The organism is Nonomuraea diastatica (genome assembly GCF_004349015.1).
Classification (GTDB): Bacteria; Actinomycetota; Actinomycetes; order Streptosporangiales; family Streptosporangiaceae; genus Nonomuraea; species Nonomuraea diastatica.
In genome coordinates this window covers 1-57,671 of sequence record NZ_SMKP01000017.1, presented here as the reverse complement: position 1 = coordinate 57,671, position 57,671 = coordinate 1, and the positions used below count along the sequence as shown (strand labels likewise).

Below are 57,671 nucleotides of genomic sequence, written 5' to 3'. Positions count from 1 at the left end.
GCCGACGAGGTCACCCGGGTCGCCCGCGAGGTGGGCACCGAGGGCAAACTGGGCGGCCGCGCCGAGGTGAAGGGCGTGTCGGGCGTCTGGAAAGACCTCACCGACAACGTCAACTCGATGGCCAACAACCTCACCTACCAGGTGCGCAACATCGCCCAGGTGACCACGGCCGTCGCCAACGGCGACCTCACCCGAAAGATCGACGTCGACGCCCAGGGCGAAATCCTGGAGCTCAAGTCGACCATGAACACGATGGTCGAGCAGCTGTCGTTGTTCGCCTCCGAGGTCACGCGAGTCGCCCGCGAGGTGGGCACGGAAGGCCAGCTCGGCGGCCAGGCGCAGGTGCGCGGCGTGTCCGGGGTCTGGAAAGACCTCACCGACAACGTCAACTCGATGGCCAACAACCTGACCTCGCAGGTGCGCCAGATCGCGGCGGTCTCGTCCGCGGTGGCGCAGGGCAACCTGTCCAGGAAGATCACCGTCGACGCGCAGGGCGAGATCCTCCAGCTGAAGGACACCCTGAACACGATGGTCGACCAGCTGTCGTCCTTCGCCGACGAGGTCACCCGGGTCGCCCGCGAGGTGGGCACGCAGGGGCAGCTGGGCGGCCAGGCCCGGGTGCAGGGCGTGTCGGGCGTCTGGAAAGACCTCACCGACAACGTCAACTTCATGGCCAACAACCTGACCTATCAGGTGCGCAACATCGCCGAGGTGACCACCGCCGTCGCCAACGGCGACCTCACCCGAAAGATCGACGTCGACGCCCAGGGCGAGATCCTCGCACTGAAGACCACCATCAACCGCATGGTCGACCAGCTGTCGTCGTTCGCCTCCGAGGTCACGCGAGTCGCCCGCGAGGTCGGCTCGGAAGGCCAGCTCGGCGGCCAGGCCCGGGTCGAGGGCGTCGAGGGCACGTGGAAGCGGCTCACCGAGAGCGTCAACGAGCTGGCCGGCAACCTCACCACGCAGGTGCGCGCCATCGCCACCGTGACCAGCGCCGTGGCGCGCGGCGACCTGACCCGCTCGATCGCCGTCGAGGCGCAGGGCGAGCTGGCGGAGCTGAAGGACTACATCAACTCGATGGTGGCCAACCTCCGCGAGACCACCCAGGCCAACCAGGAACAGGACTGGCTCAAGTCCAACCTGGCCCGCATCTCCAGGCTGATGCAGGGCCACCGCGACCTCCTCGAGGTCGCCAAGCTCACGATGAGCGAGCTGACCCCGCTGGTGTCGGCCCGCTACGGCGCCTTCTACAGCATCGACCCCGAGGGCGACCACGAGCTGATGCTGATCGGCGGCTACGGCGTGCGCCCCGACCGGGGTCCGCGCCAGCGTTTCGCGATCGGCGAGGGCATCGTCGGCCAGGCGGCGGCCGAGGGCCGGCACATCATCCTCGACGACGTGCCACCGGAGTTCATCACCATCGACAGCGGGCTCAGCAGGTCCACGCCCGCCCAGATCGTGGTGCTGCCGATCCTGTTCGAAAGCCGGGTGCTCGGCGCGCTCGAGCTGGCCTCGTTCACGCCGTTCGGCGAGGTGCATCTCGACTTCCTGACGCAGCTCGTCGAGACCATCGGCGTCACGATGAACACGATCATCGCCAACTCCCGCACCGAAGACCTGCTGACCGAGTCGCAGCGGCTCACCAGAGAGCTGCAGGAGCGCTCCGACGAGCTGCAGCGCCAGCAGGAGGAGTTGCGCAGGTCCAACGCCGAACTGGAGGACAAGGCGGCGCTGCTGGCCAAGCAGAACCGCGCGATCGAGATCCAGAACTTCCAGATCGAGCAGGCCCGCCGCACCCTGGAGGAGCGCGCCGAGCAGCTCGCGGTGTCCTCGCGCTACAAGTCCGAGTTCCTCGCCAACATGTCGCACGAGCTGCGCACGCCGCTCAACAGCCTGCTGGTGCTGGCCAAGCTGCTGACCGAGAACGCCGAGGGCAACCTGACCTCGCAGCAGGTCGAGTTCGCCCGCACGATCCACAGCGCGGGCTCGGCGCTGCTCCAGCTCATCAACGACATGCTCGACCTGTCGAAGGTCGAGGCGGGCCGGATGGACATCCACCCGATCCAGGTGTCGCTGCCCAAGATGGTCGACCTGCTGGAGGCGGCGTTCGCGCCGCTGGCACAGGACAAGGGCCTGTCGTTCAGCGTCGAGGTCGAGCCCGATGTGCCGCAGGAGTTGCGCGCCGACGAGCAGCGCCTGCAGCAGGTGCTGCGCAACCTGCTCTCCAACGCGGTGAAGTTCACGCCGCGGGGCGAGGTGAAGCTGCGCATCTCCACCCCGCCCACCGGGGTGCAGTTCGACGACGACACCCTGCACGACGCCGACGACCTGCTCGCCTTCCAGGTGATCGACACCGGCATCGGCATCGCCCCCGACAAGCGGGACGTCATCTTCGAGGCGTTCCGGCAGGCCGACGGCACCACGAGCCGCAAATACGGCGGCACGGGCCTGGGCCTGGCCATCTGCCGCGACATCGCCCGGCTGCTCGGCGGCGAGATCCACGTCGACAGCGAGCTCGGCAAGGGCAGCACGTTCACCCTCTACCTGCCGGCCTCCTACACCGGCCCACTGGCCGTGACCGACGGCGGCGCCGCGCGCCGGCAGCTCATGACCAAGCCGGCAGAAGAGCCCACCTCGCCGGCGCCCGAGCCGCCGATGCCGCTCGACCTGCCCATGCCCGAACTGGTCGAGACACCGGCCGAGACGCCCGCGCAGTGGCAGGGCGACGATCCGCTCGCCGACGCGAAGATCCTCATCGTCGACGACGACATCCGCAACGTCTTCGCGCTGACGAGCGTGCTGGAGCGACATGGTTCCACGGTCGTCTACGCTGAAAACGGTCGCGAGGGGATCGAGCAGCTCGAACGGAACGAGGACGTCGCGCTCGTGCTGATGGACATCATGATGCCGGAGATGGACGGCTGGGCAACGACGTCGGCGATCCGGCGCATGCCCCAGTTCGCCGATCTTCCGATCATCGCGCTCACGGCCAAGGTCATGCGGGGCGACCGGGAGAAGAGCATCGCCTCGGGCGCGTCCGACTACGTGCCCAAGCCGGTCGACGTGGACCGCCTGCTCGAACGCCTGCGCGGCTGGCTCAGCCGAGGACGCGGCTCCGCGTCCGACTCACCAGCCGAAGGGTCGTGATCGATGACAGATCGTGCGAAGATCCTCCTGGTAGATGACCGCGAGGAAAATCTGATCGCCCTCGAGGCCATCCTCAGTTCCCTCGACCTGGTGCCCGTGCGCGCCAGGTCCGGCGAGGAAGCGCTCAAGGCCCTGCTCAACACCGAGTTCGCGCTCATCCTGCTCGACGTGCGGATGCCCGGCATGGACGGCTTCGAGACGGCCGCGCACATCAAACGGCGCGAACGCACCAGGAACATCCCCATCATCTTCCTGACCGTCGTCGACAGCGCCCCCGACTACGCCTTCCGTGGCTACGCGGCGGGCGCGGTCGACTACCTCACCAAACCGTTCGACCCGTGGGTGTTGCGGGCGAAGGTGTCGGTGTTCACCGAGCTGTACAACATGAACAAGCGCCTGGCGGAGCAGGCGTCCATGCTCAGGGACCGCCTGACCGGCGAGCTGCCGCCCGGCAGCGGCGACCACACGGCGGTGCTGCCCGAGCTGTCGCGGCGGCTCACGGCCGTGGAGGACGAGCTGGCCAGGGCGCGCGAGCTGGCCCGCAAGTCGCAGGATCCCGCGCTGGCCGCACCGCTGGCCGACCTGGCGGAGCGGGTGAACAGCCTGCGCGCGGGCTTCGACGCCCTGTCCTGACGCGCGGATGGCCCGCGCTTGCCCGGGCGCGCGGGCTTCCACGCGCGCTGCTGATCCGATGGCGAGGGGGTCAGTGGCGAGCGCGTTCGAGTGCGTCCCAGAAGCCGCGGCGCAGGGCGTGGCGCACCTCGTCGTGCAGCAGGAAGTCGATCGGCAGCGACGACCCCTGCAACAACCGCGCCTCCAGGTCGGAGGGCATGCGCGGCTTGCGGGCCAGCACCGCCTCCAGCCAGAGCGCGGGCGCGTCCCGCGCGACCGACTCGCCGAAGTCGTGCCCTTCCCGGTGCGCGGCCTTGACCGCGTCGGACAGCGTGGTGGCGCCGGTCGTCGAGGCCGACGGCGTGATCGGCGCGGGCTGCGGCCCGGTGTAGGGGCCGTGTTGCGACTGCTGGTAGCCGCCGCTGGTCGGCGAGGAGAACTGGCCGGTGCCGCCACTCGACGGCGAGGAGAACTGGCCGGTGCTGGGCTGCTGTGGCTGCGCGGGCGCCGAGGGCGGCGGCGCCGCCGGCTGCTGTTGCGGCTGCGATTGCGGCTCGGGCTGGTAATTGGTGTACGTGGGCAGCGCCGGAGGCGGGGACGACTGGCCCTGCCCCGACGGCGAAGGCCCGTTGGACGGCGGCTGGCTCGGCGTGGTGGAACCGCCGGCGGCGTGACTGCCGGCATGGCTCCCGGTGGCGTGACTCCCCGTGGCGTGGCTGCCCGATGCGTGGGTGCCCGCCGCGTGCCCACCGGTGGCATGGCCTCCCGAGGCATGGCCTCCCGAGGCATGGCTTCCCGAGGCGTGGCTGCCGGATGACGGCGACTGCGGCAACGAGGGCACCGACGACGTGGAGCTCTGGCCGGGCGGCAGCGAGTGGGTGGCCTGCCCGTTGCTGACCGGCTGGTGGTGGCCGTTGGCCGCCTCGGCGGCGCCGCTGACCATGCTGACGTACGGCCGCAGGTGGACGGCGCCCAGCTCGACCAGATCGTCGCACTCCTGCCTGAGCGAGCGCGACACGGCCCAGCTGCCTTCAACCGCGATGTGGATGACGCTCACCCTGATGCCGAGATCCTGGGCGTCGCACACGACCTGCGCGAGGTCCTCGTCGCCGCTCAGGACCACCGCGTCGCAGATGGCGTTGTTGCGGGCGAGGGTCATGAGATCGCGATGCACCTGGGCGTCCACGCCCTCGCGCCGGCCCGGCCTGATGCGGGACAGCCTGAGCTTGAGCCCCGGTATGTCGGCCAGCGCGTCGTGCTCGGGTGTACGGCGGCCTTCGACGGTCGCTTCGTACCAGTAACACCGCAGCAACGGCAGGCCGGTGCGCTCGCGTGACAAGCCGGTCATCAGCTGGAGCAGCCCCGGATAATCCCAGGAAACCGCTTCACGATGACGTGTGCCGTGCACGGCCATCGCTCCATCAGCCAGCAGATAGCCGGCGTCCACGAACAGCGCACAGCGATCCACTGACACCGCCCCTTTCCTGGTGGTCCGACCTTGCTGGCTCTGCACCGTCAGAGACCGGACTCGGCGGCCCTCTCTCAGGGTAATGAAAGCAGGTGATCGTGCGAGGGTTAATCCCGACGATTCGCCCCTCAGCCGCCATCGCGCCGGACCACTCAGGCCGACGGTACCATTTTGTCCCGATTATGGTCACGACCGTGCTCGCACGGTTATGGCTGCGGCTCCGAACAGAACGGCGTCCTTGCCCGTAGCGATCGTCAGCCCGGGATCGTCTCCAAGCTCGGCGCTGACCGTGTCGACGTCGACGCCGAACGTCAACTCCGCCACACCACCCGACGACCCGTCGAAGACGTTCGCGAGATCGCGGTCGCCACCCGCCGGCCGCAGCGCGCCGGACCCGAGCGAGACCTTGTCGCCCTTCAGATCGGCGTCGCCCTCCCAGGTCACCAGCGCGGTCCTGGCGGGGGTGGCGGCGGGGCGCAGCCCGCCCAGCGGGAGGCGCACCCGGCGGACGGGTCCGCCGACCACGGTGGCCGCGTCGAGCACCATGGCCTGGCTGTACGGCTGCGCCGGATCGGTCACGACCAGCACGAGGCTCCAGCCCGCGTGGCGCGAGGCCCCTTCCTCCATGGGAGCGTCGGCCGCCCACCACACGCCGGTCCTGCGTGCGCCCGCCACCAGCCCCGTGACGTCGGCGAACGCGTGGTAGGCCGGGCCCTGGGGCAGCTCGCGCACGGCCACGTGGCTGGGCCGGATCGTCGCATAGTCACGCCGCCCCGGCGGCCTGAACTTGATGGGCCCGGTGTTCGCGCCACCGGCCGACCAGTAGAGCCCGGCCCACACGACCCTGCCGCCCTTCGGCAGCGACAGCCTCGCCCCACTGGAGGTGCCGGTGCCGAGGGTGTCGTCCCGGTCCACCGCGGTCATCGGCCAGAGGTCGTTGTCGCGCCTGCCGCCCTCGCGGCGCCGGGCCTGCGCGCAGCCGGGGCTCTCGTCGGGGCAGCTCAGCAGCGCGTTGCCCACCGCCCTGACCGTCACCTTCCCGTCGGCGGCGAACCTGGCGGGCGCGCCCGTCGCGCGCACCCCCTTGCCGGCCCGCGCCCTGACCCGCAGCGGGCCCGCGTCGACACGCGCGGCGGGGCCCGTGCCCCGCGGAGCCCGCCGGGCCACCGCCACCCGCAGGAAGACGGCTGTCGCCCGCCCTGCCGCCAGCGGCTCCCTGGTGCAGCGGGCGCCGCCCACCGAGGGACGGCACTCCCAGCCGTCCGCGGGCCCCACGACGGCCGGAAGTCCGCGGCGCGCGGGCGGCATGAGCGTCACCCCCGGCGGCAGGGTCACGTACGCCGTCAGCTCCTCGCTCGGCCGGGCCCCGTAGTTGCGCAGCCGCAGGCCGACGATGCCGGGTTGGGCGCGTACTAGTGCGCCGAGCACGTCGACGGTGGCGCGCAACCGCGCCTGGCCCTCCGGCTCCTTCTCCACAGGTGGTGGCGGCACCCGTTCGGGCTCCCCGCCCCGCGGCCCCGCCTGATCGGGATCGTCCTGCGGCGGCACCTGCTCGGGGTCGCCGGCCTGCGGCGGCACGCTCACCGCGCGTACGGGCTCCGACGGCCGGGCGGCGACCGTCGCGGTCGCCGGTGTGCCGTCGGGTGCCTTGCCGGCGGTCTGCCACAACGACGCCGCCGCGGCCACCGTGAGGGCCACGCCGGCGACCAGCATGACGGGCTGCCGCCGGCGCGCCCGCCAGAGCCGCCGGATCGCCGGGTGCGGCCCGCCCTCGGCCACGTCCGGCCTGGCCAGCGCAGCCGCGTACCCGCCGAACATGGGCCCCGCGATCAACGGCCCCACCAGCACCCGCAGCCCGCGGTTGACGTCGGTGAGCTCCAAGATCACCCCGTGGCACTCCTCGCAGCCGTCCACGTGCCGCTCGACGGCTCTCGCGTCGCGCCTGGCCAGCCCGCCCCTGACGTAGGCGCCCATCTTGCCGAGCACGGGGCGGCAGTCGTGCGGCGGCGCGGCGCCGAGGTGCATCTGCAGGTACGCGCGCCGCAGCCCGTCCCGGGCCCGGTACGCCAGCGCGGCCACGCCGTTGGACGACAACCCGAGCAGCGGAGCCACCGCGGCCGGCTTGCACCTCTCCACCTGCGTGTGCCAGAGCACCGCCCGCCAGCGCTCGGGCAGCGACAGGTAAGCCCTGGCGATCAGGGACCGTTCCAGCCCGGCGAGCGCGGGATCGACGAACGGCACCGCCGGGTCGTACTCCTCGACCTCGCCAGCCTGGCGGCCCGCCAGCTTGGAGCGATCGTGGACCGTGCGCCGCACCACGGTCAGCAGGTAGGTGCGGAAACCGGACTCCGGCCCGCCGCCCCTGCCCACGAGATCGAGGATCTTGGTGAACGCTTCGGTGACGACATCCTCGGCCTCGGCGCGCCGGACGAGCTGCCGGGCCATGGCGCGGGCCGCGGCCACGTGCCGCTCGTAGAGCCGCCCGTAGGCGGTGGCATCGCCCTGTCGGGCGGCCTCTAGCAGGCTTGCATCGCTTTGCGGCAATTCGACACCCATGATCGGCCTCACGATTACGAAGGGTTGCCCTGCGCATACATTCCGCATTACCTGTCATGGCTAAACCGCGTGCGGGGAGGCGATCACGAGCGGGCCATAAGCTTGGGCGCATGACGGATCGCGACAACCTGCTGGCCGAGATCAAGAGCAAGGCCATCGTCCACGGCAAGGTCACGCTCTCCTCGGGCAAGGAGGCCGACTTCTACCTCGACCTGCGGCGCATCACGCTCGACGGGGTCGCCGCGCCGCTCGTCGGCAGGGTGATGCTCGACCTGACCGCCGACCTGGAATACGACGCGGTGGGCGGGCTCACGCTGGGAGCCGACCCGGTCGCGAGCGCGATGATGCACGCGGCGGCGGCGCACGGGCGCAGGCTCGACGCGTTCGTGGTGCGCAAGGCGCAGAAGGCGCACGGCATGCAGCGCAGGATCGAAGGGCCCGAGGTGAAGGGGCGCCGCGTGCTGGCCGTCGAGGACACCTCGACGACGGGCGCCTCGCCGCTGACGGCCGTGGAGGCGCTGCGGGGGGCCGGGGCCGAGGTGGTGGCGGTGGCGACGATCGTCGACAGGGGCGCCAGGGAGCGTGTCACCGGTGAGGGCCTCGACTATCGCACCGCTTACACGCTCGCCGACCTGGGGCTCTAGCCGGGCTCCCGGACGGTGAACGCCTCTCTCTTTCCGGCGTCGCCCTGCTCGCGCGGCTTGCCGTTCTCCGTGACCCGCACCGTGCCCGCGTCGCTGAGCACCACGTCGAGTTCGGGCTCGAAGTAGTTGAGCTCCTCGCCCCTGGCCATCTCGTGGTGGTGGAGCACGTCACCGCCCGGCACGCGTACGGTGACCACGGGGCAGGTCTCCGCCAGGCACTCGATGCGCACGGTCGGCACCCGCGCGGTGGCGTCGGAGGCCGGAGCGGTGGCGAGGCCGGTGGCCGGAGCGGAGGCGCGCTCGCGTTCAGGGGGCTGCCCGCCCGGCGGCACGAGCAGCGCGCGACCGCCGATGACCAGCAGTGTCACCACGGCTCCCGCCGCCAGGACGGTGAGGGCTAATCGGGCCATGCCCATCGGATCTGACCTGTGGCGTCCCACAGGGGGAGCGTACAGCGTGATGATCCGCCGTCGCGGCTAGTGCCGGCCGTTGGTGACACGGTGCCTGCCGGTGGGGACGGCGGCGGCGTTGTCACCCCTGCGCTTTTTGATCACTTCGACGATGATCGGGATGATCGAGATGAGCACGATGAGGAAGACGCCGGGCAGGATGTACTTGTCGATCTGCTTGGGATCGACCTCTCTGCCGAGGGCGTTGCCGAGCAGGATGAGCCCTTCGGTCCAGACGATGCCGCCGATGACGTTCCAGACGAGGAAACGTTTGGCCGGCATCTCCAGCACGCCCGCCACCGGATTCATGAACGTGCGGACGATCGGCACGAATCTCGCCAGCACCACCGCCTTCGCGGGGCCGAACTTCTCGAAGAACTCCTCGGCCCTGAGCACGTGCTCGCGCTTGAACAACCGTGAATCCGGCTTGTCGAAGAGCCTGCGGCCGAACCGGGCCCCCAGGAAATGCCCGAGCTGGGCGCCCGCGATCGCGCACAGCGGCGTGCCTATCAGCAGCACGGGCAGGGAAAGCGGGGTGATGCCCATTCCCTGGGCCACCGCCGCCGAGCTGAAAATTCCCGCGGCCACCAGCAGTGAGTCGCCGGGCAGGAAGAACCCGAGCAGCAAACCGGTTTCGGCGAAGATGATGGCCAGAACGCCGACCGTGGCGAAAGCGCCGAGAATCGTCAGCCACCACGTCGGGTCCAGGAGGTTCCAGAGCCAGTCCACCCGGAGAGCCTACCTGTACCGGAGAGGCGCGAGATGACCAATGAGGTCGCGTTGTCTCTACCACGCGGGGTAGGGAGCCGGGATACTGGGCTCGCGCGAAGCCGTTTACTTCTCAGGGAGATGAATCATGCCTATAGCGACTCCAGAGGTCTACGCTGAGATGCTCGACCGGGCGAAGGCCGGCGGATTCGCCTACCCGGCCATCAACGTGACCTCATCGCAGACGCTGAACGCCGCCTTGCGGGGCTTCGCCGAGGCCGAGAGCGACGGCATCGTGCAGGTCTCCACCGGCGGCGCCGACTTCCTGTCGGGCACCACGGTGAAGGACATGGTCACCGGCGCGACGGCGCTGGCCGAATACGCCAGGGTGGTGGCCGCCAAATATCCGGTCACGGTGGCGCTGCACACCGACCACTGCCCGAAGGACAAGCTCGACGGCTTCATGCGGCCGCTGATCGACATCTCGCTGGATCGGGTGGCCAAGGGCCTCGACCCGCTGTTCCAGTCGCACATGTGGGACGGCTCGGCCGTGCCGCTCGAGGAGAACCTCGACATCGCCAAGGAACTCCTGGAGAAGTGCGCCAAGGCGCGGATCATCATGGAGATGGAGATCGGCGTCGTCGGCGGCGAGGAGGACGGCGTCGTCGGCGAGATCAACGAGAAGCTCTACACGACCGCGGGCGACGCGCTGGCCACCGCCGAGGCCGTGGGCGTCGGCGACAAGGGCCGTTACATGCTGGCCGCCACGTTCGGCAACGTGCACGGCGTCTACAAGCCCGGCCACGTCAAGCTGCGGCCGAGCGTGCTGAAGGAGATCCAGGACGCGGTCGGCGCGAAGTTCGGCAAGGACAAGCCGTTCGACCTGGTCTTCCACGGCGGCTCCGGCTCGCTGCTCGAGGAGATCCACGAGGCCATCTCGTACGGCGTGGTGAAGATGAACGTCGACACCGACACGCAGTACGCCTTCACCAGGCCGATCGCGGACCACATGTTCCGCAACTACGACGGGGTGCTCAAGGTCGATGGCGACGTGGGCAACAAGAAGACCTACGACCCGCGTTCCTACGGCAAGGCCGCCGAGGCCGGGATGGCAGCGCGCGTCGCGGAGGCGTGCCAGAGCCTGAAGTCGAGTGGGACGAAGATCTCCTAGCCACTTCGGTGGCCCGGCGGGTATGACTTGTCCTATGGATAACCTTCTCGCCGGGCCGCCCCCCACTCACCTGCCGGACCTGCCCGAGGCCAGGGAGGCGCTCGAATCCGGGGCCAAGGCCTCCGACGTGGCCGCCCGCTTCCCCGCCTTCCCCGCGGCCTGGGCTTCGCTCGCGGAAGAGGCCTTCGCTCAAGGGCACGCCGTCACCTCGTACGCCTTCGCCCGCACGGGCTACCACCGCGGGCTCGACCAGTTGCGCCGCAGCGGCTGGAAGGGCCACGGGCCCATTCCTTGGGAGCACGAGCCCAACCGCGGCTTCCTGCGCTGCCTCCACGCGCTGGCCAGGGCCGCTCAGGCGATCGGCGAGAAGGACGAAGCCGAGCGGTGCCTGCAGTTCCTCAAGGACAGCACGGAAACGGGTTACGACGCGCTGACCCAGAGCTAGCCCTTGGGACGAATAACCACGTTCGGGTAGTCTCTCCACGCAAGAGCCCCTGTCGCGCTTGCGCCAGGGGTTTCGTTTTGTGCTCGGGAGACTGAACCATGCCGGCTGCCGTACTCGTTGGTGCCCAGTGGGGCGATGAGGGCAAGGGCAAGGCCACCGACCTGCTCGGTGGCGACGTCGACTACGTCGTCCGCTATCAGGGTGGCAACAACGCGGGTCACACCGTGGTCATCGGAGACCAGAAATACGCGCTGCACCTGCTACCCACGGGGATTTTGTCGCCTGACGTGGTGCCGGTCATCGGCAACGGCGTGGTCATCGATCCCGGCGTGCTGCTGGGCGAGATCGACGGGCTGGCCGAGCGGGGCATCTCCGCCGAGCGGCTGCTGATCTCCTCCAACGCGCACCTGATCATGCCCCACCACAAGGCGCTCGACAAGGTCACCGAGCGCTACCTCGGCAAGGCCAGGATCGGCACCACGGGGCGCGGCATCGGGCCCGCGTACGGCGACAAGGTCGCCCGCATGGGGGTGCGCGTCCAGGACCTGCTCGATCCCGGCATCCTGGCGAAGAAGATCGAGGTCGCCCTGACGGAGAAGAACCAGGTGCTGACCAAGGTCTACAACCGGCGCGGGATCGACCCGGCGGCGGTCGTGGACGAATATCTCTCCTACGCGGAGCGCCTCAAGCCGCACATCGCCGACACCTCGCTGGTGCTCTCCAAGGCGCTGGACGACGACAAGTTCGTGCTGCTGGAGGGCGGGCAGGGCACGCTGCTCGACCTCGACCACGGCACCTACCCGTTCGTCACGTCGTCGTCGCCCACCTCGGGGGGCGCGTGCGCGGGGGCCGGCATCCCGCCCAACCGCCTCACGAAGATCATCGGGATTCTCAAGGCGTACACCACCCGCGTCGGCTCCGGGCCGTTCCCGACGGAGCTCACGGACGACATGGGCGAGTGGCTGCGCCAGACCGGCGGCGAGTTCGGCGTCACGACCGGCCGCGACCGCCGCTGCGGCTGGTTCGACGCGGTGATCGCCCGGTACGCCACCCGCGTCAACGGGATCACCGACTACTTCCTCACCAAGCTGGACGTCCTGTCCGGGCTGGAGCACGTTCCGGTGTGCGTGGCGTACGACGTGGACGGGGTGCGGCACGACGAGATCCCCATGACGCAGACCGACTTCCACCACGCCAAGCCGATCTACGAGGAGTTCCCCGGCTGGCAGGAGGACATCACGGGGGCCAAGGTCTTCGAGGACCTGCCGCCGAACGCGCAGGCGTACGTCAGGGCTCTGGAGGAGATGAGCGGCGCCCCGATCTCCGCGATCGGCGTCGGCCCGGGCCGCGACCAGACCGTCGTGGTCAGGCCGCTCGTCTAGCGCTTTTGCGGGGGGGTGGGTCGCACGCCCCCCGCAGGGTGGGAACGCCGCCGGTTCACGGGCCGGTCAGGACCACGGCCGTCATCGGGATGTGGAGGGTCCAGCCGAGCGTTTCGTACAGGGCCCTGCCCTCCGCCGTGGCCACCAGGACGCCCTGCCGCGCGCCCGCCGAGGCGGCGGCGGAGGCGAGCGTCCGCATGATGACGGTGCCGAGGCCGCGGCGGCGGTGGCGGGCGGCCGTCTCCACCTGGTCCACGACGGCCGTCCTGCCCGCCGGCGCGAACTGGCCCCTGGCCGCGACCTCGCCTGCGTTCGTCAGTACGCGGGCCACCGTGACGCCCGCCCTGGTCGTGACGGCCGCCGTGTAACCTGCGGGGGCCGCGGGCGGGGCCGTACGGGGCAGGCGGGTCGCGATCATCATGAACTCCGGCTCCTGGATGCGCCAGGCGGCCGGGAGGTGTGGAACGACGGCCGCGGCGGGCGCGCAGAGTTTGAGCCAGGTTCCGGGGGTCGTGATCCTGCTGGTCAGCTGGTGGAGGATCTCGGGGGTGGGGGCGGACACGATGTGGCGGGCCACGTGTCCGGGGAGGCCGACGTCGACTCTCCAACCCCACGGTTCGGGTACTGGCCGAGGGGCTCTGCGGGAGATCACCCATCCGTCCACCCATGCCCCGACTGTTGCGGAATGGACCTTTTTGAGAACCTCCGTCATGTAAGCCAGCCTATTGTCTGAGGTCTAGTCATCGACCGGGGCGTAGCAGGATAAAAAGGACACGGCGTGGCACTGTCTAGTCGCACCCCCCGCCAGGTAGGGTCCGGGTTGTGCGCGTTGAGATTCATGGTCACCGGGGTGCTCGCGGCCTCTGGCCGGAGAACACCCTGCCGGGGATGAGCCGCACGATGGAGCTGGGCGTGCACGCGCTCGAGCTCGATGTCGCGCTCACCGCCGATCGGCGCCTCGTGCTCACGCACGACCTCACGGTCTCCGCCGTGACCAGCGCCGACAGGCGGCCCATCCGCGCCGGCGACCCGCTCTTCCCCTATGTCGGCAGGCCGATCAACACGCTCACCCTCGCGCAGCTGCGCACGCTCGACGTGGGCGTGCGGCTGCCACGCCATCCCGACGACCCCTTCGCGCTGACCCAGGTGCCGATGCCCGAGACCCGGATGCCGACGCTCGGTGCGGTGCTCGGCCTGGTGAACGCCTACGACGCCGAGAGCGTACGCCTGCACGTCGAGCTGAAGTCCGACCCGACCAGGCCCGAGCTGACGCCCGACCCCGAGGCCTTCACCGAGCTGGTCATGGAGGAGCTCGACCGGCACGGACGGCTGGACAACGTCGCCATCCTCAGCTTCGACTGGCGGATCATCCGCCATGCCGCCGGGCTCGCCCCGGGCGGGAGCAGGTTCGCGCTGATCGAGCCCGACACCCTGCACTGGCACGACGACCTGGGCGACGACCTGCCCGCCGCCGCGCGCGACGCCGGGGCGACCACGCTCTCCCCCAAACACCCCATGGTGGACGAAACCCTGATGGCACAGGCGGTGGCGGCCGGTCTCGACGTGGCGGTGTGGACGGTCAACGACACCGCGCTGGCGGGCCGGATGCTGGATCTGGGGGTGGCCGGGATCGTGACCGACTATCCCGACCGGATGCGGGAGTTGTGGCGCGAGCGCGGCCTGGAGCTGCCCGAGCCCGTGGGCCCGCTCAAGCCGGTCGGCGTCTAGAGCCAGCCGTTGCGGCGGAAGCCGCGATGGAGCAGCACGCAAGCCGTGATCATGACGGCCAGCACCGCGGGGTAGCCCCAGACCTGCTCGGTCTCCGGCATGAAGTCGAAGTTCATGCCGTAGATGCCGGCGATCATCGTGGGCACCGCGAGGATGGCCACCCATGAGGAGATCTTGCGCATGTCCTCGTTGGCCAGCGCGTTGGAGCGGGCGAGCGCGGCCTGCAGGATGGAGCTGCACAACTCGTTGGACGACTCCACCTGCTCGCACACCCGCGACAGGTGGTCGCCGACGTCGCGGAAGTATTCGCGCATCTCCGACGGGACGACGCGGCGCTGGGGCAGCGCCGACAGCGGGGCCTGCAGCGGGGTGACGGCCCGCTTCATCTCCAGCATCTCGCGCTTGAGCTGGTAGATCCGGTTGATGTCACGGGAGCTGACGTCGGCGAACACGGTCGCCTCGACCTCCTCCAGCTCAAGCTGCATGAGGTCGGACACCTGAAGGTACTGGTCGACCACGTGGTCGGCGATGGCGTGCAGGACGCCGGCCGGGCCGCGGCTCATCAGCGCGGGCTTGTCCTCAAGGCGCTCGCGGACCGCGGTGAGCGGGCAGTGCTCGCCGTGCCGCACGGTGACCACGAAGTCGGCGCCGAGGAACACCATGATCTCGCCGGTGGCGATGATCTCGTTGTTGCCCGACGTCCGGACGGGATCGAGGTAGGCGATGGTCTTGAGCACCATGAACAGCGAGTCGCCATACCGCTCGATCTTGGGGCGCTGGTGGGCCTTGACCGCGTCTTCGACGGAGAGCGGGTGCAGTGCGAACACCTCGGCCAGCCACTCCACCTCGGGCGCCTCGGGCTCGTGCAGCCCGACCCAGACGAACGCGTTGGCGCCTTCGGCGCTCTTGTTGTGCTCGCGTACGAGGTCGAGCGCCTCGGCGATGGCCGGGGCGGCGACCTTCTCGCCGCCGACGTAGGCGCCGAACTCGACGACCGAGTCAACGGGCGGGACACGGACGTCGCGTACCGCGCCGCCCGCCAGGGCGGCGTGCTGGCGCGCGACGTGCTGCCGCACAGGGTGACGGTTGATGCGACGGAAAAGTGTGGACGAGCGCATGGCAGGCCCTTTCCGCCCGACCTGGCACGCTCCACGCGCGACGAGAAGTCACCTCAATCAAGAACGCAGGCGTGGAGGCACGATCAGGCTGCCGGATTGGAGTGGTCGGGGGTACGCGGGGAGCACGTGAAGGAACACGTACTGCTGGGATCACCAGGTTTCATCCCGGACCACCTCCAATCACACAGGACGCCGCAAAGCCGCCTTAACTTATCACAGGCGGGTGAACCAATCTGACGATACTCGCCTGAGAGCACGCGTCTCCGGGAGAACTCACCAAGGATTCTCGTCCATTCCGGCATGTGGCCGGCGCGTCGGACCTGTGGGTGCGCATGGCGGCGGGCCTGCGACAATGAGCGTGTGCGCGTTCTAGTCATTGGTTCCGGAGGGCGTGAGCACGCCCTGTGCCGTTCCCTCAAGCTCGATCCCCAGGTCAGCGAGCTCCACTGCGCTCCGGGCAACCCGGGCATCGAGCAGGTCGCGACCGTCCACGCGGTCGACCCGCTCGACCCCGGCCAGGTGGCCGACCTGGCGACGCGGCTGCGCGTCGATCTCGTCGTCGTCGGGCCGGAGGCGCCGCTCGTGGCGGGAGTGTCCGACGCGGTGCGCGAGGCCGGCATCGCGTGCTTCGGGCCGTCCAGCCAGGCGGCCATGATCGAGGGCTCCAAGGCGTTCGCCAAGGAGGTCATGCAGGCCGCCGACGTGCCCACCGCACGGTCGAGGACCTGCGAGAGCGAGGAGCAGGCCGCGGCCGCGCTCGACGCGTTCGGCCCGCCCTACGTGGTCAAGGACGACGGGCTGGCGGCGGGCAAGGGCGTCGTCGTCACCGACGACAGGCGGCGGGCGCTCGACCACGCCCGGTCGTGCGAGCGGGTGGTGATCGAGGAGTTCCTCGACGGGCCCGAGGTGTCGCTGTTCGCGTTGTGCGACGGCAGCACCGCCGTCCCGCTGCAGCTCGCCCAGGACTTCAAGCGGGCCCACGACGGCGACCAGGGCCCCAACACCGGCGGCATGGGCGCCTACACGCCGCTGCCGTGGGCGCCCGACGGGCTCACCGACCAGGCCATGCGGGAGGTCGTGCACCCGACGATCGCGGAGCTGGCGCGGCGCGGGCTGCCCTACCAGGGGGTGCTCTACGTCGGGCTGGCCCTGACGGCGAAGGGCCCGAAGGTGGTCGAGTTCAACGCGCGCTTCGGCGACCCGGAGACGCAGGTGCTGCTCGACCGGCTGGAGACGCCGCTGGGCGGGCTGCTGATGGCGAGCGCGACCGGTGAGCTGGGGCTCGACCCGGTGTTCAAGGGCGGCTCCGCCGTCACGGTGGTGATCGCCGCGGAGAACTATCCCGACACCCCGGTCAAGGGCGACGTGATCACGGGGCTGGAGCCGTCCGACAACGCCTACGTGATCCACGCCGGCACCAGGCGCGAGGGCGACACGATCGTCTCCAGCGGCGGGCGGGTGCTCAGCGTGGTGGGCCACGGCCCCGACCAGGAGAGCGCGCGGCGCAACGCCTACGACCTCGCCGGGCGGATCACGCTGCGCGGCTCCCACTACAGGACGGACATCGCCCCATGAAGCATGTGCACTCCGGCAAGGTGCGCGACCTCTACGAGACGGAGGACGGCCTGCTGCTGATGGTCGCCTCCGACCGGGTCTCGGCCTTCGACCACGTGCTGGAGCCCGGCATCCCCGACAAGGGCGCGATCCTCACGCAGCTGTCGTTGTGGTGGTTCGACCAGCTCAAGGACATCGTGCCCAACCACTTCGTGGCCAAGGGCGATGAGACCCGCAGCGTGGTGTGCAGGCCGCTGACGATGGTCCAGGTCGAGTGCGTGGCCCGGGGCTACCTGACGGGCGGCGGGCTGGCCGAATATCGCGAAGGCGGCACCGTCTCCGGGGTTCGCCTGCCCGAAGGGCTGGAGGACGGGTCGCGGCTGCCCGAGCCGATCTTCACGCCGTCCACCAAGGCGCCGATGGGACGGCACGACGAGCCGATCTCCTACGACCAGGTCGTGGCGGAGACCGGCGCCGAGACGGCGGAGGAGCTGCGCCGCGTCACGCTGGCCGTCTACACGCGCGGCGCCGAGATCGCCCGCGAGCGGGGCATCATCGTGGCCGACACCAAGATCGAGCTCGGCTGGGACTCCGACGGGGTGCTCACCCTGGGCGATGAGGTTCTGACGCCCGACTCGTCGCGTTTCTGGCCGGCCGACGCCTGGCGACCGGGCCGTTCACAACCTTCATTCGATAAGCAATTTGTACGCGATTGGCTACTATCGCCCGAATCCGGATGGGACAAAGCATCCGGAAGCCCCCCACCTCGCCTACCTAACCCCATCGTGGAACGCACGCGCGAACGATACCTAGAAGCGTATGAGCGCATCACGGGAGCTCCCTTTAGCGGATGATTCGGCTGGGTCATGTGGTGTTACCGACTACTGTTGGCCCGATCGAGCCTCACCGCCAGAATTCAAGGAGCCGCACGAAATGGTCCGTTACCGCGTGCGCGGTGGCAACGCACTGCGTGGAACCGCGTTCATCCAGGGCGCGAAGAACGCCGTGCTCCCCATGATCGGTGCGGCTCTGCTCGCCGCGAAGGGCCGCACCGTCCTGCGCAACGTGCCGATCATCGAAGACGTCCGGCGCGCGATCGAGCTCGCCGAGGCGGTCGGCGCGTACGTCGAACTCCACGAGTCCGAGCGCACGCTCGTCATCGACGCCTCGCGGCTGTCCAGCCCGGTGCTGCCCGCGGAGATCGCCCGGCGCTTCCGCGGCTCGGTGTTGTTCACCCCCGCGCTGCTGCACCGGCTCGGCGAGGCCGTCGTCGAGGGCGTCGGCGGCTGCAACCTCGGCAGCCGCAACCTCGACTTCCACTACCTCGGCTACAAGCGGCTGGGCGCGATCGTCGACGAGGGCGAGACCGTCATCCACGTGAAGGCGTCCGGCCTGACCGGGGCGACCCTCTACCTCGACACCCCCTCGCACACCGGCACCGAGAACCTCATCATGGCCGCCTCCCTGGCCAACGGCACCACCGTGATCGAAAACGCCGCGCTCGAGCCCGAGGTGCTCGACGTCATCGACATGCTCACCAAGATGGGCGCGCGCATCCGCGGCGGCGGCACCGGCTTCATCACCGTCGAGGGCGTCGACGAGCTCCACGCCGTCGAGCACACGGTCATGCCCGACCGGCTCGACGCGGGCGTGTTCGCGATGGCCGCGGCGATCACCGGGGGCGAGCTGAGCCTCGTGGGCACCGGCCTCGACCTGGGCGTGGTGCGCTACAAACTGGAACAGATGGGCGTCGAGTTCGCCCGGCAGGGCGCGGTGCTGCACGTGCGCTGCGAGGGCCCGCTACGGCCGATCAACATCATCACCGACACCTACCCCGGGTTCGCGACCGACCTGCAGTCGCCGATGATGACCGTCGCGGCGCTCGCCGACGGCACCAGCTACATTCACGAGCGCATCTTCGACGGCCGTTTCGCGCTGGCCGGCGAGCTGAACAAGATGGGCGCCGCCGTCGAGGTCGACGGCAGCAGGGCCATCGTGCGCGGCCGCACGCCCCTGACCGGCACCGAGGTGACGGCCCACGATCTGCGCTCCGGGATCGCCCTCGTGCTCGCCGGACTCGCCGCGGAAGGCGAGACCGTGATCGGCTCCGGCTACCTGATCGACCGCGGCCACGCGCATCTCGCCGCTCGAATGCGCGCGCTCGGCGCGGACATTACACGAGAGATTTCCACACGCTAAAAAACGTGAGAAAAACCTCGTTGAGCTGCTAGGACATCTTGTCGGGCGGTCAACCTGAACGGCTTTCCGGAAAAGTCGGGCGTGACATTACGGCCCCCGCGAGCGATCGTTCCAAAAGAGAGCACTGCAACGGACGGCAGGATGGGACGAACATTGGTCGAGAGGGCCGAAGAAACTCCCCGAGTGTCACGCCCGGGCGCCATGACACCGGACCTCACCATCGGCGTGGTCGGACCCCACGACCTTGTCGAGCGAGTCATGCTGATGGGTCACGCCGCGGCACCGCTGCCATGTCGCCTGGTGGCGGCCGCCTATCGCGACGAGCAAGAGGCGCCCGACAAGGTGACAAGGCTCGGACCCGGTGTCGACGCATGCTTGTTCGCCAGCCCGGTCCCCTACGACCTGGCCAGGCGATCCGGTGTGCTGACGATGCCCGCGACCTACGTGCAACTCGGCGGAGCAGCACTGGTGGCGGCGTTGGCCAAGGCCGCGCTCGACACCCGGATGGACCCCAAACGGGTCAGCATCGACGTGGTCAGCCGGGCCGACGTCGAGGAGGCGTACACCGACCTCGGCATCCCCGCCACGGACGTGCACAGCCGCGACGAGCCGGGAGCCACCGGCACGATCGCGGCCTACCACGAACGCCTGGCCAGGCAGAGCGCGACCACGGGAGCGCTGACGTGCCTGCCCTCTGTGGCCGAACGCCTGCACACGGCGGGCGTACCGGTCATCAGGATCAGGCCGACCTCCGCCGCGGTCCGCACGGCGCTGCACACCGCGGCGCTGCTCGGGGCGCATCACCGGCTGGAGGAGTCGCAACTGACCGTGGTGCTGGTGGAGGTGCCGACGCTGCGCGAGCCCGTGCGCCGCGCCGCGCCCCGCTACTGGCGCGACGAGCTGCGGCTGTCGCTGCACCGGCTGCTGGTCCAGGAGGCGAACCGCATCAACGCCACCGTCTGGCCCATCGACGATCACAGCTACCTGGTCACGGCGACCAGAGGCTCGATCGCGGCGGCCACCGACGGGTTCAGGGTGTTGCCGTTCGCGGCCAGGATCAGGGACGAGCTGGGGCTGGCGGTCGAGGTCGGCGTGGGCATGGGACGAACGACCCACGACGCGGAGTCGCACGCGCGGGCGGCGCTGGCCCGCACGCAGGCGGGCAAACAGGCGCAGGGGTTCGCGGTCGACCGCGAGGGGCGGGCGCTCATCCCGGCCCCGCGGATGCCGCCGACCGGAGCCACCGCACTCAAACCCAAAGGGGTCGAGGTGCTGGCCCGGCTGGCGGCCAAGCTGGAAGGCGGCGACACGGTCGTGGACGCCGAAGGGGCCGGCAAGATGCTGGGGGTGACACCCCGTACGGCTCGGCGGTTGCTGCGCACGTTGGTTGACGAGGGACTCGCGTGGCCGCTACCGCCCAACCGCACTCCCCAGCCCGGCCGGCCCCGGCAGCTGTACCGGCTGATCGTGGAGAAGCTCGGACCGCGTTGACCCACCGGGCCGACCCACCGGGCCGACCCACCGGGCTGACCCACCGGGCTGACCCACCGGGCTGATTCACCGGGGTTGATCCACCGGATACAGGGCCCGCCGCCGCACCTTCCCCCCTTCGACGGCGGCGGGCCCCTTCCGTTTGTTGCCCGGCAGCGGGGCCGCCCGTGGCCGCACGCCTGCCCGGTCAGGCCATGACTTGGCGAACCAGCGGTTGACACTTGGGGAAATACGGTTGGTCCTCGTGAGAGGGGGTATGAATTGCGACGCCCCCGATCGACGGGATTCGGACGGGGGCACCAATCTTTCGATGGTCCCTCGTCCGGCATGCGCAGGTGAGAGCCCCCTGCCACCGCAGAGATCGGGCCAGCTCAGATGACCGATTCACGCGCGGTTTCTGTCGGCCTCCTCCGCTACCGTCATGACTCATGAACCATCACGCTCCTGACCAACGATCCCCGCTCATCGTCTGGGGCGCCCTCGCCATCGTCTACGTGGTGTGGGGATCGACCTACCTCGGCATCGGCATCGTGGTCGAGTCGATCCCGCCGCTGCTCGGCGCCTCCATGCGGTTCCTCGCCGCGGCCGTGCTCCTCGGCGGGTTCCTGCTCCTCACGTCCGGCAGGCGGGCGTTCAGGATGACCAGGCGGCAGCTCATCAGCGCCTCGCTGGTGGGTGTCCTGCTGCTCACCCTGGGCAACGGCATGCTGTCCGTGGCGGAGCAGTACATCTCCACCGGGCTGGCGGCGCTGCTCGTGGCGTCGGTTCCGCTGTGGCTCGTCGCCTTCAGGTTCGTGGTGCGTGACCGGCCCAGGGTGGCCACGATGGCAGGCGTGCTGGTGGGCCTCGCCGGGGTGGCGGCGCTCTCGCTCACCGGCAACGAAGGCGCGGCCGCCACGGGAATCGCGGTGGTGCTGATCGCCTCGTTGTTGTGGGCCGTGGGCACGTTCCTGTCGGGCCGCGTCACGATGCCGGCCAACTCGTTCGCGACGAGCACGATCGAGATGCTCGCGGGCGGCCTCGGCCTGGCGGTGCTCGGCACCGCGACGGGTGAGCGGCTCGACCCGTCGACGATCACCGGCAGGTCCTGGATCGCGCTCGTCTACCTCATCCTCGTGGGGTCGCTGATCGGGTTCACGGCGTTCTCGTGGTTGCTCGGCAACGCCCCCATCTCGCTCGTGTCCACGTACGCCTACGTCAACCCCGCCGTGGCGGTGGTCCTGGGCGCGCTGGTGCTGAGCGAGCCGATCACCCCGCGGATCCTCGTGGGCGGCGTGATCATCCTGGTCGGCGTCGCGCTGGTCATCTCGACCGAACGCACCTCAAAGGTCCCGCAGGGCGCCGGCGAACGCGTCGACCGTGGTGGCGACGTCCGCCGCGGTGTGCGCCGTGGACATGAACCACAGGCCGCGCGGAACCATGTTGACTCCCCTGTCGAGTAGCGCGGCGTGCAGCCTGGCCATCTTGGCCCGGTCGGTGGCGGCGAAGTCCCGGTAGTCCCGCACGGCGGCCGCGTCGGTGAAGTACGTCTGGAACACCGGGCCGGGGCCGTCCACGAGCATCGGCACGCCCGCGTCGGCCGCGGCCGACCGCAGGCCCTCCATCAGCGCCGTGCCGCGCTCGAACAACGTGCCGTAGATCTCCTCGCGCCGCTCGTCGAGGATGCGCAGCGTCGCCTCGGCGGCGGCGATGCCGACCGGCTGGGAGTTGAACGTCCCCGCGTGGGCCACCTTGCCCGTCGAGATGTGGTCCATGACGGCCGCCCGGCCGGTCAGCGCCGACACCTGCATGCCCGCGGCCATGGCCTTGCCGAACACCGACAGGTCGGGAGTGACCCCGAGGTGTTCCTGGGCGCCTCCCGGCGCGAGCCGGAAGCCGGTGATGATCTCGTCGAAGATCAGCAGGGTGCCGTGCTCGTCGCACAACCGCCGCACGCCTTCCAGGTAGCCGGGGTCCGGGCTGATCGCCCCGGTGTTGCACAGGATCGGCTCGGCGATGACGGCGGCGATCTGCCCCAAGTGCCGTTCCATCAGGCCGGCCAGGGTCTCCAGGTCGTTCCAGGGGCAGATGATCAGGTCGTCCGCGTGCCCCGGCTGTTGTCCCGCCGTACCCGGAACCGCCACGGGGGCGCCGGGCGGCCCGGCCGCGTCCACCGCGGGGTGCACGCTGTAGAGAACGGGGTCGAGCCAGCCGTGGTAGTGGCCCTCGAACTTGAGGATCTTGGACCGGCCGGTGTAGCCGCGGGCCAGCCTGAGGGCGCCGTGGACGGCCTCCGACCCGACGGTGTTGAACCTGACCCGTTCGGCTGAGGGCACCATGGCGCAGATCCGCTCGGCCACGCGCACCTCTGCGGCGTGCTGGGCCGAGTAGACCATGCCGCGGGCCGCCTGGGCCGCGATGGCCTCGACGACCGCCGGCGGGCAGTGGCCGAGCAGCGCGGGCCCCTGGCCGAGCACGTAGTCGACGTAGGAGTTGCCGTCCACGTCCCACAGGCGCGCGCCCTGGGCACGGTCCACGTAGAGGGGGACACCGGCCACCCGGCGAGCGTCGCTGGAGACGCCACCGGCCAGGTAGTGCCGGCCGGCGGCATGGAGGTCACGGCTGACGTGCAAGGTCCTGCTCATGGGACCATCAAAGGCCGCGGCGCCGCCCGCCGACAAGGAGGAGAGCAACAAGGGGGGCGGCATCGCAAGGACGGGCCCTTGTGACGCCGGCGACGCACCTGGTGAGCTTCCCGGGGAAACCTGCTGAATGGGCTGCCGCCACGGCCTGACCAGGGAAGACATCGGTGCGGCAGTCCGATGAGCAGGTTTCCTGTGAGTGGAAGCGACCTCCAGGAAGGAATAGCCGTGTTTCTCGGGCGTATCCGGCGGTCTCCCGCCGAGCAAGTCGAACTGGTGGCCTGGCGCGAGGGTGGCGAACTCCTCAGCCTGGCCGGGCTGCGCGCAGGTGACGATCCGGTGGCCCTGCTCAGTCGTCACGGGCTCAATCGTCACGGGCTCGATCGGCTCACCGACGAGGTGAACCGGCTCTGGGCCGGCGCTCCGGCGTTGCTCGACGAGTCGTCGGTGGTGTTCGAGCCGCCGGTGGCGACCTGCACCAAGATCTGCTGCCTGGCGCTGAACTACGCCGCCCACGCCGAGGAGAGCGGGCTGGAGGTGCCGCCCGAGCCGGTGCTGTTCTTCAAGCCGCCGTCCGCGCTGACGGGCCACAACCGCCCGGTGACCGCTCCCGCCCGCACGAAGCACCTGGAGCACGAGGTCGAGCTGGCGGTCGTGATCGGCTCGACGGTCCGCGACCTGCCCGCCGAGCGCTGGCGGGAGGCCGTTGCCGGATACACCGTGATCAACGACATGACGGCCCGCGACCTCCAACTGGCCAACATCGCCCGCAACGCTCCGTGGGACCAGTCCAAGGGGTTCGACACGTTCGCCCCCGCCGGGCCGTACCTCGCCACCGTGGACGAGGTGCCCGACCCGCAGACCCTGGAGCTGACGCTGGAGGTCGACGGGGAGGTGCGGCAGCGGGCGAACACCAAGCAGATGGTGTTCGGGATCCCCGAGCTGATCGCCGACCTGTCGGACGGGATGACGCTGCTTCCCGGCGACCTCATCGCCACCGGTACCATCGCCGGGATCGCCCCGCTCAAGGACGGAGACGTCATGCGGGCCACGGTGCGGGGCGTGGGCACCCTGATCAACCGTGTCGACTTTCGGTCCGCCTAAACCATAGATATCGGCGCACCTTACTCGTACCCTTGAAGGCATGGACTTCACGGTCGGCGCCCTCATCGACCTCGACGACTACGTCGCCTCGACGCGGGCCCACGGCCGGGAGTGGGCCCGCCGGCAACTCGACCGGGCCGATCGCGCGGTCCGCGCGGTGGCGGCACGACGACCGGCGTCCTGCGAGCCGCTGCCTCCCGACGAGTGGCTGGTCAGGCTGAGCGGCGACGACCCCGACACGCTGATGGGCGAGGCGACCGCGCTGGCCGAGCAGATCCGCGCCCGCATCGTCAGCGCCACCGACCTCACCGCGACCGTCAGCCTCGGCACCCCCCAGCAGGGCCCAGGCAGCACGACGGCGACCGAACGGGACGCCCGGCGCACCAACTCCTACAAGCTGCTGCTGGGCGGCGACAGGGTCATCACGGCGCCGCGGGAGGAGCACTCCGACGCGGCGCCGCCGGTGCGCATCGAGGCGGAGCTGGCCCGCCGGATCCAGGCCGGCGACAGGGGCGGCGCGGCCGGGCTGCTGGCGGGCTGGGTGGACAGGTGCGTCCAGGAGCGCGGCCTGTCCCCGACAACGCTGCACAACTGGCTGATGGGCGAGCTGCTCTTCGTGGTGGACGTGGTCAACCGGGGCCGGCTCGCGGGCGGCTCCACCGACTGGGTCGATGCCTTCGCGCGCCTGCCGATCGAAGAGCTCACGACGGTCACCCAGATCCACGAGCGCTCCTACCTGCGCATCTGGATCGAGGAGACGTTGTGGAGGCTGGTGCCGCCCGCCGCGCGGGACATCCTCTCGACGGCCGAGAGCTACATGGCGGCGCACTACACCGATCCGCGCCTGCGGCTGACCACGGTGGCGGAGGCCGTCTCCGCCAGCCCGTTCTACATCGCGCACCTGTTCGCCGACGTGCGGAAGACGACGTTCCTGCGGCACCTGACCGGGCTGCGGCTGCGCCACGCCCGCATCCTGCTCACCGCCACCACCGCGCCGATCGACACGGTCGCCGCGCGCTCGGGCTATCTGAGCGCGAAGGTGTTCCGCGGCGTGTTCAAACGGCACGTCGGCTGCTCTCCCAGCGAATATCGCCGCAATCACCGGCCCCTGCCCCTGTGAGGCCCTCACCCGGGCGCGCTAGTCGGCGCGCGACACCAGCCGGTACGGTTGCCGCGGCCGCCCCGCCTGCGACGACCTGACCGGCGGGAGAGCCCAGGCCAGCCCTTCCTCGACGAGGCTCTGCAACACGCGGCGGGCGCTGCGCGGCGCGACGCCCAGCACCTCGGCCACGCTCTCCGCGTCGACCACCATCGCCTCGGGGTCGTCGCCCAGCCGTTCGAGGAGCCGGTCGAGCGTCTTGGCCGCCTTGGAGTCGGCCATGGGCTCGTCCACCTGCTCCCGCCTGCGCCGCTGCCGCAGGGGCAGCGAGGTCGCGGTGCCGTCACCGCCGACCAGGAAGGCGGAGGTGGCGTCGGCCGCGCGCGCCCGCTCCACGGCGATGAGGGCGTGGGCGTCGGCGTCGCGGGCGGTGTTGCCGAGGCCGATGCCCACCTCGACGACCATCCCCAGGTCGGCGCGCACCCGGTCGGCGAACGGCGCCACCCGGAACCCGTCGGTGGCCTGCGAGAGGGCCCCCACGGTGGCCGTGATCACGTAGCTGTTCTCCTCGCGCGGGGCCACGGTCGCGCCCATCAGCCGGGCCTCGGCGAGCAGCGACCTGTGCAACGACAACTTCAGCTCCTGCTGCCAGTAGTTGCCGGGCCCGGACTGGGCCGGGCGGGCCGAGGCCGCGAGCTCGACCAGCACGATGGCGATCTGCGACTCCTCCAGGCGGCTGCCCGTGCCCAGCAGCGTCGCGGTGTTGATGGCCAGCCGCAGCGTGTGCGGGGTGGGCTTCATCCGCAGCACCGGCACCTTGGCCGCCTCCAGCTTGCGGGCCACGGTCCTGACCGTGGTCAGCGCCGCCGTGGTGGCGCCCTCGCGGTAGAGCCGCTCGTGGAAGCCGACGAAGTCGCGCACCGAGTCGGGCTGGCGGTATTCGGAGACGTGCACGCCGTCCATGGGCACGCCGATCTCCTGATAGGCCTCGGCCACGTCGGCGCGGGCGATCGAGTCGATGCTCACCCTGGCGGGGTCGATCCGCATGGACAGCGTGCCGCGCAGCAGGCTGGAGTAGAGGCCGGCCCCGCTCACCGGCACGAACGTGGCGGGCACCGGCAGTTCGCCCGCCTCGATGGCCAGGTCGTGCTGGAGAGGCCCGGTGAACAGGACCGCGTCGATGGTGCCCGCTATCTTGGCGAGCTTCTCGCGCGTCTCGTGCTCTCCCGTGTGCGGGGCTCCCACCAGCCGGAACGTCGCCGCCGAGGGCAGGCTCGCGCCGATGTGCACGATCTGCTCGACCAGATCGTGCGGTCCCACCACACCAATCGCGATCTTGGATCGTAGCCCGTCCACCTCTATGCCCCTGTTCTTTCGAGCAGAGCGGTGATCGTGCCCCCGAGCACCGCTGCCCTGTCGTCGTCGCTGAGATTTGAGAACAGTATCCGCCCCAGCGACATACGCAGATCGATGAAGGGAAAGTCCGACCCGTACACGACCCGGTGCGCGCCGAGCCTGCGGACCATCTCGGCGATGTCCGCGCCCGTGTTGAAGGACCCGCACACCTCCAGGACGACCCGCTCGTGCCGCTCGGCCACCTCGATCGACTGGTCGATGCCCAGCGGCGTGACCCCCGAGTGCCCCGCCAGGATCGTGGCCAGCGGGTGCCTCCCGGCCACCTCGTCGACCAGGGGCAGGTCGTTGTACGGCGAGCCGGAGTAGGTGTGGGTGAGCACCGGCCGCCCGGTGAGCTCCGCGTACTCCCAGACCGGCGCGTAACGCGAGCCGGTCAGCGGATATTCGTGCAGGTCGGGATGGAGCTTGACCCCGCCGAAGCGCGGGTCGCCGCCCCACCGGTCGAGCTCGGCGACCGGGTCCTGCCACGGGTTGACGGTCAGGTAGCCGGTGAACCTGTCGGGCGCCCGGTCCACGATCTCCGCGGTTGCCGCATTGCCCCTGGCGGCGTCGAGCTGGATCGCCAGATGGCTGGAGAGCACCGCGTGCGCGACGCCGCACCGGTCCATCACCCCGATCATCCCGGCCGGGTCGTGGTCGGGGATGAAGAACACGCTGTACGGCCCGGCATGGGCGTGCGCGTCGACGATCCTCGTCGCCTGCTGCGGGCGACGCGCCCACAGAGCCGTCGTCAGCTCGTTCATGCCGCTCTGATCTCCCTCCGCAGCAGCCGGTGCACGTTCCCCGCGCCGATTGCCGCGACCTCGGCCTGCCCGAGCTCCGACCAGAGCAGCCGGGTGACCGCCTCGGCGGGGTCGCGGTAGGGCGCTCCGGTGCCGAAGACGAACCTGTCCGCGCCGAACCGGGAGACCAGCCATTCGAGCCCGCGGTGGGAGGACAGGTCGGCCAGCCCGATGCTCACGTTGCCGGTCCTGTCCAGAACGCCGGCGATCTGCCGCAATCTCCGGTAGCCCACGCCGCCCACGACGATCCGCAGGCACGGGTGCGCCCGCGCGAGCGCCTCCACCTCCTGCCAGGTGGTCTGGCCGGCGTCCACGAGCAGCGGCAGCCGTACGGACTCCACGGCGCCGAGAACGGCGGCCGCGTCGGCGCCCGCGAGGTCCCAGCCGTGTTCGCGCGGGAAGGCGCGCACGGCGACCACGCCCGCCTCGACGGCGGCGCCGGCGAACCCGGCGCCCGTCTCACCGCACGTGTCGGGCAACATCACCCAGCACGGGCTGAGCCTGGGCTGCCCGGCGAGCAGGCCGATCAGCTCGCGGTTGCCTCGCGCCGGGTCGTGCAGCCACGACGTCATGCTGCCGACCACGGCCTCGGCGATGCCCACACGGTCCATCGCGGAGAGCAGTTCGGCCACGGTCCCCCCGCCCACGTCACGACGCGGATGGCGGCCGAGCATGGCGTCCGCGTCGATCAGGACCGGCCGGTCCTCGCTCATCGGCCGCCCCAGTGCTCGGCGAGCCCGTCTCGCGCCCAGCCGTGCGCGGTGAACGTGTCGGTCACGCCGCCCACGCGGATCACGGGCGGGCTCGACGGGCTCACCTGGACGTCGGGCGGTCGGTCCCTGAACGGGAAGACGGCGACCGCGAACCGGCCGTCGCGGCGGCGCAACCCCAGCGAGTGGATCTCGCCGTGAGGGGCGGTGGCGGTCTCCGGGTCGGGGATCCTGGCCTGCCCGCTGCCGAAGGTGACCTCGTCCGGCGGCTCCACGGGCACCACGAGAAGCCCGGGGCCCTGGCTGCTCGCGTAGCCGCCGCCGTGCTCGGTCCACGGCGACGTTCCGTGCAGCAGCCAGATCGCCTCCGCGTCGATCGCGTCGGTGACCAGCCAGTACGACGGCTCGCTCCGGACGAAGACGATCCGGCGGTCGTGCCTGGCCCGGTAGCCGTGGTGGTGACCGGTGAAGACGTCCACGTGCTCGCCCGCGTGGAACAGGTCGCGGGCCGCCCCGCGGTCCTCGGTGTACTCCTCGCCGGGCACGAGCAGGGTGTTGTGACCCCTGGTCGCCTGGAACCAGTCGTAGTAGCCGGGGTCGTCGTACGACGGCGGGCCGCCCGCCTCCCAGGCCAGCGGCACCCCCCAGCCGGACACCACGAAGTCGAGCGCCGCGTGGTGGCTGTGCGGCTCCAGCTCGTGCCCGATGTACGGGCCGTGGTTGATCACGGTGTGCAGGGTGCCGGAGCGGAAGATCGTGTATGCGCTGTCCTCCAGGGCGTGCGAGCCCTCGACGGGCACGATCGCCTCACCCAGCAACCTCTCCCCGGTCCGCACCATCTCGGCGGGCCAGACCACGCCGCTGTCCTGCAGGTGCGGGACCCAGCCGCCCGAGGTCGTCAGCGAGACCAGCCAGTCGTGCATGGCGCGGAAACGCGGGTGTGCCACCAGGTCGGGGTCGACGGACGCGGCCCGCTGCACGCCCCCCAGGCACATGCCGTGATAGCCGGGAGAACGCTCGTGGTGGCCGCCGTCCTCGCGCACGTCCCGTTCCAGGTGCTCCAGGATGCGCGCCCTGGCCACCTCGGCCCACTGCCCCGACTCGGGGAGGTCGGCGAACACGCGGGCGACGTGCAGCAGCTCGCAGGCGGTGGCGAACTGCCAGTTGCCGTGCCGGAACGCGTCGTGCTCCTCGGCGGCCCACCGGGCGCCGCCCAGCACGGTCTTCATCATCTGCAGCCAGCACGCGTCGCTGAGCGCGGGCTCGGTGGCGAGGACCGCCAGCGCCCGGGTGACGTGCATCGACCGGGAGGCCACCCCGAGGGAGTACCAGACCACGTCGAGCCCGGGCCAGTCGCCTTCGACCTGGTCGCGGCTCGCGTACCACTGCCGGAAGAAGCGGTCCCACTCGCGGGCGTAGCGGGGGTCACCGGTCTGCGCGTAGGCCGAGACCAGTGGCATCATCCATCTCAGGTAGTGGAACCCGTACAGTCTGGACCGGCCGTGGCCCTTGTCGAGGAAGTCCACCTCTGTCCCGATCAGCCGGTCCGCCTCCGCCACGTCCTCGGGGAGGGGATCCGGCCACACCGGGTCGGGCCGCCGCCACGGCCGGGCCTGTGCGACCGTCGTCACGCCCAGCTCGGCGAGCAGGTCCTCGTCGGTGATGTGCCGCATCCGCACCGGGTCCACGTGCGGCGGCTTCTCCACGTACGTGACGTCCGGCCCCATCAGAGCTTCACCGGCTGCCCCGTCCGGGCCGACTCGTGCGCGGCCGCCAGGACCGCGGTCACGTGCCGGGAGCTCTCCACGGTGATCAGCGGCTCGGTCCCGGCGAGCGCGCAGTCCACGAAGTGGTGGATGGCGTCGCGGTAGGCCCCCGCCGGCACCCCGTGCACGACCCGCTGCAACATGTTCCTGGGGTAGGCGTAGCCGTCCTCGGTGGCCACCTGGATGTTCTCCTTCTGCCGGTCGAGCTGGATGACGCCCGTCTCGCCGGCCACGGTGACGTAGCTGTCGACCATGGTGGGGAAGGTGTTGGGGTAGATCCAGGCCGACTCGAAGGTGGCGACCGCGCCCCGGCCGAACCTGGCCTGGATCTGCATGGCGTCGGGGGTGTCGATGCCCCGGCCGCGCAGCTTGCCGTATCTGGCCGTGGCGAACACCTCGACGACCGCGTCGTCGTACAGCCAGGTCATCAGGTCGATGTCGTGGCTGGACAGGAACCAGGCGCAGGTGGTCTGGTCGGCCCAGCCGATCATGTCGGTGGGCACGTAGATCGTGTCGTCCTTGCGCGCGTAGCCCACGACCGGCTCGCCGATCACCCGCATCTGGTCCTTGGCCTGCGCGTACGCCGGCACCCAGCGGTGGTTGAACAGGCACATGGCCACCACGCCGGCCGACCGGATCGCGGCGACGGCGCGGTCGGCGTCGGCCACGGTGGTGGTGAACGGCTTCTCGACCAGGATGTGCACGCCGGCGCGGGCGGCGGCCACCATGACGTCGGCGTGCAGGTGGTCGGGGGTGGTGATGGAGATCGCGTCCACGGTGCCGGAGTCGAGCAGTTCCTGGTAGCCGGGGTGGACGGTCGCTCCTGGAGCGTGCTCGAGCGGCCGGCGGGCGACCGCGGTGATCTCGGTTTTGGGGTGGGCGGCGAAGACCTCGGCGTGGCCGCGGCCCATCAGGCCGGCGCCGACGATCCCGATGCGAAGTTCAGGCAAGTGCGTCATTCCATCGTTTCTCTGCGGCGTCGAGTGCTTCCCCGGCGCTCTGGGATCCCTGGAGGAAGGCTCTGACCTCTTCCATGAGGTATTCGGCGAGCTCGGCGTCCTTGGTGGTGCCGAGCGGGATGTACTGCAGCTGGGGCAGCCCCTTGACGATCACCTGGCGGGCGACGGCCATCGGGTCGTCGCCCGCGGCCTGGGTGAAGAAGGCGTCCTTGGTCGAGGAGACCGTGGACGGGTAGATCGGCACGATCTTGCAGAAGGCCAGCTGGTTGACGCCGTTGGTGAAGAACTTGATGAACTCGGCGGCGGCCTTCTTGTGCGTGGAGGCCTTCGGGATGGAGAAGGCCTGCTGCGCGAGCAGCAGGTAGCCGCCGGTGTTCATCTTCACCGGCTCGGTGATGACGAGGTCCTTGTAGACGTCGGGGGCGTTCTTCTGGACGTTGAGCAGTTCGGCGGCGTTGGCCATCGGCTTGAAGGCCACCTGGCCGTTCTCCAGCGACTGCGGCAGGTTGCGGATGTCCTTGGAGACGGCCCCGGGCGCGATGCCGTGCCTGTCGTAGCTCTTCTTGAACATCTCCAGGACGGCGAGCGCCTCCGGCGTGTTGAACGCCGCCTTCTTCTTGTCGTCCGTCAGCAGGGTGACGCCGTGATAGCGCAGCGCGGTGTGGTCGGGGATGGCGTTGGTGCCGTTGACCTCGGTCTCCTCGTAGACCTTGTCGGCCAGCGCGAGCGCCTCGGCGAAGGAGGTGGGCGGCGCCTTCTCGTCGAAGCCGGCCTTGCTGACGACCGACTTGCGGTACATCGCCACGGGGGCGCCGCCGTTGTACCAGGGCACGGCGTAGAGCTTGCCGTTCATCCGCATCGGCTCGACCAGGTTGGGCTGGAAGTCGGCCAGCTCTTTCTGGCCGAAATAGGCGTCGAGCGGCTCCAGCGACGGGACGAACCTGCCCAGCTCGACCGAGTTGACGTTGACCGCGTCGGGCACGTCGCCGCTGGCGACGGCGGCGAGCAGCTTGGTCGCGCTCTCCTGGCCGGGGACGTCCACCCACTTGATGCTGACCTTGGGGTGTTCCTTCTCGTACTGGGCGATCAGGCCGGTGATGTAGTCGCTGTAGTTCTTCTTCAGGTTGATCGTCCAGAACTCGACCTCGCCCTCGAAGGGCGGGTCGTCCGCGGGCGCCGCGGCGGTCTGGGGCGACGTGCCGGCAACGCAGCCGGCGGTGAAGAGGGACAGCGCCAGCGCGCCGATCGTTAAGGCACATCGAGTCATCTCCGCGAGCCTCCTGCAAGATATGGCCGTCCTTTATCGCCACTTTCGGCACCATGTCAGCCTCGCGACAGAACGTCAAGAGGCAGGTATTGACCGTGTCGATCAACCGAATGTACGCTTCCCCAAATTCTGGCCAGCCTTTATCAAATCTTAGGACGGCAAAAAGGAGGTGATGCGATGGCCGCCGGCCGGATCCCGGGGCAGCGGTGGTACACGCCCTACCTGTTCGTGATCCCGGCACTCGTCCTGTTCGGCGTGTTCTTCGCCTGGCCGGCGATCACCGCGATCCAGTTGTCGTTCCTCGAGTACGACGTGGTGTCGCAGCCGGTCTTCGTAGGGGTGGAGAACTTCACCAGGATCGCCGGAGACGGCCGATTCTGGACCGCACTGCTCAACTCGCTGCTCTTCCTGGTGGGCATGTTCCCGCTGCTGGTGGTCGTGCCCCTGCTGCTGGCCGTGCTGGTCAATCAGAAACTCCCCGGCATCAGAACGTTCCGGATGCTCTACTACCTGCCGGTCGTCACCTCGATGGTCGCCGTCGGCGTCGCCTGGGAGTATGTCTTCCACCAGCAGGGCGTGCTCAACTGGATCCTCACCGGAGCCGGGCTCCTCGACCAGCCCATCCAGTATCTCCTCGACCCCGTCTGGGCGCTGCCCGCGCTCGTCCTGGTCGAGGGCTGGAAGAGCATGGGCTTCTACATGATGATCTATCTGGCAGGACTGCAGACCATCCCCACCAACCTGTACGAAGCCGCGAAGGTCGACGGCGCCACCGCCTGGCACCGGCTGCGCCACATCACGGTGCCGCTGATGGTGCCGTACATCGCGGTCGCGGTGACGGTGGAGATGCTCGACGCCATGCAGGCCTTCACCTCCATCTACGTGATGACCAAGGGCGGCCCGCAGGACGCAACCCTCACCCTCGGCTACTACATCTGGTCGGCGGCGTTCGAGCACTACGAGATGGGCTACGCCAGCGCGATGGGGCTGGTGCTCTGGGTGCTGATGATCGCCATGGCCGTCCTCAACTACCGGCTCACCCGCGGACGGACGGTCATTCCATGAGCCTGCGGCGCGCGGGGATGTACATCCTGCTGACGGCGATCGCCCTGGTCTTCGTCGGCCCGTTCCTGATCCTGCTCAGCGCGGGGCTGAAGCCCGCCGGCCAGGCGGTCTTCTCCTTCCCGCCCGACATCGTCCCCCGGCCGCCCGTGCTCGACTGGGCGGTCGAGGCCTGGACCGCCATCCCCTTCCCCACCTACCTGCTCAACTCGGTGATCTATGTCGGCGTGACGGTGCCGCTCTACATCGTCGTCTCCGCGTTGTGCGCCTACCCGCTCGCCCTGATGACCTTCAGGGGCAAGAACCTCATCTTCTTCGCCATCCTGTCCACGATGTTCCTGCCGAGCGAGGTCATGCTCATCCCCAGGTTCCTCGTGGTCTCCGAACTCGGGATGGCCGACACGTTCGCCGGGGTGATCCTTCCCGGGGTGCTCTCCGCCTTCGGGATCTTCCTGCTCCGGCAGACGTTCGCGGGCGTGCCCCGCGAGGTCGTGGACGCCGCCCGCACCGACGGCTGCCACGAGCTGCGCATCTTCTGGCACGTCATGCTCCCCGCCGCCCGCCCCACCCTCGCGATCCTCGGCATCTTCGGCTTCATCTCGGTCTGGAACAGCTTCATCTGGCCGCTCGTGGTGCTGAAGGACTCGGCGAAATACCCGGTCGCGCTGGGGATCGCCTATCTCGCCGGAATCACCGGCACGGATGTTCGCAGCCTGGCGGCCGGAACGATCATCTCGATCATCCCGGTCGTCATCGTTTTCATGATCATGCAACGGCACGTACTCGAAGGCATGCGCGGCGCGGTCAAGGGCTGACGCCGCCGGAGGTGACGGATCGATGGTGACACGCAGGCAGTTCGGACTCGGCGCGCTCGCGATGGGCGTGCTGGGCACGGCGCAAACAGGCACGGCTCGCGCCTCGGCGGGCCACGACTACACGGCGCGGGAGACGTTCGACCTCTTCGAGCGCACCTTCCACGAGAGCGGCGCCGTGGGGCAGCCCACCGACAACAACGAGCACGGCGGCCTGGCCTGGGGCCAGTCCTACGTGCTGGCCGGCTTCATCCGCATGTACGAGGCCTACCGCGACACCCACTATCTTGACCGGCTCGTCACCAACATCGACCTCGTGCTGGGCAACCGCGACTCCGAGCGCGACGTGTCCGACTATCGCGGAGAGTCGCTGCCCGCGTGGCGGGCGATGCACCCCTACACGGTCGGCATCGCCGAGCTGAAGGACTCGACCGGCCGGCCCGTGCTGGAGGTGCGCAGCTCGCTGTCCTACGCCGACCTGACCACGGCCACCGTGCTGGCGGGCAGCACCGAGGATCGTTTCACCTTAGAGGTGAGGAGCGGCAGGAACGACGCGGTCGCCACCTTCACCGACCTGTCCATGGACCCCGGCTCCCCCGACTACGCCGTACGCAAGATCCTCGACGCCTACCCGACGCCCACCCAGGTCACCGCCCGCGACCTGCACGAAGAAGGCACCGCCCCGCCCATCCAGGGCGCGACCCCGCTTGTCTCCCAGCCCGTGATCTTCGCGGTGCACACCGGCATGATCACCTACCCGATCGCGTCGTTCGCCCGGATCGTGATGCGTACGCCGAAGCTCCACGCCGACCCGCGTTACAGGGCCAAGGCCGCGGAGTATCTCGACGCCGCCAAGGCCGCGGCCGCCGTGCACGACCGCGAATGGCGGCAGAGCGACGACGGCGGGCACCTTTCCTGGGTCAAGGGCACCCCGCTCGCCTACGACGGCACCGAGATGCCCACCAACCAGTTCCTCGCGCTCGGGCTCACCTACGCCGAGATCGCCGCCGCCACCGGCGACCCCGCCTACGCCGAGCGGGCCAGGCGGATGGCCCGCACGTTCGCCCGTGAGCTCAAGACCGACGCGAACGACGCCTACACCTGGTCCTACTGGCCGTCGTTCGGCGCGACCTACCGGGGCTTCGCCGCCACCGAGGGCATCTCGGAGTTCACTCCGTCCGGCCGTGGCGCCAAGCAGATCGAGGACCTCAGCCACGGCGCGATCGACGCCGAATTCGCCGCCCTCGCCTTCCGCCACGGGCTCGGCTTCAAGGGCGCCGACATGGCCAGGTTCGCCAGGACCTACAGCAAGAACATGGCCACCACCGACCCCGACGGCGTGCCGACCACGTTCCTGCGCGTCGACGGGACCGGCGGCCTGGCTTCCTCGGGCCAGTATCTCCAGGCGCCGCGGTGGATGGCCGTGGCGCAGTGGGACCGGGTGGTGTTCGACCACGCCAAGTCCATCTACGAAGCCCGCGCGACGGAGCCCAGCCAGGGCTCCCACATCGCCGGCGTGGCCTACCTCAACTGGCAGGCCCGCCGGCAGGAGTGACGACGGCCTTACCTGGGAAAGGAGGCGGCGGCGGCCAGGAACGCGTCATTGGCCTCGGGAGAGCCGATCGAGACGCGTACGCCCTCCTCCGCGAAGGGCCGGACCGCCACGCCCTCCGCCGCGCACGCGGCGGCGAAGTCGAGGGTGCGCCCGCCGAGCCGGAGCCAGACGAAGTTGGCCTCGGTGGGCGGCACCGTCCAGCCCTGCGCGAGCAGCGACTCCCTCACCCGGGTGCGCTCCTTCACCACCTGCTCGACCCGGTCGAACAGCTCGTCCTCGGCCCGCAGCGAGGCGATGGCCGCGACCTGCGCGAGGTGGTTGACCGCGAACGGGATGATCGTCTTGCGCACGGCCGACGCCACCGGCTCCTGCGCGATCATGTAGCCGACCCGCAGGCCCGCCAGCCCGTACGCCTTGGAGAAGGTGCGCAGGACGCAGACGTTGGGCCGGTCGCGGTAGAGGGTGAGGCCGTCGGGGACGTCGTCGTCGCGGACGTATTCGTGGTAGGCCTCGTCCAGCACGACCAGCACGTGTTCGGGCACCCGGTCGAGGAACGCCTCCAGCGCTCCGCGGCGGATGGCCGTGCCCGTGGGGTTGTTGGGGTTGCACACGAACACCATGCGCGTGCGGTCGCCGATCGCCTCGGCCATGGCGTCGAGGTCGTGGTCCTCGCCGGCCAGCGGCACCCTGACCGAGGTGACCCCGGCCAGGTCGGCGAGGAGCGGATAGGCCTCGAAGGAGCGCCACGCGTAGACGACCTCGACCCCCGGCTCACCCACCGTCTCGAACAACTGCTGCGCCACCGTGACCGACCCGGCTCCGAGCGCGACGTGCTCGGGCGGCACGGAGTGGCGCTCGGCGATGGCCTCGGTCAGCCTGATCGAGCCGGGATCGGGATAGCGGTTGATCTGCCGCGCTCCCTCGGCGATGGCCTCGACCACGGACGGCAGCGGGTCGTACGGCGTCTCGTTGGACGACAGTTTGTACGACCGGCCATCGGGAGCCGCTACGGCCTTGCCCGGTTTGTACGGGGCCATGCTGTCGAGAATGTGGCGGAAACGAGGCATGGCCCAACTGTAGAAGGCGCGGCGCGGTGAAGCATCACCCGTCCTAGCGAGGGACGCCTGCGTCAGTCTTTGAGGGTGCGCAACATCGGAGGGTGGAGCAGCTCGGCCGGGCCCCTGCGGTAGAGCTTGGCCGGGCGGCCTCCGTCGCGGGTCGTGGTCGCGCCCGTCTCCACCAGGAACCCCTCGGCCTTGGTGACCTTGCGGTGGAAGTTGCGGGGGTCGAGCAGCCGGCCCCAGACGATCTCGTAGACGCGCCGCAGGTCGGCCACCGTGAAGTCGGGCGGGCAGAAGGCCGCCCCCAGCGGGGTGTATTCCAGCTTGGAGCGGGCCCGCTCGACGCCGTCCTTCATGATGCGGCGGTGGTCGAAGGCCATGACGGCGAGCGAGTCGACCGGCTGCCAGCTCATGTGGGCCTTCTCCGAGGCCGGCAGGTCGGGGGCGAGGCCGAGGTAGGCGACGCTCAGCACCCGCTGGCGGGGGTCGCGGTCGGGATAGCCGTAGGTCTGGAGCTGCTCCAGGTGAACGGGCGCCCCGGGGAGGCCCGCCCGCTCGGCCAGGATGCGGTGGGCGGCGGCCGGGAGGTCCTCGTCGAGCTGGATGAAGCCGCCGGGCAACGACCAGCGCCGCAGGAACGGCGGGTTGTCGCGGCGCCAGACGAGCGCGCTCAGCGCCTGGTTGCGGACGGTGAGCACGACCAGGTCGACGCTGACCGGGATGCTCGGGACCATGGCAGGCACGTTACACGCAGCCGCCGACGGGGAGCGAACGGTGCGGCGCCCCGGGTCAGGTGTCGATCCGCACGTGTAACGGCTCCGTCGTCGACTGTCCTGACGGCACCTTCAACCCGATCTTGACCCACTCGCCGGCCGGCACCTGTGACCAGTTGAACGGCACCCACGCGGTGACCATGCCGTCGGGCAGTTCCTCCAGCGGGTCCTCGTCGAGCCAGCCGACCGCGGACACCACCAGCTCCTGAGTCCCGCCGGACCACTGGATGGTGACCGTGCCGCCCTTGAAGTTGTATCCGCGCACCTCCACGCCGTCCTGGACGTCACGCCCGCGGCGGATCGCGTCGACCGCGATGGGCCGCTGCCAGTCGGCGGTGATCTCCGTCTCCAGCGAGGGCCGGCCGCACGTCATGAAGTCGCTCCACATGTAGGAGACGATCTTCTGCACGTAGCGCCCGGCCATGGTCACGGCCTGGTCGAGCCGTTGCTTGTCGGTCTTGCCGCGCGTGCCCTGCGGGGCGCACGGCTGGTCGCCGGACGGCTCGAACGCCTCCACGTTCGCCCATAACTGCACCTCGTAACCGTCCATGAGCAGCTCTTCGCGGGCGATCGACATCTCGCGGTAGTAGTCGCGCGTGGACCCGTGGTACGCGGTCTCGTACGTGGACTCCCCCACCACCGGCCGCAGCCGCTCGTCGACCTCGCTCTCGCGCTCGTCGGGCCAGAACAGGCCCACCTTGCCGGTGCCGCGGCTGTCCTGGGGCGCGACGATGCCGACGCCCGTCTTCGTCAGCGCCCTGAACCCCTCGGCCACCTGCTTGGGCGTCTGGCCGAACGCCACCCGCTTGCGGGCGTCGAGGTAGGGGCTGATCAGGATGGGCTTGCCGGGTAATTCCTGCTCCACGATCCGGTGCTGGTCGGCATAGACCTCCAGCGTCGGGTTGTCGGCCAGGGTGTCGGACATCTGGACCTCGAACGGCTGGTAGACGCCGCCCAGCGACTCGCGCTCGGCGAAGCGCACGCCGTAGTCCTGCAGGATGCGCCGCGTCACCGTGGTGAGCGTGCCGATGTGCTTCCTGTTGGCCCTGGTCGGCGTCTCGGGGTCGCGGGGCGCGAGCGGCAGCGCCGGGAAGACCCGCATGCCGAACTGGTCGGCCAGGTCGAGCAGCTCCGTCAGGCTGTCCTTGGACTTGCCCGCGATCAGGATCATGTCGTAGGAGGTGGCCTTGCCGCTGAAGTCGCACGTGGGATCGTCCGAGCCGTCCGGCTGGGTGACGAGCCGGAAATAGGTGCGCTTGGGCGTCTGGATAACGTGTTCCATCTCAGGGCAGCGGAACAGGCCCTCGCCGAACGACTCGTCGGTGCGGTAGACGTACGTGCGGCCGATCCGGTTGCCGGGGTTGGCCTTCTTCAGATCCCGCTCGGCCGCGTCGTGGCAGGTCAGGCCGTCCTCTTCGCACGCTTCGTACAGCGAGTCGAGCTCGCCGTCCTTGGTCTTGATCTCGCCGGAGCCGGTGACGGGGCGATATTGCAGGCCGTAGCCGATCCTGATGATCGTGTCGCCGCCGACGTTGTGGATCTCCTGCAGTTGCTTGCGCCAGGTGCAGGGGTTGGACTTGGGGGTGATCCAGTAGCCGGTGACGGCGTAGGGGGCCTGCTCCTTGGTCTCGAACGTGCCACACCGGTCGGTCACCGCGCTCACCTTCGGCGTCGGCTCGGTGCTCGACGGCTTGGGCGTGGCCGGCCTGGCGACCGGTTTCTCCGACGAGTAGGGAAGCACGATGATCGCCGCCGCCACCACAGCGAGAATGGCCGCGCCCACAGCGAAGAAAAGCCAGCGCACGTTCAGGTACCTACCGCCCTTGAAGAAGAACCGTTATCGGCTGATGCCCGCCCACGACTCCAGCTGGGTGACGAACCGCTTCGCGGAGTTGGGCCAGTGGTGGTTGGCGCGGGCCGCCGCGTAGCCGCGCGCCCCCTGCGCCCGTCGCTCCCACGCGTCGTCGCGGAGGGTCAGCACCGCCTGCGCGACCGCCTTGGGGTCCTCCCACGGCACGACGACGCCGCTGTCGTAACGTTCGACCAGCTCGACAGCGCGTGGAGAGGGGGTGGTGATGACGGGGATGCCGTGGGCCATGTACTCAACGATCTTCGTCGGCATGGAGTGCCGGTAGTTGGGCTCGTCGTGGAGTAAGGAAAGCCCCGCGAGCGCCCCGTCGAGCCGCTTGAGCGCCTCGTCGTTGGGCATGAAGTCGCGCCATTCCAGCAGGCCCTCGGTGACGGCCTGGTTGAGCATCGGACGGCTTTGCGGGTCGGCGTACCCGATCAGCTCCACGGCCACGCGGTACGGCTGCAGCAGCTTGGCCACCTCGACGGCCTCGATCACGCCTCTGGCCCGCGACAACCAGCCGAGATAGACCACCCGGTCGTCGCCGGGAGGGGTCACGGAGTCGGGCACCCAGGTCTCGTTGGGCACGATGGGGTGCGCGTCCTTGAACCGGCCCGCGTACGCCGTCTCGGCCAGCATCAGGTGCATGTGACGCTCGGCGGTGCCTTCGAGCATGCGGGCCATGAAGCGCACGGGCGGCCGCAGGGGCGAGGGGAGCCAGGGCTTCAGCGAGAGCGTGGCCGGGGTGTCCTCGTGCACGTCCCACACCACGGGCGGCCTGTTGCGTATGCCCCACACGGCGAACAGCAGCTCGGGGTCGTGGACCAGGACGAGGTCGACCTTGTCGCGCATGCGCTTGAACAGCCGCCGGGCGGCCCACACGGCCGACAGTCGTTTGCGCTGCGCGGCCCTGGGCAGATCGACGCCCGTGACCCAGGGACGGGGGACGACGCCGAAAGCGGTGAACGACGCCGCGTACGTGACCTCATGACCGGCATCCACGAGAGCACGGATCTGCCGATGCAGAATCCTCGCGTCCTCGGGGTTATGCACCACCGTCATGACGAGCACGTGCACTGCGCGCAGCCCTCCGTCGCTACAGCCGCTCGACGCGTTCACCCTCGGCGAGAACGCCTCGGGTGTCCAGCACGAGCTTGGCTTTCGCCTCGACCATGTCGAGGTCGAACGCGGCGTGCTGCTGCAGGAGCAGCGTCACGTCCGCGTTGGTCACGGCCTCGGCGAGATCCTCCTCACGCGGCACCGCGGTGCCGTCGACCGACCACTCCTTGACGTACGGATCCGCGAACGAGAGCTCCGCTCCCAGCTCCAGCAGCGCCCGCGCCACTGGGAGCGCCGGGGTCTCACGCTCGTCGGCGATATCCGGTTTGTAAGTGACGCCGAGCATAACCACTTTGGCGCCGTTCACGGGCTTCTTGTTGCTGTTCAGCAATCGCTGGACGCGCGCCACCACGTACGACGGCATCCGCTCGTTGATCTCCTGCGCCAGCTCGACGAACCGGAACGGGTAGCCGAGCTTGCGCACGGTGTAGGACAGGTAGGACGGGTCGACGGGGATGCAGTGCCCGCCGACGCCCGGCCCCGGCAGGAACTTCTGGAAGCCGAACGGCTTGGTCGCGGCGGCCTCGATCGACTCCCACAGGTCGATGCCGAGCTCGTCGCAGAAGATCGCCATCTCGTTGACGAGGGCGATGTTGACGTGCCGGTAGGTGTTCTCCAGCAGCTTGGCCATCTCGGCCTCGCGGGTGCCGCTGACCGGCACCACCTGCTCGATGAAGCGCCCGTAGAACGCCGTCGCGCGGTCGCGGCAGGTGGGCGTGTAGCCGCCCACGACCTTGGGGGTGTTGTGCAGCCCGAACTTGGGGTTGCCCGGGTCGATGCGCTCGGGCGAGAACGCCAGGTGGAAGTCCTCGCCCGCGACGAGCCCCGAGCCCTCCAGCAGCGGCCTGGCCACCTCGTCGGTGGTGCCCGGCCAGGTGGTGGATTCGAGCACGACGAGCGTGCCCTTGCTCAGGTTGCGGGCGACGGTCCTGGTGGCGCCCTCCACGGCCGACAGGTCGGGGCGGTGGTCCTCGTCGAGCGGGGTGGGCACGCAGATGACGATGGTGTTGCTTCTGGCCAGCACGGTCTCGTCGAGGGTGGCGCTGAAGCCGTTGGCCAGCATGTGCTCGACGTCCGCGTCGGTCAGGTCATCGATGTAGGACTGCCCGGCGTTGAGCGCGTCGACCTTGCGGGGGTCGACGTCCACGCCGACGACCCGCAACCCGGCACCCGCCGCCTCTTTGGCGAGCGGCATGCCGACGTAGCCCAGACCGATGACAGCCAAGTCGATTTCTGTCACAGCTGTGCCTTTGGGAGCCGGAAACAACACTTCATGGTCGCAAAGGCTATCTCAACTCCACCTAGCTCACGCCTAATGCGACCGAACCCGTCGTAAGAGACAGCCAACACGAAGGTCATCATTCGGCAAGTGACCGGTATAGGGCTTGATAAGTCTCGGCAACCCTGCTCCACGTGCGCTTCGCCGCCACTTCGGCCCGACCCGCCTCGCCCATCTCCGCGCGCTTGGCGGGATCTTCCTTGAGCCCGGCGAGCGCCTTGGCCAGCGCGGCGGGATCGCCCGGCGGCACGAGCATTCCGGCGCCGTCGGAGCCGACGAGCTCGGAAAGCGCGGGCAGATCGCTGAGCACGACGGGTTTGCCGAGCGCCATCGCCTCGACCGGTTTCAATGGCGTAACAAGTCGGCACACGCGAAGGTCCTCGCGCGGGCAGACGAAGATGTCGATGGCGTCCTGCGCCTGCAGCGCCTCCTCGGGACCGACCCGTCCCGGCAGCACGGCGTCGCTCAGACCCAGCTCGTCGACCAGCTCAAGCAGGTTGTCGCGCTCGGTGCCGTCGCCGACGAGGAGCACCCGCACCGGGGCGCGGTCGTCACGCAGCAGCGCGGCGGCCCGCAGCAGGGTGGCGAACCCCTCGTAGGCCACGATGCTGGACACCGACCCGACCACGATCTCGCCGGGCTCGATGCCGTACGCCTGCCGGAACGAGGCGCCGTCGTAGTGGGCCGACAACAGCGAGTCGTCCACGGCGTTGGGCGCCAGGTGGATCTTCTCCCTGGGCACGCCGCGCTCGACGATCTCGGCGGCCATCGTCTCAGCCAGCGTCACCACGGCGTCCGCCTCGCGCATCAGGAACGCCTCGCGCTCGCGCTGGAGCACGTGCCGCTGGCTGCCGACGCGGATCGGGTCGCGCGAGGCCCAGGTCTCCTCCAGGAAGCCGCGCACCTCGTAGACGAACGGCGTGCCCGTCCTGTCGCGCACGGCGTGGGCGATCGAGCCGTTGCGGTGGTCGGTGGCGGCGTGCACGACCTGCGGCCGCAGCTCGGTCACCAGCTTGGTGACCCCGTCGGCGCCCCTCGAGATGCGGCCCTGGGTCTCGAACGGCATCTCCCCGTGCCCGTCCGGCAGCAGCCGGTAGTAGGGGACGCCGTCGATCTCGTCGTACGGGGCAGCGTCGGCGTGACCCTGCAACATCGGCCAGCCCCAGCTCGTGACCACGTGCGGGTCGATGCCCGCGGCCTTCTGCGAGGTGACGATGCGGTGGGTGCGGACGGTGTAGCCGGCCTGCGTGTACGGCAGCGCGTTGGTGACGACGTGCAGCACGCGGTTCTCGACCCGGCTCAGGATGGCCACCTTGGGGCCCGGCGGGATCGGGTCGGGGCTGATGGCGGCCAGCTCGCCGCGGTAGTAGGCGGCCCTGCGCTTGACGAAGGGGTATTTGGTGTGCGCCTCGAGCACGGCGGCGGCCTCGCTGACGCGGCCGGCGTCCCAGTGGGCCTTGGCGTCGTTCCACGGCCCCTTGACCACGCGCATGCCGAACTTGCGCACCATGCGCCGGGCCCGGCGCGCGGCCGGCCAGGCCACGCTGCCCACGATCGGCCGCATCCGGGGCGGGAGCGTGTCGGCGGCGGCCTGGGCCACGCGGACGGGGTCGGACCTGACCTTCGTCATGACCACCCGGGAAACGATGATCGGGTGCTGGACGAAGCCTTTGAGAAGTCCACCGACGCCGGCACGGGCGGACTTCGCGGAAACCCTGTCGGACGAGCGGGAGGAGTCTTGACGACTGGCGTCGGATGCCACGCGGTGACCGTACCATAGGCAACGTTTTTTCCCTTCCGCTATGAAAGGCGAGGTCAATGAGGGAGAACCCCCTGGTCCTGCACGTATTGGGTGCTCGTCCCAATTTCGTGAAAGCGGCCCCGGTGGTCCGGGCACTCGGTGAACTCGGCGTGCGGCAGGGCATCATCCACACCGGTCAGCACTATGACGCGCTGATGTCGGACGTGTTCTTCGCCGATCTCGGCCTGCCCGAGCCGGTGGCGAACCTGGGCGTCGGCTCGGGCAGCCACGCCAAGCAGACCGCCGCGCTGCTCGTCGGCCTGGAGGAGGTCGTGCAGGAGCAGGAGCCCGACCTGGTCGTGGTGTACGGCGACGTCAACTCGACGCTGGCCGCGATCCTCGTCTGCGCCAAGCTGGGCGTGCAGACCGCGCACGTGGAGGCGGGGCTGCGCTCGTTCGACCGCGGCATGCCGGAAGAGGTCAACCGGGTCGTCACCGACGCGCTGGCCGACGTGTTGTTCGCCACCTCGCCCGAGGCGCTGTCCTACCTGGCGTCCGAGGGCGTGCCCGCGTCCAAGGTGCATCTGGTGGGCAACCCGATGATCGACAGCCTGTACGCGGCCCTGCCCTCGCTGGACCCGGCGCCCGTGGTGGAGCGGCTCGGCCTGCCCGGCCGTTACGCCGTGGCGACCCTGCACAGGCCGGCGAACGTGGACACGGCCGAGGCCGCCAAGGAGCTGGTCGACGCGGTTCTGGACGTGTCGCGGCAACTCCCGCTCGTGGTGCCCGTGCACCCGAGGGGCAAGGCCCGGCTGGCCGAGGCCGGCCTGGTCGACAGCCCGTCGGTCAAGGTGGTGGATCCGCTGGGTTATGTGGACTTCCTCTCACTCGTACGCGGGGCGGCGCTGGTGGTCACCGACTCCGGGGGCGTGCAGGAGGAGACGACCGTGCTGGGCGTGCCCTGCCTGACCGTCCGGCCCAACACCGAACGGCCGATCACGATCACGCACGGCACGAACCGGCTGGTCACGCCCGCGCTCCTGCCTGCGGCGGCGGAGAAGGCGCTGGCCGACGGCGCCTCGACGCCGGCGGGCGAGCTGCCGGTGTTGTGGGACGGCCAGGCAGGGCCGCGGATCGCCAAGGTGATCTCCGCCTGGCTCAAGGGGGACAACCTGGCCCCTGCCTCTCAGGGCAAACGCCCCGAATAGTGGCTATTTCCGCCGTAGCATGATGTACCTCCGCTGAGCGTTAGGCGTCCACCATGGCCGAAGATCCCCGCGGGGGGCACGCCCCCCGCGTCCCCCCCTCAGGAGCAGCTCCACGCGGGGGGCAGGCCCCCCGCGTGCCCCCCACCGGCGCTTCGCACTCTTCCGTTGAATCCCTTGAGGTAGACGAACCCTCCGGGTTCGTCTACCAGCGACTCGGTCCCGTCAACTGGCTGCCTGAGGACCGCAAGGTCGTCGAGCGGTACGAGGCGGAGCTGAGAGAGCTGCGGCGCCGGCTGGAGATCGCCGAGGCCAAGGCCGCGTATGCCGGCTGGAAGCTGGAGGCCACGCAGGCCAAGCGCACGTTCAAGCTGGGCGAGGCGCTGGGCTCGAAGAGCCCCGGGAAGATCGTCGAGGCGGTCAGGTCGAAGCAGAAGGCTCCCAAGCCGCCCACGCCCGTCACCGAGGCCATCGAGGCGGCGAACAACCGGCCGCCGCTGGTCGAGGTGCCGGCGGTGAAGTGGCCGTCGGGCCCGGTCGACAGGCCCGGCCTGAAGGTCGCGGTGATCCTGGACGACTTCTCCAGGATGGCTTTCCGCTACGAGTGGGACCAGATCGAGTTCGGGCTCAAGGACTGGCCGGAGATCTTCGCGGAGAAGCGGCCCGACCTGTTGTTCTGCGAGTCGGCCTGGCACGGCAACCAGGGTCGCTGGCGCTACCAGATGACCGGCACCAACGCGCCCAAGGAGCCGCTGCGCGACCTGGTGGCCTGGTGCAGGCAGGAGGGCATCCCCACGGTCTTCTGGAACAAGGAGGACCCGCCGAACTTCGACTTCTTCATCGACACGGCCAGGCTGTTCGACTACGTGTTCACCTGCGACGGTGACATGTTGCCGAAATATCGCGAAGTTCTCGGACATGACCGGGTGGACGTGCTGCAGTTCGCCGCCCAGCCCCGCGTGCACAATCCCATCCAGCAGCGCCAGGGCCGCCTGCACGACGTGGTGTTCGCCGGGATGTACTTCCGTGACAAGCACCCCGAGCGCCGCGAGCAGATGGAGACCGTGCTCGACCCGATCAGGGAGCTGGGCCTGCACATCTTCGCCCGCAACGGCGAGGTGGACGAGAAGTACGCCTGGCCGGAGAAGTACCGGCCGCACATCGTGGGCGAGCTGCCCTACGACCGGATGCTGGCTGCATACCGGATGTACAAGGTCTTCCTCAACGTCAACTCGGTGCTGGACTCGCCGACCATGTGCGCCCGCCGCGTCTTCGAGCTGTCGGCCTGCGCGACCCCCGTGGTGTCGGGGTGGTCACGGGCGATCGAGGAGACCTTCGGCGGGCTCGTCCCCATCGCGCGCGAGCCTGTCGAGTCGTACAACCAGGTGCTGCACCTGATCAACAGCCCCGAGCTGCGGGCCAGGACGGGCCACCTGGCGATGCGCGAGGTCTTCGACAAACATCTGTTCTCCCACCGCGTCGACCAGATCCTCCAGCTCCTCGGGCACCATGTGCAGACGCGGTCGCGCTCGATCTCGGTCGTGCTGCCCACCAACCGCGCCTCCCAGATCGAGCACGCGATCTCGTCGGTGGCCCGCCAGATCCACCGGCCGCTCCAGCTTGTCATGGTGCTGCACGGCCTGGACATCGACCCGGTCGTGGTCGCCGACAAGGCCCGCATGGCGGGCATCACCGACGTCGTCGTCCTCCCCGCGGACGCCTCGCTCTCGCTCGGCGCCTGCATGAACCTGGGCATCGCCGCCGCCGAGGGCGACCTGATCGCCAAGATGGACGACGACAACCTCTACGGCGAGCACTATCTGTCGGACCTCGTCAGGGCGTTCGACTACTCCGACGCCGAGCTGGTCGGCAAGGGCGCGCACTACGCGTACTTCGAGGGCATGAACACGACCATGCTGCGCCTGCCCGGCCTGGAGCACCGCTACTCGTTCCTCGTCCAGGGCGGCACGTTCCTCGGCAAGGCCGACATGTTCCGGTCGTACGGCTTCGCGGACATCACCCGTGGCGAGGACACCGAGCTGGTACGGCGGCTGAAGGAGGACGCCGTCAAGATCTACTCGGCGGACCGCTTCAACTTCGTCTACTGGCGCAGCGCCGACGCCTCGATGCACACGTGGCAGGCCGACCACATCAAGCTGACCCGCAACGCGCAGTTCGCCTTCGTCGGCCGCCCTGACGACCACGTGCTCATCTGACCCGTCAGGCGACCTGTTCGAGGTTCTTGTCGGCGAGGCGGGCCAGTTCGTACAGGCCCTGCGCCTTGACCTTCTGGCCGACCACGAGCATGCTCATGACCACGGTGCCCCGCCTGATCATGACGGAGCCGATCTGCGCGTCCTTCTCGCCGCCGGCGGCCGAGGTGAGGTAGGCCCGCGACTCGTCGCCCTTGGGCGGCATCTTGAGCGTCCTGGTCTTGTACGTCACCTGCGTGCCGCCGACGTCGGCCGTGTAGGAGGCGCACTGGCGCGGCAGCGGCTTGGGGAAGGACTCCGACGGCAGCGACACCACCGCCTGCGTGATCGAGCCGCGCTCGGCGGCGAACGCGATCACCGCGGCGGGCGCCCCCGCGATGTCGGGCTGCTCGATGTCGAGCTGGGCCGCGCCCGCGCACTCCGGCCGCTGCAGCTTGGCCTGGCGAAGCGCGGCGATGCCCTGCTGGGTGGACTTGAGCTTGCCGAACGCCCCCAGCTCCGGGCCGTAGGCGACGTGCATGCCGTCGGGCACCGGCAGGAGGGCGGCGCGGAGCTTGGCCGAGGCGGCGGACGGCGAGGACGCGGACGCCGAGGCGGCGGGCGCTTGCGGCTCCTCCCCTGAGGAACATCCGGCAAGGGCCAGCATGCCCAGACATATGCCAGAAATGGTCTTAAGCATATACGCTCCAATTCACTCGCGCGGCATTGTCGAAAACGCTAGAGGACGCGGAGAGTACGCAGCCGGGCAACGTCGCTATTCGTGGAATTCAATGGTTTCGCGGCTTTTTCCGGTTCCGCGGCATACGAGGGGCACCGCACAACCTGCACGATCGTGCTGGTCAAGCACTCGCCTCCGGCCGGACGGAGCCCGCCAGGAGGCGTCGAAGGGGTGCGTGCCGGTCACTTGACTCCCCGGCCTGACATGCCGGACGGGTGGCCCAATCAGGCATTCGCCGTAATAGGTCGCGCAAAATGTTTCTCGAACCACTGCGCGGCGTGACGCCGCTTTTCGCCTGGCTGCTGATGATCGCGCCATGGGCTTGACTCCACGCGACCTCGGGATGAACCAGATCATTTCCCGCCGGGACTTCTTCGACGGCATAGCCGTGAGCGCTCTGGGGAGCCCAGTGGCGCGCGTGGCGCATGGTGCCCCTGGGCAAGCTGAGACGCCTCAGAACGCCGCGTACGGGCCGAGAGGCTTCACGGTGCGGGGAGACACCAGTGAGGCGCTCAGCGTGCCGCACGCGCTGCGGGACGGGCGGTTCTGGGCTCACGCGGACCCGCCGGAGGCGACAGGTGAGCGCTACGACCTCGTGGTGGCCGGCGGCGGGCGCAGCGGGATGAGCGCCGCCGCCGAATGGCTGCGGCGCGATCCCGGCGCCGCCGTCCTCGTCCTCGACAACCACGACGAGGCCGCCGGGCAGGCCCGGCGCGACGCGCTGCGCCGCAGGATCCGCCAGGAACGGCCCGACGGCGTGATGTGCGACGCGGAGACCTTCGGCGCGGACACGCTGGTCAGGCTCGCCTCCCCCGGATGGGCCGACGAGGTGCCCATCGCCGAACGCGCCAGGCGCGACCTGCGCATGCTCCACGAGGACCCGCCCGACTGGTTCCCCAGGCTGTCGGCGGAGGAGAAGCAGGAGCGGCTGGCCGCGCTCACGTACTCCGAGTTCCTGCTGCAGGTGTGCGGGGTCCATCCCGACGTCGAGCGGTTCTGCCGGACCATGCCGTGCCGCGAATGGGCCTACGACACCCGGGCCTTCGGCGCGATCGACGCCTGGGGCGCCGGCTATCCGGGCTTCGGCGGCCTCGTGCTCGACCGGGACAAACCCTCCCGGCTCAACTCGCCCAGCGTGCGGCAGGAATGGCAGGCGGGCGCTGGAGAAGACCACGTCGCCACGCCGCCGTCCGACGGCCGGGCGCGGCTGCGACTGTCCAGCCCGGTGGTGTTCGCGCGCGACGGCGCCGGCGCCGCGACCGTGGGCTACTTCGACGGCCACCAGGTCATGACCGTCGAGGCCGGGTCGGTGATCCTGGCCTGCTGGAGCGCGGTCGTCCCGTACCTGGTGCCCGAGTTGCCCGAGGACCAGCGGCGGGCGCTGCGCTCGGCGATCAGGGTGCCGCTGCTGCACGCCACGGTGCGGGTGCGCGACGCGCGCGCGTGGCGGCGGCTCGGTGTTCTGCGGGTGCGCTGGACGGGGGCGTACTGGTGTTTCTGCGAGCTCGAATCGCCCGCCACCGTGCACCTGCTGGCCGCGCCCTGCCGCTCCGAGCTGGGGCCGGGCGCGGGCGCGGCGGCGGGCAGGCGGGAACTCGTCAGGACGCCGTACGGCCGGCTCGAGCACACCATCCGCGACCAGCTCGCCAGGCTGCTCGGCCCCGCCGGTTTCGACCCCGCGGCGGACATCGAGGCGATCACCGTCGACCGGTGGGGGCACGCGAACACACCCGAGTACTGCCGGCCCTGGCACCCGTACTATCCCGACGGGCCGTTCCCCGCGGACGTCGCGCGCAGGAAGTTCGGCAGGATCGCGATCGCGGGCTCCGACTCCGCCCCCGTCGGCCGCGGCGACGCGGCCGTGTCCGCCGCGCTCCGCGCCGTCGGGGAGCTGGCGCGATGAGGCCGTGGCTGCGCATCTTCGTGACGGGTTTCGTGCTCTGGCTGGCCACCGTCGTCGTCACGGCCTGGACACGCAACTCCAACCTCGTGCCGACCGTGGTGCTGTTCGGCAGTTTCCTGGTGCCGGTGACGTTCGTGGTCTGGGCGTACGGGCGGGGCCGCTCGTCCCGGGTGACGGTCGAGCGGTTGTTCACCGCGTTCTTGGTGGGCGGCGTGCTGGGCGTGCTCGGCGCCTCCCTGCTGGAGAGCTGGCTGGTCCGGCCGTCGATCCTGATGTTCGTGCTGGTCGGCCTGATCGAGGAGGGCGTGAAGCTCGCAGCACTGATCTTCGTCAGCCGGCCCCTCCTCAAAGGAGCGCGATCAGCCCGCGAGGGAGCGCCGGTGTCTGGACTGAGAAGAGAGGGAGCGCAGCGACCGAACGACGAGGGAAGACACCGGACATCAGCGACCGAGCCGCGATCCGAAGGATCGCCATCAACATCGCCGTCAATACGGGACGGGCTGGTGCTGGGAGCCACTGTGGGGTTCGGGTTCGCCGCCTTCGAGAGCGCGGGGTACGCCTTCAACGCCCTGTTCACCTCCGAGGGCCTGTCGCTGGTGCAGCTCGTGGAGACCGAGGTGCTGCGCGGCATCCTGACCCCGGTCGGGCACGGTCTGTGGACGGCGATCGCCGGCGGCGTGCTGTTCGGGGCGGGCGGCCGGCTCACGGCGCCGGTCTGGCTGGCCTATCTGGGTGTCTCGCTGCTGCACGCGTTGTGGGACTCGATGACCGCCATCGCGATCGCCATCACCCTCGTGCTGACGGGGCAGCCGTGGCAGTTCCAGCTGCTGCGGATCGGCAGGGTGCCGAACGTGACCGACTGGCAGGTGCACGTGTACACCCTGCTGAACTGGGGCGGACTCATCGTGATCTCGCTGGTCGCGCTGGCCTGGCTGGAGAGGATCGTCGCTTCGGCCCGCAGAGCGCCCAAGATCCCGTCTCAATAATCCCGGTAATGAACGCCTTCCCCCCACTGCGCGGGGACCATAAACGGTGCTAGTCTCCTGTGCGATCTTCCGGAGGTGTATTTACACAAGGTGTGGAAATGCCCCCGACTCGAGGTTGGGACATGGGCTCGCGAAACCGGTCAATTCGGTTCAAGATCTTCTTATTGCTGCTGCTACCCCTCCTGTCTCTGAGCGCGCTGTGGGGTTTCGTCCTCAACCTCACCATGGGCGACACCCAGTCACTACTCCGGGCGGACACGCTCTACCAGACGATCGGTGTGACCTCCACCGACCTGGGACTACAGCTGCAGGCCGAACGTGTGCGCTCGATGGAGCCGCTCACCGCGCGTGAGCTCGCCGAGGTGCTCGGCGGCCAGCGCTCCCGCACCGACAAGGCCGTCGGCGACTTCCGCCGGGCCGTCGACGAGGCCGGCGACGCCGTCGACGGCGACCTGCGCCGCCCGATCGGCAACCTCAACGTCGCCCTCGACCGGCTCGGCCAGATCAGGGCCGGCGTCGACGAGAGCCGCGGCGACCGCCTCACCACGCTCAACGCCTACAACCACGTGCTCGACCGGCTCTTCCTGGTCTATGACCACCTGGTCAGCGTCTCCGACCTGGCCATCTTCCAGCAGGCCTCCTCGATGCAGGCCATGGGCATGGCCAGGGAGTACATCGCCAGGGAGCACGCCCTCATCGTCGGGACACGCGGCGCCGAGCGGCTCAGCGATCCCGAGGCGGCGGCCTTCACCGAGTACGTCGCCTCCAGGAAGTTCCTGCACGCGCGCGGGCTGGCCGGGCTCGACGTGCGGTTGCGCGAGCCGTACAAGCTGGTCTTCGCCACCGACCCGTTCCTCTCCTTCACCAGCCTGGAGGCGCGCGTCGCCGGATCCGGCGAGCTGCCCACCGAGGACGACCGCTGGCACGAGGTCGTCGACCGGCTCACCGCCCAGCTCGACGAGATCGGCGCCGAGTCGTCCGCGACCGTGGCCACGCGCGCGGCCGAGGCCGCCACCTCCACCATCGTCAAGATCGCCGTCTCGGGCGGCGTCGGTTTGATCGCGGTGCTCGGGTCAATCATCATCTCTGTACGCTTCGGTCGCCGCCTGGCCGGCGAGCTGGGCGGGCTGCGTTCCGCCGCGGTCGAGCTGTCGCAGACACGGCTGCCCGAGATCGTCGCGCGGCTGCGCAGGGGCGAGGACGTCGACGTGCGGAAGGAGACGAAGGCGATCAAGGTGAGCGGGTCCGCTGAGATCATCGACGTGGCCAGGGCCTTCGGCTTCGTGCAGCGCACCGCCGTCAACGCCGCGGTCGGCCAGGCCTCGCTGCGGCGCGGCGTCGGCCAGGTCTTCCTCAACCTCGCCCGCCGCAAGCAGGGCCTGCTGCACCGCCAGCTCGGGCTCCTCGACGGCATGCAGCGCCGCACGCACGACCCCGACCGGCTGGAGGAGCTCTTCAGGCTCGACCACCTGACCACCCGCATGCGCCGCCACGCGGAGAGCCTGATGGTGTTGTCAGGCGCCGAGCCTGGAAGGGCCTGGCGCAAGCCGGTGCCCGTGATCGACATCGTCAGGGCCGCGGTCGCCGAGGTCGAGGACTACACCAGGGTCGCCGTGGAGTCGATGCCGGTCAGCGCGGTCGACGGCGCCGCAGCGGCCGACATCACCCATCTGCTGGCCGAGCTGGTCGAGAACGCCACCATCTACTCACCACCCGACACGACGGTCCAGGTGCGCGGCGACATGGTGAGCAACGGATACGCGATCGAGGTGGAGGACAAAGGCCTCGGCCTGTCGGCCGACGAATACGCCCAGTTCAACGCGTTGCTGGCCGCGCCACCCGAGTTCGACCTGGCCGACAGCGACAGGCTCGGCCTGTTCGTGGTGGCCAGGCTGGCCGAACGGCACGGGATCCAGGTGCTCCTGCGACGCTCGCCCTTCGGCGGCACGACGGCCATCGTGCTCGTGCCGCGGACGCTGGTGACCGACCAGGCGACGCTGGAAGCGGGCGGCGGCGACGGCAAGGCCGCCCTGCCGAGCCGTACACGGAAGAAGGCGCTCGCGGTCGTGACCTCGGGCACCCACGCCGGGCTGCCCAGGCGGGTGCGTCAGGCCAAACCGGCGCCGCAGCTCAAGCAGCAACCGCCTGAGCCGGAGCCGCAGGCCGAACGCTCCCCTGATGAGGTACGCGACCTGTTCTCCGCGTTCCAGCGGGGAACGCAACGCGCCCGAGAAGAAGCCTCTGAGGAGGGGCCCATGAGTAAGGGGGATGCATGAGTGTGCCGGCCACCAACACCGGTGAACTGAACTGGCTGCTGGACGACCTCGCGACGAGGGTCGCCGCAGTGCGCCAGGCGGTCATCCTGTCGACAGACGGCCTGGCGGTGGGTTATTCCAGCGGGCTGACCCGTGACGACGCCGAGCACCTGTCAGCGGTGGCGGCCGGGTTCCAGAGCCTGGCCCGCGGCACCGGGCGGCATTTCGGCGGCGGCGACGTGCGCCAGACCATCGTGGAGATGGAGACCGCGTTCATGTTCGTCACCGCGGCGGGACAGGGCACCTGCCTGGCCGTCATCGCCGATGCCAGCGTGGACGTCGGACACATCGCCTACGAGATGGCGATGCTGGTCAAGCGGGTGGGTCAGCACATCAGCACCAACCCACGCGCTGGAGCGTCATGAGCGATGGCCCGCAGTGGTTCGATGAGGAGGCGGGGCCGATCGTCCGGCCCTATGCTCTCATCCGTGGTCGCACGCACTCCTCCGGAGACACGTTCGACCTCGTGGCCACCGTGCGCGTCATCGGCGACCCGCCTGACGAGCTCGGCCCAGAACAGCAACTGATCCTGCGGGCAGCACGAAACCCGATCTCGGTGGCGGACCTGGCCGTCGAGATCGACCTGCCCGTCGGCGTCGTCCGGGTCATGCTCGGCGACCTGCGTGACAACGGCCTCATCTCGGTGACGTCGCCCTCGGCTGGAGGGGCGCGCTCAAATGAGCGCATTCTCAAGGAAGTGATCAATGGACTCCGTGCTCTCTGAGGACCCCGTCGCGCTCAAGATTCTTGTCGCGGGGGGTTTCGGCGTCGGCAAGACCACACTGGTCGGGTCGATCAGCGAGATCAAGCCGCTGCGCACGGAGGAGGTGCTCTCCGACCGCGGGATCGGCGTCGACGACCTCGACGGGGTGGAGGCCAAGACCACCACCACCGTCGCGATGGACTTCGGCCGCATCACGATCCGCGACGGGCTCGTGGTGTACCTGTTCGGAACGCCGGGCCAGGAGCGGTTCTGGTTCATGTGGGACGAGCTGTCCCACGGCGCGCTGGGCGCGGTCGTGATCGCCGACACCCGGCGGCTGACCGACTGCTTCCCGTCGGTCGACTACTTCGAGCAGCGCGGCACGCCGTTCGTGGTGGCCGTCAACTGCTTCGACGGCGCCGCCCAGCACAGCGTCGACGACGTGCGCATCGCGCTCGACCTCGAAGACGACGTACCGGTGATGCTCTGCGACGTGCGGCGGCGCACCTCCGCCAAGGAGGTCATGATCACCCTGGTCGAACACTCGCTGCGGACGCTCGCCTCCGCGAACTGACGCGCGGGCCCCGGCTACAGGGCACGCAGGCCGTTGATCACCTCTCGGAGCAACGACTCCGAGGGGGCGGCGGCCTTGTCGCGCGGCGGGCGCACGGTCACCAGGCCGTGGTCGAGCAGGTCGCCCAGCAGCACCCGCACGACGGCGACCGGCAGGCTGAGATCCGAGGCGACCTCGGCGACGGGTTTCGACTGCCCCGCCACGCAGGTCAGCAGCCGGCGGTGCTGGAAGCCGAGCTCCGACTTGGCGGGCGCGGGCAGGCCCGTCGAGACGACGGTCGCCAGCAGGTCGAGCGCCGACGACGACGTGGGCTTGGTGCGCCCGCGGGTGACCGCGTACGGCCGGACGACCGGCCCCGCCTCCTCGTCGACCCACTCGTGCTCGCGGCTCACGATTCAGATCCCCCATCCTGCTCGCTGTCCTTCCGCCCGCGCTGCCAGCCGGACTGGAGCGAGGAGAGCAACGCCCTGGCCTCCTCAGGTGAGCGCTCCGCGACCGGCGGCTCGGCGGGCGGCGTCTCCTTGAGCCGCTGCGGCAGATTCGCCTGCCGTTCCCGCCGCGGCAACCCCGTCTCCCGCTCACGCTGGGGCAGGCCCGTCTTCCGCTCGCGCCGCGGCAACCCCGTCTCCCGCTCGCGCTGCGGCGGCTCGGCCGCCTCGGGGTCCTGCCGCCGCGGCGACGCCGCCGGGCCACCACCCTGGAGTTGCTGCGGCACCGCCGTGTGACCGTTCCCCTGGGCCTGCTGCGGCACCGCCGTGGGGCCGCTCCCCTGGGCCACCGCCCTTCTGCTGGTGCGGATCCGGCGCGGCAACTCGCCCGGCCCGGTCGGTTCCTCCCTGACGACCGACACGGAGACGGACTCGAAGTCCACCTGCTGCACGGGCGTGGGGATGGGCTCGACCAGCGAACCGGGCACGAGCACGATGGCGGTGGTGCCGCCGTACGGTGAGGGTTTCACCGTCACCTTGACGCCGTGCCGGGCGGCGAGCATCGCGACCACCGCGAACCCGAGCCGCTCGGTCTGCGCGGGGTCGAACTCCGGCGCGCTGGCCAGGCGTTCGTTGATGGCCCTGCGGGTGTGCTCGTCCATGCCCAGGCCGCGGTCCTCGATCTCGACCGCGAAGCCCTTGCCGACCATCTCGCCGCGCACGGAGACCTCGTTGCCGGGGGAGGAGAACGAGGTGCCGTTCTCGATCAGCTCGGCGAACAGGTGCATGAGGTCGGCCACCGCGGTGCCGGAGACGCCGCACTCGGACATCGGGTAGACGCGGACGCGGGTGTACTCCTCGACCTGGGCCGCCGCGCCGCTCAGCACGTCCTCCATCGGGATGACGCCGCGCCACCTGCGGCCCGCCGAGCCGCCGGAGAGCAGCACGAGGCCCTCGGCGTGGCGGCGCATGCGGGTGGTGAGGTGGTCGAGCCTGAACAGCCGTTCCAGGGCCTCGGGCTCCTCCGTCTGCCGCTGCATCTCGTCCAGCAGCCGGAGCTGGCGCTGGAGCAACGACTGGCTGCGCCTGGCCAGGTTGCGCAGCGCCTCCGACACGCCGTCGCGCAGCTTGGCCTGCTCGACGGCGGCGTCCACGGCCGTGCTCTGGACGCTGTCGAACGCCGCCGCGAGGTCGCTGACCTCGCTGGTCGAGTTCTCGCTCACCTTGATCGGCGGGGCCTCGGTCGCGATGTCGACGCTCTCGCCCTTGCGCAGCTTCGACACGACCTCGGGCAGCCTGATCTCCGCCAGATCGAGCGCCGTGCGGCGCAGCGCGGCCAGCTCGCGGGTGATGCGGCGGCCGACCCTGATCGAGATGACGATGGAGAACACGACCGCGATCAGGCCGAGCGCGCCGGCGACGGCGGCCCGCACCAGGATGGCCGCGCCCGCGGGCTCCATCCTGGCGAGCAGCTTGTCGCCGGTGTTGCCGATGGCCTCCCGATATTCGGCCTGCACCTGGTCGGCGATGCCCCGCCAGAGCTGGATGTCCACCCGCTGGCCGCCGATGTAGCCCTCCAGGAGGTTCTCCATCGTGACGTAGCGGGGCGAGTAGTACAACTTCTCGAACGGCGCCCGCAGCTCGGTGTCGAGGTTGGCCAGGGCCTGGGGATACAGGTACGTCCTGGCCCCGTCGATCCCGGCCAGCATGTGCGTCTCGTGCATGGTGGCGCGGCCGTTCGTGGCCACGATCAGCGCGTGCTCACGGCTCAGCAGCTCGCGCGCCTGGTCGGCGGCGATCAGGCCCTGCCCCTGCAGGGACAGCTCCAGGTCGGTGCTGACCACCAGCCTGGAGTACAGCAGGTGGATCTCGTCGGAGATCTTCGAGTACTCCGTGACGAGGTTGCCGGCGACGAATCTGCGGTCGTCGACCTTGTTCCTGATGTCGGGCAGCCGGTCGGCCTCCGCGAGCACGGTCTGGAGCTGGGTCCGCATGTCCGGGGTGAGAGCGTCCTGGGTGTCCTGCGCCATCGCGCCATCGCGCAGCTGCTTTCTGGCCACGTCGACCTTGCCCCGCGCCTGCTCCAGCGCCTGGGGATCCCGCACCGCGCCCGCGAGCCGCTCGGCCGAGGCCAGCCGCTCGGCCTGCAGGCCGGACACCAGGGCGTCGGCCCTGTTGATGACACCGGTCCAGAGGGTTTCGACCTTGAGCAGGTTGAGCGCCTCTCCCGACGTGGTGCTCGCGGCGAAGCCCCAGAGCGCGATCAGGGAGATCAAGGGGATGACGAGCAGCGTCGAGATCTTGAATCTGATGGATCTGCCCGATGCCATGACACCTGCTCCCGGATAGAAGATCGCGGGAGAGAATAGCATCGAAACAGATGCTTCTAAGATCGACTAGCGATAAATCTGTGATATGTCGGGAAATTGACGGCCTTTGAGGCGCTCGGCCGCCAGGCCAGCCACGCCAGCCATCCCGCGAGCACCGCCAGCAACGACACCTCCGCGGCCAGCAGCAGCCGCTCCACCAACCCGATCATCACCCGCTCGCCCGGCAGCGCCACGTAGGTGATCGCCAGCAGCCCGAACCCGCCCGCCAGCGCCACCCACTCCACGGCCCGCGCGACGGGCTTCCACGCGGCGTGCGCGGTCAGCCGGGGCACCAGCAGCGCGCCCGCGGCCGGCAGGCTCACGAACGCCGCGACCGACGCGTACCTGTGGATCTGCGCCGCGAGGTCGAGATTCTGGCCGATGGGTGTGGTCGGGATGATCGCCGCCACGATCAGCGCTCCCGACCACACCATCAGCAACCGCCCAGGCATCCCCCGCACGGGCGCCCCCGCGGACCGCAGCCCTGCCAACAACACCAGAGACCCGACCCCGAGAACCGCCATCGCCGCCTCCGTCACGCCCCCGCGGTCGGACACGGCGAACTCGCTCACGGTCACGTTCATGGGGTCGAGGTAGGGGCCAGAAC

General features: G+C 69.9%; 48 protein-coding genes (1 of these 48 running past the window's edge). 25 read left to right on the top strand and 23 right to left on the bottom strand.

What is annotated here, in order from left to right; all coding sequences use genetic code 11:
• Together E1294_RS08565 and E1294_RS08560 are read left to right on the top strand one after the other, a co-directional pair.
• A protein-coding gene (locus E1294_RS08565) for a HAMP domain-containing protein (RefSeq protein ID WP_181958471.1) crosses the window boundary here: on the top strand, positions 1–3,150 show its 3' portion. 1,026 nt of this gene lie to the left of the window's left edge; only the last 3,150 of its 4,176 coding nucleotides appear in the window; its start codon lies off the left edge, out of view; its stop codon occupies positions 3,148–3,150.
• Between the two features lie 3 nt (positions 3,151–3,153).
• Positions 3,154–3,783 (top strand): response regulator, encoded by a 630-nt coding sequence (locus tag E1294_RS08560; protein ID WP_132506532.1) that lies wholly within the window; start codon positions 3,154–3,156, stop codon positions 3,781–3,783.
• A 70-nt stretch (positions 3,784–3,853) separates the two neighbouring features.
• Here E1294_RS08560 and E1294_RS08555 read toward each other — a convergent pair whose 3' ends face one another.
• Together E1294_RS08555 and E1294_RS08550 are read right to left on the bottom strand one after the other, a co-directional pair.
• Positions 3,854–5,236 (bottom strand): NYN domain-containing protein, encoded by a 1,383-nt coding sequence (locus tag E1294_RS08555; RefSeq protein ID WP_425465196.1) that lies wholly within the window; start codon positions 5,234–5,236, stop codon positions 3,854–3,856.
• A 180-nt stretch (positions 5,237–5,416) separates the two neighbouring features.
• Complete coding sequence (locus tag E1294_RS08550) at positions 5,417–7,786, bottom strand: sigma-70 family RNA polymerase sigma factor (RefSeq protein WP_165977172.1); 2,370 nt, start codon at positions 7,784–7,786, stop codon at positions 5,417–5,419.
• Positions 7,787–7,896: 110 nt separating this feature from the next.
• On the opposite strand from E1294_RS08550, the gene pyrE reads away from it, so the two are divergent.
• Positions 7,897–8,430, top strand: a complete 534-nt coding sequence (gene pyrE, locus E1294_RS08545; protein ID WP_132506528.1) for an orotate phosphoribosyltransferase — start codon at positions 7,897–7,899, stop codon at positions 8,428–8,430.
• On the opposite strand, the gene E1294_RS08540 is transcribed toward pyrE, so the two are convergent.
• The gene (locus E1294_RS08540) at positions 8,427–8,840 is read right to left on the bottom strand and encodes a hypothetical protein (protein WP_132506526.1); all 414 of its coding nucleotides are present in this window, start codon (positions 8,838–8,840) and stop codon (positions 8,427–8,429) included. The two genes, pyrE and E1294_RS08540, sit on opposite strands and share 4 nt — an antisense overlap.
• Before the next feature lie 66 nt (positions 8,841–8,906).
• The gene (locus E1294_RS08535; RefSeq protein ID WP_132506524.1) at positions 8,907–9,608 is read right to left on the bottom strand and encodes a DedA family protein; all 702 of its coding nucleotides are present in this window, start codon (positions 9,606–9,608) and stop codon (positions 8,907–8,909) included.
• Positions 9,609–9,735: 127 nt separating this feature from the next.
• On the opposite strand from E1294_RS08535, the gene fbaA reads away from it, so the two are divergent.
• The 3 genes from fbaA (at position 9,736) to E1294_RS08520 (ending at position 12,585) form a co-directional block, all read left to right on the top strand.
• Complete coding sequence (gene fbaA, locus E1294_RS08530; protein WP_132506522.1) at positions 9,736–10,758, top strand: class II fructose-bisphosphate aldolase; 1,023 nt, start codon at positions 9,736–9,738, stop codon at positions 10,756–10,758.
• A 34-nt stretch (positions 10,759–10,792) separates the two neighbouring features.
• Positions 10,793–11,203, top strand: coding sequence for a DUF3151 domain-containing protein (locus E1294_RS08525; RefSeq protein ID WP_220447624.1), 411 nt, complete (start codon positions 10,793–10,795; stop codon positions 11,201–11,203).
• Positions 11,204–11,301: 98 nt separating this feature from the next.
• Positions 11,302–12,585 carry an adenylosuccinate synthase gene (locus tag E1294_RS08520; protein ID WP_132506518.1) on the top strand — a complete coding sequence of 428 codons (1,284 nt, stop codon included), beginning with the start codon at positions 11,302–11,304 and terminating at the stop codon, positions 12,583–12,585.
• 55 nt (positions 12,586–12,640) lie between these two features.
• On the opposite strand, the gene E1294_RS08515 is transcribed toward E1294_RS08520, so the two are convergent.
• Positions 12,641–13,162, bottom strand: a complete 522-nt coding sequence (locus tag E1294_RS08515; protein WP_246082885.1) for a GNAT family N-acetyltransferase — start codon at positions 13,160–13,162, stop codon at positions 12,641–12,643.
• A gap of 245 nt (positions 13,163–13,407) precedes the next feature.
• Between E1294_RS08515 and E1294_RS08510 the strand changes: the two genes are divergently transcribed.
• Positions 13,408–14,313, top strand: coding sequence for a glycerophosphodiester phosphodiesterase family protein (locus tag E1294_RS08510; protein WP_132506514.1), 906 nt, complete (start codon positions 13,408–13,410; stop codon positions 14,311–14,313).
• Here the strand turns inward: E1294_RS08510 and corA are convergent.
• On the bottom strand, positions 14,310–15,389 hold the full coding sequence (corA, locus tag E1294_RS08505) for a magnesium/cobalt transporter CorA (protein ID WP_246082883.1): 1,080 nt from the start codon (positions 15,387–15,389) through the stop codon (positions 14,310–14,312). The two genes, E1294_RS08510 and corA, sit on opposite strands and share 4 nt — an antisense overlap.
• Before the next feature lie 402 nt (positions 15,390–15,791).
• Here corA and purD point away from each other — a divergent pair, with 402 nt between their 5' ends.
• From purD to E1294_RS08480, 5 genes are all read left to right on the top strand, one after another.
• Positions 15,792–17,006, top strand: a complete 1,215-nt coding sequence (gene purD / locus E1294_RS08500; RefSeq protein WP_132506512.1) for a phosphoribosylamine--glycine ligase — start codon at positions 15,792–15,794, stop codon at positions 17,004–17,006.
• Positions 17,003–17,839, top strand: coding sequence for a phosphoribosylaminoimidazolesuccinocarboxamide synthase (locus E1294_RS08495; RefSeq protein WP_132506510.1), 837 nt, complete (start codon positions 17,003–17,005; stop codon positions 17,837–17,839). Before purD ends, E1294_RS08495 begins: the two co-directional genes overlap by 4 nt.
• A gap of 79 nt (positions 17,840–17,918) precedes the next feature.
• The gene (gene murA / locus E1294_RS08490) at positions 17,919–19,184 is read left to right on the top strand and encodes a UDP-N-acetylglucosamine 1-carboxyvinyltransferase (RefSeq protein WP_132506508.1); all 1,266 of its coding nucleotides are present in this window, start codon (positions 17,919–17,921) and stop codon (positions 19,182–19,184) included.
• 201 nt (positions 19,185–19,385) lie between these two features.
• The gene (locus E1294_RS08485) at positions 19,386–20,675 is read left to right on the top strand and encodes a GTP cyclohydrolase IIa (protein WP_132506506.1); all 1,290 of its coding nucleotides are present in this window, start codon (positions 19,386–19,388) and stop codon (positions 20,673–20,675) included.
• A 428-nt stretch (positions 20,676–21,103) separates the two neighbouring features.
• Positions 21,104–22,117 carry an EamA family transporter gene (locus E1294_RS08480; protein ID WP_165977170.1) on the top strand — a complete coding sequence of 338 codons (1,014 nt, stop codon included), beginning with the start codon at positions 21,104–21,106 and terminating at the stop codon, positions 22,115–22,117.
• Here the strand turns inward: E1294_RS08480 and E1294_RS08475 are convergent.
• On the bottom strand, positions 21,998–23,299 hold the full coding sequence (locus E1294_RS08475) for an aspartate aminotransferase family protein (RefSeq protein ID WP_132506504.1): 1,302 nt from the start codon (positions 23,297–23,299) through the stop codon (positions 21,998–22,000). The two genes, E1294_RS08480 and E1294_RS08475, sit on opposite strands and share 120 nt — an antisense overlap.
• Before the next feature lie 225 nt (positions 23,300–23,524).
• On the opposite strand from E1294_RS08475, the gene E1294_RS08470 reads away from it, so the two are divergent.
• Both E1294_RS08470 and E1294_RS08465 read left to right on the top strand, forming a co-directional pair.
• A complete protein-coding gene (locus tag E1294_RS08470) occupies positions 23,525–24,400 on the top strand; it encodes a fumarylacetoacetate hydrolase family protein (RefSeq protein WP_246082882.1) in 876 nt (291 codons plus the stop codon).
• 40 nt (positions 24,401–24,440) lie between these two features.
• Positions 24,441–25,520, top strand: a complete 1,080-nt coding sequence (locus E1294_RS08465) for a helix-turn-helix transcriptional regulator (RefSeq protein ID WP_132506502.1) — start codon at positions 24,441–24,443, stop codon at positions 25,518–25,520.
• Between the two features lie 18 nt (positions 25,521–25,538).
• Here E1294_RS08465 and E1294_RS08460 read toward each other — a convergent pair whose 3' ends face one another.
• The 6 genes from E1294_RS08460 to E1294_RS08435 are packed head-to-tail and all read right to left on the bottom strand — an operon-like array spanning position 25,539 to position 32,399.
• On the bottom strand, positions 25,539–26,819 hold the full coding sequence (locus E1294_RS08460) for a Fic family protein (protein WP_132506500.1): 1,281 nt from the start codon (positions 26,817–26,819) through the stop codon (positions 25,539–25,541).
• Positions 26,820–26,857: 38 nt separating this feature from the next.
• On the bottom strand, positions 26,858–27,658 hold the full coding sequence (locus E1294_RS08455; protein WP_132506498.1) for an amidohydrolase family protein: 801 nt from the start codon (positions 27,656–27,658) through the stop codon (positions 26,858–26,860).
• The gene (locus E1294_RS52520) at positions 27,655–28,410 is read right to left on the bottom strand and encodes an amidohydrolase family protein (RefSeq protein ID WP_165977169.1); all 756 of its coding nucleotides are present in this window, start codon (positions 28,408–28,410) and stop codon (positions 27,655–27,657) included. The genes E1294_RS08455 and E1294_RS52520 overlap by 4 nt, the downstream gene beginning before the upstream one ends.
• Complete coding sequence (locus E1294_RS08445) at positions 28,407–30,134, bottom strand: heparinase II/III family protein (RefSeq protein ID WP_132506496.1); 1,728 nt, start codon at positions 30,132–30,134, stop codon at positions 28,407–28,409. The genes E1294_RS52520 and E1294_RS08445 overlap by 4 nt, the downstream gene beginning before the upstream one ends.
• Positions 30,134–31,132, bottom strand: coding sequence for a Gfo/Idh/MocA family protein (locus tag E1294_RS08440; RefSeq protein WP_132506494.1), 999 nt, complete (start codon positions 31,130–31,132; stop codon positions 30,134–30,136). Before E1294_RS08440 ends, E1294_RS08445 begins: the two co-directional genes overlap by 1 nt.
• Positions 31,116–32,399, bottom strand: coding sequence for an ABC transporter substrate-binding protein (locus E1294_RS08435; protein WP_132506492.1), 1,284 nt, complete (start codon positions 32,397–32,399; stop codon positions 31,116–31,118). Before E1294_RS08435 ends, E1294_RS08440 begins: the two co-directional genes overlap by 17 nt.
• A 177-nt stretch (positions 32,400–32,576) precedes the next feature.
• Here E1294_RS08435 and E1294_RS08430 point away from each other — a divergent pair, with 177 nt between their 5' ends.
• The 3 genes from E1294_RS08430 to E1294_RS08420 are packed head-to-tail and all read left to right on the top strand — an operon-like array spanning position 32,577 to position 35,828.
• Positions 32,577–33,464, top strand: a complete 888-nt coding sequence (locus tag E1294_RS08430) for a carbohydrate ABC transporter permease (protein ID WP_132506490.1) — start codon at positions 32,577–32,579, stop codon at positions 33,462–33,464.
• Positions 33,461–34,276 (top strand): carbohydrate ABC transporter permease, encoded by an 816-nt coding sequence (locus tag E1294_RS08425; protein ID WP_132506488.1) that lies wholly within the window; start codon positions 33,461–33,463, stop codon positions 34,274–34,276. The genes E1294_RS08430 and E1294_RS08425 overlap by 4 nt, the downstream gene beginning before the upstream one ends.
• A 22-nt stretch (positions 34,277–34,298) precedes the next feature.
• Entirely contained in the window at positions 34,299–35,828 is a 1,530-nt protein-coding gene (locus E1294_RS08420) for a hypothetical protein (RefSeq protein ID WP_132506486.1), read from the top strand.
• 8 nt (positions 35,829–35,836) lie between these two features.
• Here E1294_RS08420 and hisC read toward each other — a convergent pair whose 3' ends face one another.
• From hisC to E1294_RS08390, 6 genes are all read right to left on the bottom strand, one after another.
• Entirely contained in the window at positions 35,837–36,895 is a 1,059-nt protein-coding gene (gene hisC / locus E1294_RS08415; RefSeq protein ID WP_181958470.1) for a histidinol-phosphate transaminase, read from the bottom strand.
• A gap of 62 nt (positions 36,896–36,957) precedes the next feature.
• Positions 36,958–37,623: an NUDIX hydrolase gene (locus E1294_RS08410; protein ID WP_132506484.1), complete on the bottom strand. Its 666-nt coding sequence runs from the start codon at positions 37,621–37,623 to the stop codon at positions 36,958–36,960.
• Between the two features lie 55 nt (positions 37,624–37,678).
• Positions 37,679–39,466, bottom strand: coding sequence for a DUF4434 domain-containing protein (locus E1294_RS08405; RefSeq protein ID WP_132506482.1), 1,788 nt, complete (start codon positions 39,464–39,466; stop codon positions 37,679–37,681).
• Positions 39,467–39,499: 33 nt separating this feature from the next.
• Entirely contained in the window at positions 39,500–40,588 is a 1,089-nt protein-coding gene (locus tag E1294_RS08400) for a glycosyltransferase (protein ID WP_132506480.1), read from the bottom strand.
• 19 nt (positions 40,589–40,607) lie between these two features.
• Positions 40,608–41,855, bottom strand: a complete 1,248-nt coding sequence (locus E1294_RS08395; protein ID WP_281284389.1) for a nucleotide sugar dehydrogenase — start codon at positions 41,853–41,855, stop codon at positions 40,608–40,610.
• A 133-nt stretch (positions 41,856–41,988) separates the two neighbouring features.
• Positions 41,989–43,539: a glycosyltransferase family 4 protein gene (locus E1294_RS08390; protein ID WP_246082888.1), complete on the bottom strand. Its 1,551-nt coding sequence runs from the start codon at positions 43,537–43,539 to the stop codon at positions 41,989–41,991.
• Positions 43,540–43,727: 188 nt separating this feature from the next.
• Here E1294_RS08390 and wecB point away from each other — a divergent pair, with 188 nt between their 5' ends.
• Together wecB and E1294_RS08380 are read left to right on the top strand one after the other, a co-directional pair.
• Complete coding sequence (gene wecB, locus E1294_RS08385; RefSeq protein WP_132506474.1) at positions 43,728–44,858, top strand: non-hydrolyzing UDP-N-acetylglucosamine 2-epimerase; 1,131 nt, start codon at positions 43,728–43,730, stop codon at positions 44,856–44,858.
• Between the two features lie 134 nt (positions 44,859–44,992).
• Entirely contained in the window at positions 44,993–47,071 is a 2,079-nt protein-coding gene (locus tag E1294_RS08380; protein ID WP_246082881.1) for a glycosyltransferase family protein, read from the top strand.
• 4 nt (positions 47,072–47,075) lie between these two features.
• Here the strand turns inward: E1294_RS08380 and E1294_RS08375 are convergent, their stop codons facing one another.
• The gene (locus E1294_RS08375; protein ID WP_132506472.1) at positions 47,076–47,714 is read right to left on the bottom strand and encodes a hypothetical protein; all 639 of its coding nucleotides are present in this window, start codon (positions 47,712–47,714) and stop codon (positions 47,076–47,078) included.
• A 559-nt stretch (positions 47,715–48,273) separates the two neighbouring features.
• Here E1294_RS08375 and E1294_RS08370 point away from each other — a divergent pair.
• The 6 genes from E1294_RS08370 to E1294_RS08345 all read left to right on the top strand — a co-directional run bounded on the left by E1294_RS08370 (position 48,274) and on the right by E1294_RS08345 (position 54,267).
• Positions 48,274–49,689, top strand: a complete 1,416-nt coding sequence (locus E1294_RS08370) for an NAD(P)-binding protein (RefSeq protein ID WP_246082880.1) — start codon at positions 48,274–48,276, stop codon at positions 49,687–49,689.
• Positions 49,686–50,675, top strand: coding sequence for a PrsW family glutamic-type intramembrane protease (locus tag E1294_RS08365; RefSeq protein WP_132506470.1), 990 nt, complete (start codon positions 49,686–49,688; stop codon positions 50,673–50,675). The genes E1294_RS08370 and E1294_RS08365 overlap by 4 nt, the downstream gene beginning before the upstream one ends.
• Before the next feature lie 164 nt (positions 50,676–50,839).
• Positions 50,840–52,951 carry a sensor histidine kinase gene (locus tag E1294_RS08360; protein ID WP_165977167.1) on the top strand — a complete coding sequence of 704 codons (2,112 nt, stop codon included), beginning with the start codon at positions 50,840–50,842 and terminating at the stop codon, positions 52,949–52,951.
• A complete protein-coding gene (locus tag E1294_RS08355; RefSeq protein WP_132506466.1) occupies positions 52,948–53,355 on the top strand; it encodes a roadblock/LC7 domain-containing protein in 408 nt (135 codons plus the stop codon). Before E1294_RS08360 ends, E1294_RS08355 begins: the two co-directional genes overlap by 4 nt.
• Entirely contained in the window at positions 53,352–53,714 is a 363-nt protein-coding gene (locus tag E1294_RS08350) for a DUF742 domain-containing protein (protein ID WP_132506464.1), read from the top strand. Before E1294_RS08355 ends, E1294_RS08350 begins: the two co-directional genes overlap by 4 nt.
• Positions 53,695–54,267 carry a GTP-binding protein gene (locus E1294_RS08345; protein WP_132506462.1) on the top strand — a complete coding sequence of 191 codons (573 nt, stop codon included), beginning with the start codon at positions 53,695–53,697 and terminating at the stop codon, positions 54,265–54,267. The genes E1294_RS08350 and E1294_RS08345 overlap by 20 nt, the downstream gene beginning before the upstream one ends.
• Positions 54,268–54,281: 14 nt before the next feature.
• On the opposite strand, the gene E1294_RS08340 is transcribed toward E1294_RS08345, so the two are convergent.
• The 3 genes from E1294_RS08340 to E1294_RS08330 all read right to left on the bottom strand — a co-directional run.
• Positions 54,282–54,659: a DUF742 domain-containing protein gene (locus tag E1294_RS08340; protein WP_132506460.1), complete on the bottom strand. Its 378-nt coding sequence runs from the start codon at positions 54,657–54,659 to the stop codon at positions 54,282–54,284.
• Positions 54,656–57,025, bottom strand: coding sequence for a sensor histidine kinase (locus E1294_RS08335; protein ID WP_165977166.1), 2,370 nt, complete (start codon positions 57,023–57,025; stop codon positions 54,656–54,658). Before E1294_RS08335 ends, E1294_RS08340 begins: the two co-directional genes overlap by 4 nt.
• Positions 57,026–57,081: 56 nt before the next feature.
• Positions 57,082–57,671: DUF998 domain-containing protein (locus E1294_RS08330; protein WP_132506456.1), on the bottom strand; the 590-nt coding region annotated here is incomplete at its 5' end.

What these genes read in the sequence shown, in the direction of transcription:
- E1294_RS08560 (WP_132506532.1), top strand. Translation starts at nt 3,154, where the DNA reads ATGACAGATCGTGCGAAGATCCTCCTGGTAGATGACCGCGAGGAAAAT.
- E1294_RS08550 (WP_165977172.1), bottom strand. Translation starts at nt 7,786, where the DNA reads ATGGGTGTCGAATTGCCGCAAAGCGATGCAAGCCTGCTAGAGGCCGCC.
- pyrE (WP_132506528.1), top strand. Translation starts at nt 7,897, where the DNA reads ATGACGGATCGCGACAACCTGCTGGCCGAGATCAAGAGCAAGGCCATC.
- E1294_RS08540 (WP_132506526.1), bottom strand. Translation starts at nt 8,840, where the DNA reads ATGGCCCGATTAGCCCTCACCGTCCTGGCGGCGGGAGCCGTGGTGACA.
- fbaA (WP_132506522.1), top strand. Translation starts at nt 9,736, where the DNA reads ATGCCTATAGCGACTCCAGAGGTCTACGCTGAGATGCTCGACCGGGCG.
- E1294_RS08525 (WP_220447624.1), top strand. Translation starts at nt 10,793, where the DNA reads ATGGATAACCTTCTCGCCGGGCCGCCCCCCACTCACCTGCCGGACCTG.
- E1294_RS08520 (WP_132506518.1), top strand. Translation starts at nt 11,302, where the DNA reads ATGCCGGCTGCCGTACTCGTTGGTGCCCAGTGGGGCGATGAGGGCAAG.
- E1294_RS08495 (WP_132506510.1), top strand. Translation starts at nt 17,003, where the DNA reads ATGAAGCATGTGCACTCCGGCAAGGTGCGCGACCTCTACGAGACGGAG.
- murA (WP_132506508.1), top strand. Translation starts at nt 17,919, where the DNA reads ATGGTCCGTTACCGCGTGCGCGGTGGCAACGCACTGCGTGGAACCGCG.
- E1294_RS08485 (WP_132506506.1), top strand. Translation starts at nt 19,386, where the DNA reads ATGACACCGGACCTCACCATCGGCGTGGTCGGACCCCACGACCTTGTC.
- E1294_RS08480 (WP_165977170.1), top strand. Translation starts at nt 21,104, where the DNA reads ATGAACCATCACGCTCCTGACCAACGATCCCCGCTCATCGTCTGGGGC.
- E1294_RS08475 (WP_132506504.1), bottom strand. Translation starts at nt 23,299, where the DNA reads ATGAGCAGGACCTTGCACGTCAGCCGTGACCTCCATGCCGCCGGCCGG.
- E1294_RS08465 (WP_132506502.1), top strand. Translation starts at nt 24,441, where the DNA reads ATGGACTTCACGGTCGGCGCCCTCATCGACCTCGACGACTACGTCGCC.
- E1294_RS08455 (WP_132506498.1), bottom strand. Translation starts at nt 27,658, where the DNA reads ATGAACGAGCTGACGACGGCTCTGTGGGCGCGTCGCCCGCAGCAGGCG.
- E1294_RS52520 (WP_165977169.1), bottom strand. Translation starts at nt 28,410, where the DNA reads ATGAGCGAGGACCGGCCGGTCCTGATCGACGCGGACGCCATGCTCGGC.
- E1294_RS08445 (WP_132506496.1), bottom strand. Translation starts at nt 30,134, where the DNA reads ATGGGGCCGGACGTCACGTACGTGGAGAAGCCGCCGCACGTGGACCCG.
- E1294_RS08440 (WP_132506494.1), bottom strand. Translation starts at nt 31,132, where the DNA reads ATGACGCACTTGCCTGAACTTCGCATCGGGATCGTCGGCGCCGGCCTG.
- E1294_RS08435 (WP_132506492.1), bottom strand. Translation starts at nt 32,399, where the DNA reads ATGACTCGATGTGCCTTAACGATCGGCGCGCTGGCGCTGTCCCTCTTC.
- E1294_RS08430 (WP_132506490.1), top strand. Translation starts at nt 32,577, where the DNA reads ATGGCCGCCGGCCGGATCCCGGGGCAGCGGTGGTACACGCCCTACCTG.
- E1294_RS08425 (WP_132506488.1), top strand. Translation starts at nt 33,461, where the DNA reads ATGAGCCTGCGGCGCGCGGGGATGTACATCCTGCTGACGGCGATCGCC.
- E1294_RS08420 (WP_132506486.1), top strand. Translation starts at nt 34,299, where the DNA reads ATGGTGACACGCAGGCAGTTCGGACTCGGCGCGCTCGCGATGGGCGTG.
- hisC (WP_181958470.1), bottom strand. Translation starts at nt 36,895, where the DNA reads ATGCCTCGTTTCCGCCACATTCTCGACAGCATGGCCCCGTACAAACCG.
- E1294_RS08410 (WP_132506484.1), bottom strand. Translation starts at nt 37,623, where the DNA reads ATGGTCCCGAGCATCCCGGTCAGCGTCGACCTGGTCGTGCTCACCGTC.
- E1294_RS08390 (WP_246082888.1), bottom strand. Translation starts at nt 43,539, where the DNA reads ATGACGAAGGTCAGGTCCGACCCCGTCCGCGTGGCCCAGGCCGCCGCC.
- wecB (WP_132506474.1), top strand. Translation starts at nt 43,728, where the DNA reads ATGAGGGAGAACCCCCTGGTCCTGCACGTATTGGGTGCTCGTCCCAAT.
- E1294_RS08375 (WP_132506472.1), bottom strand. Translation starts at nt 47,714, where the DNA reads ATGCTGGCCCTTGCCGGATGTTCCTCAGGGGAGGAGCCGCAAGCGCCC.
- E1294_RS08365 (WP_132506470.1), top strand. Translation starts at nt 49,686, where the DNA reads ATGAGGCCGTGGCTGCGCATCTTCGTGACGGGTTTCGTGCTCTGGCTG.
- E1294_RS08355 (WP_132506466.1), top strand. Translation starts at nt 52,948, where the DNA reads ATGAGTGTGCCGGCCACCAACACCGGTGAACTGAACTGGCTGCTGGAC.
- E1294_RS08350 (WP_132506464.1), top strand. Translation starts at nt 53,352, where the DNA reads ATGAGCGATGGCCCGCAGTGGTTCGATGAGGAGGCGGGGCCGATCGTC.
- E1294_RS08345 (WP_132506462.1), top strand. Translation starts at nt 53,695, where the DNA reads ATGGACTCCGTGCTCTCTGAGGACCCCGTCGCGCTCAAGATTCTTGTC.
- E1294_RS08335 (WP_165977166.1), bottom strand. Translation starts at nt 57,025, where the DNA reads ATGGCATCGGGCAGATCCATCAGATTCAAGATCTCGACGCTGCTCGTC.